Raw genomic sequence first — 57,051 nt, 5'->3', positions numbered from 1 at the left:
CGCACCTGCGGCCATGGCCGGTCTCACGATGGGAATTCCTGTCGTCTTCGCCCGCAAGCGCGCATCCCTGACGCTTACGGAAGGGCTGATCAGCTCGGAAGTCAAGTCGTTCACCAAACAGACCGTGAACACCATTTCCGTCTCCGGAGATTATGTGACTGCTGATGACACACTACTCATCATTGATGACTTTCTTGCAAACGGACAGGCTGCGATAGGACTTCTCGATATCGCCAAACAGGCTGGTGCCACGGTGGCCGGTATCGGGATTGTCATTGAAAAAGGTTTCCAGAACGGCGGCAAACTGCTCCGTGATCAGGGTGTGCGTGTTGAATCGCTCGCCATCATCGAGTCGCTCGCAGACGGAAAAGTATCTTTCCGAGAGAAGAGTGAAGTCCGTTGAAACAAGGAATCCGCGAGACTACATTAGGCATCCAGCATCTTCTTGCTATGTACGCAGGGGCGGTACTCGTTCCGCTCATCGTTGGCGGCGCGATCGGCCTGAACGCCGAACAGCTGACATACCTCGTCGCGGTAGACATCTGCCTGAGCGGCGTGGCCACGCTTATGCAGCTTGCTTCCAACCGCTTTTTCGGAATCGGGTTGCCGATCGTGCTCGGTTGCACCTTTACTGCAGTAGGGCCGATGATCGCCATCAGCGGCGAATACGGAATTTCCGCACTTTACGGATCGATTATCCTGTCCGGTTTATTCATCGTACTGATCAGTCCTTTCTTCAGTATGCTGAGTAAGTTCTTCCCGCCTATTGTCACAGGCACAGTCGTCACCATCATCGGACTGACACTGATTCCTGTTGCGATCAATAATATGGGCGGTGGCCAGGGGGCTGCGGATTTCGGTTCCGCCACTAACATCACCCTTGCATTCGCGACACTGATGATCATCATCCTGATCTATAAATTCTCGACAGGCTTTGTGCGCGCCATTTCAATCCTGCTCGGCCTGGTTGCCGGAACACTCATGGCGGCTGCAATGGGAATGGTCAGTTTCACGAATGTCCGTGAAGCCTCCGTGTTCCACATGATTGAACCTTTCTACTTCGGCACACCATCCGTTGTCTGGCCTGCGGTCATCACGATGTGCCTTGTCAACATCGTATCTCTCGTCGAATCGACCGGCGTCTATTATGCGCTGAGCGATATCACCGGAAAAAAGATCACAAGGAAAGACCTGTCTCGCGGATACCGGGCGGAAGGGCTGGCAGTCATGCTCGGTGGTTTCTTCAACGCCTTCCCTTATACGGCGTTTTCGCAGAATGTCGGCCTGGTACAGATGACAGGCGTCAAGACGCGCCGTGTGATTGTGATTACAGGAATCATGCTGATCGCGCTCGGCTTCCTCCCAAAAATCGCTGCGCTCACGACCGTTATCCCTACCTCTGTCCTCGGAGGCGCGATGCTTGCCATGTTTGGAATGGTCGCAACCCAAGGCATTAAGATGCTTAGCAGATGCATGGGAGAATCACAAGAAAACGCGCTGATCGTGGCTTGTTCGGTCGGTCTCGGCCTTGGGGTGTCCGTCGTACCGGACCTGTTCAGCTCATTGCCGCAGGGCGTGCAGCTGCTGACAAGCAATGGGATCGTCGCCGGAAGCTTTACAGCCATCTTGCTGAACATTGTCTTCAATATGTTACCCTCTAAAGCAACTTTGCCGGTGGTACAAAAAGATACGGCTCCTGTGAAGGAGAGCCCACAGGAAGCATCCTGATACAGCAACAGACCGCACTGCCACTTGGTAGTGCGGTTTGTTGTATTTGAGGACCACACATTCTGCTATCCCATCAGATAACTAAAGGAATTCAGAACTTCCAAACATATTGATGCTGATAAAATGGAGGAAGTGCAACAGGGGGGATCTGACTTGAAGAAAGCAATATCCAATGACTACCTGCTGATCATTTTCGGTTCGGTACTGGTGGGGCTGAGCTATAATCTGTTCCTGCTTCCGGCCAGGCTGGCGGCCGGAGGAGTGTCCGGAATCAGCACCATCACTTATGAGCTCTATGGCTTCAATCCTGCTTATATCCAGTGGTTGGTGAACATTCCGCTGTTTATCTTGGCAATCATTCTTGCCGGGAAAGATTTCAGCATGAAGTCACTAGTAGGGACCATGTTTGTTCCATTTACGATCTGGCTGACAGGCGGTCTTGAACTCGGAGTACAAGACCCTCTTCTGTCATCCATTTATGGCGGCATCATTCTCGGGATTGGCCTGGGAATCGTGTATAGAGGAAATGGTTCGACAGGGGGAACAGCGCTGATCGCGCAGATTCTGCGGAAGTTCACGGGGATTTCCAGTGGCTTTGCCCAACTGATCGTTGACGGGGCCGTCGTACTGACATCTGCGCTTATATTTGATTTTGAACTTGCCTTATTTGCCCTCATGTCCATCTATGTGACAAGTAAGGTTATCGATTTTGTACAGCTCCGGACCTCTCCACAGAAACTGATTCTGATCATCACTGAAAGGGAGGAAGAGGTCAGGACGATCATCCGGGACGAAATCGATCGTGGGCTTACTAAATTGCGGGTGACAGGCGGTCACTCAAACAGGGAACGGACAATGATCCTCTGTGTAGCGGAGCAGGCTGAAGCGGTGTATTTGAAAAAGATGCTGAATGAAAAAGAACCATCGTCTTTTGTCATTTTCGTGAACGCTTCTGAAATTTTGGGCCATGGTTTTTCGAAGGAACGGATTTACGAATAAAGCCGGCAGATAGGCTTCCCAAAAGGAAACCGGACTGCCGGCTTTTCCTGTTTATGGCGCTCTTAGGAAGGGAATGTTGAAGTTGTCACACTTTCCGATGGTTCACGCAATTGCGGAAATGAATTAGTAGGACATTATGCATTTACAATCGTATGGCCTATTTGATACCTTTAATAACGAAAATGTCTGAGGTCAGACAACAAAAAACGATCCGCCTTCCATCCCGCGATTGACGGATCTGAAATGATAGGGGATTAGCCATGAATATTTTGTGGGGCCTGATGGGTATGGCTGTCGTGCTCGGTATCGCTTTTCTGCTGTCGACAGGGAAAAAGTCGATCAACCCGCGGACAATCATCGGCGGGCTGGCACTTCAGCTGTTGTTTGCATTTATCGTCCTTAAGTCGGAAATCGGCAGGAAAGCACTTCTGAATGTGACCGATGCAGTCAACAATGTAATCGGATATGCAGGGGAAGGAATATCGTTCCTGTTCGGACCGCTCGCCGACGGCAATGGAGAATTGGGTGTCATATTTGCATTCCAGGTACTGACCATCATCATCTTCTTCTCTTCTCTGATTTCGGTTCTGTATTACCTGGGGATCATGCAGTGGATCATCAAATTGCTGGGCGGAGGCCTTTCGAAGCTGCTCGGAACGAGCAAGACGGAGTCCACGTCCGCCGCGGCGAACATCTTTGTTGGTCAGACGGAAGCGCCATTAGTTGTCCGGCCTTTCCTGAAGAACATGACCAACTCGGAACTTTTCGCAGTCATGACGGGCGGGCTGGCTTCCGTAGCCGGTTCCACGCTTGCGGGCTATGCGCTTTTGGGTGTTCCTCTTGAATATCTGATTGCGGCAAGCTTCATGGCTGCTCCCGCCGGCCTGATCATGGCGAAAATCATCATTCCGGAAAGAGAAAAGCCGAAAGATGATGAATTCGTTATGGAAAAAGACACCGGCGCAACTAACGTCATCGATGCCGCGGCAAAAGGGGCAGGGGACGGAATGAGCCTCGCGCTCAACGTCGGCGCAATGCTTCTTGCATTCATCGCACTTATCGCGCTTCTGAACGGTCTTCTTGGCGGAATCGGATCATGGTTCGGTGCCGAAGATCTTACAATCCAGAGCATTCTGGGCTATGTGTTCGCGCCATTGGCATTCGCTATCGGTGTTCCTTGGCAGGAAGCGGTTCATGCGGGAAGCTTCATTGGTCAAAAGCTTGTGCTGAATGAATTTGTTGCATACGCTTCGTTTGCTCCCCAAATTGATGAGCTTTCAGACAAGACGGCCATGGTTGTCAGCTTTGCGCTCTGTGGCTTTGCCAACCTGAGCTCGCTTGCAATCCTTCTCGGCGGCCTCGGCGGAATGGCGCCTGAACGCCGTCCGGATATCGCCCGCATGGGGATGCGTGCAGTTGCGGCAGGTATGCTTGCCTCACTGCTCAGCGCATCGATCGCCGGCATGTTCATCTAATCGTATATGGGAATTGGAAAAGGGATGCGTCCGCAGTAGCGGAGCATCCCTTTTTTTAATAGGCAATGTTCAGTTGAAGCTAATCGTTTCCGTTTTTCTCCCCCGTTTTGCTCTGGGGGTTCTTTGCCGCGGTATGAATCCACTCACATGCTAACCCAAGCAACGCAATCCCTACCTGCTATTGCGTCCTTGCGGCCCTATAGCCGCGCCAGCGTGAATGAGTGTCCTCCGCATCATGCGAATGGACGCCAGTTCAAACCGATTCCGTTCAAAATGAATCATCACAAGTTTTAATATTAACAGATACAGGAAACATAGTCAAGAGATTGGTTTCAGATCAACTGCTGCTCAGCATATTCTCTGTACACTGTATGCGAATCAAATAATTCCTGATGGGTACCGATCCCGGTCACACGGCCGCCTTCGATAAAAACGATGCGATCAGCATCGACAATTGTGGACAGCCGGTGAGCAATCGCGAATGTCGTACGCCCGGACATGAGCCGCTGCAGGGCTTCCTGGACAATACCTTCAGAGTGGCTGTCAAGGCTTGCCGTAGCCTCGTCCATCATGAGGATCTTAGGATCTCTGAGAAACGCCCGGGCGATGGCGATTCGCTGTCGCTGACCGCCGGAAAGCCGAATGCCGCGTTCGCCGATTTCGGTATCCATCCCTTCAGGGAAGCCCCTGATGAATTCCGATGCAAATGCCATGTCGGCCGCTTGCCACATCTTCTCTTCAGGAATATCATCCTGCTCAATCCCGTATAGAAGATTATCACGGATGGTACCGGCCATCATTGCGCTTTCCTGTGGAACATAACCGATTTGGCTCCGCCAATTTTCAAGCGACAGGGCGGAAATCGGTGTATCTCCGACATGGATCGTGCCGTGATCAGGCTCATAAAATCGTTCAAGCAAAGCAAACATTGTGGATTTACCGCCTCCGCTCGGACCGGCGAAAGCAATCATTTCACCCGGATTTGCACAGAAGGAGATGCTATTCAGTACCGGTTCTCCAGGTTGATAGGAGAAACTGACGCTTTCCACTGTGATGGGAAGACCGGATACGTCCATAGTATCTCCCTGTTGTCCCGGTTCCGGATCGAGGCTGAGAATTTCGATAATCCGTTCTGTCGCGCCTTTCGCTTTCTGAAGCTGGGTAAAGAACATGGCAAATGTCGTGACGGGAAAGACAATCTGGAAAAGATACAACAGAAAGGCGACAAGTGTTCCGGTGGACATCGATCCATCCGCCACCCTGACACCCCCATACACGATGATGAAGGCAATAACTGCCCACATGATCAGTCCCATCAGCGGCCCGATGACAGCATTGATACGCGCTTCCCGCAGTCCGAAGTCGAACAGACGCCGGATGCCATCCACGCCTTTCTGTTCTTCTTCTACCTCGGCGTTTGACGCCTTCATCAGGCGGATCTCACTGATGGTCTGCTGGATGCTGCCGCTAAAAGCGGCAGTCTCATCTTGCATCCCTCTGGAGATTTTGGCCATCCTGCGCCCGAGAGGAATCATGAGTGCCATTGTGACGGGGATTGAGACCAGCATGACGAGAGTCATCTGCCAATCGAGGATCAGTAGAAGAATGATCGCGCCGATGATGGAAATCAAGCCGCTGATGAATTGCGGCACATGGTTCGAGATGAGTTCCTTCACGATGCCTGTATCATTGACGACACGGCTGACTGTACCGCCGCTTGCCTCCGTTTCAAAGTGCGAGACCGGAAGGCGGAGCAACTTTCGCCACATGTTCCCGCGCAGTTCCGCCACCAGTTTCTGGCCGGTGTAACTTAGCAGATAAGTCGAAAAGCCATCAATAACAGTTTGTATAAGGAAAGCCGCAACAATGGCCGCAACAAGCAGTGGACTTAAAGATTCTAAGGAGAACCCGTCCACCAATTCTTTAGTGAGAAGCGGGATGACGAGACCGACAAGCGTTGTGATAAGGAACCCTGCAATCCCAAAGCCGAATGCGGCTTTGGGAATACCGGTCGTACGCAAAAGGCGGATGAACGGCTTTAGTCCGTCCTGTTTTGATGGTTTCGTTGATGTCATGGCCAGGCTCCTTTCAAGCGATATTCTCTATACGGAAACAGACATATAAAAGTTTCGGCTATGCAGGAAACAGCCGCTTTCAGTCTTTTTCGCCTTCAGCAGGGTTTCCTTTTTTTATGGTATGATAATTAACATTGTGCACTATGAATCGGGGGGACGCACATGCGCTGGAAGGGGCGGCTGGCTGCAGCCGGGATCGTCGTGCTCTTTAATATCGTGCGTTATTTCTATTATCATGTCTATCTGGATGTTCCGTTCGGTACTTCTTTTTTCCTGCTGACAGTGTTCTTTCTTGCAATTGCTTATGTCGGCGGCTATCAGTTCGACCGCGCGGACTATTTGTCGAGACGGGATCCGCTCACCGGCGCCTACAACCGTCGCTCGCTGATCGAATATGTCAGAAAGCTTCAGTTACCCGGACATCCCGGATACGGGGTGGTCCTGTTCGATCTTGATGACTTTAAGGAGATCAATGATACGTGGGGACATGAAACCGGTGATGCGGTGCTACGGGATTTCGCGGAAACTCTTTCAGAGTTCGTCGGAAACCGGGGAATTATCGCGAGATGGGGCGGGGACGAATTCCTCGCCATTTTCCGTAAAGCAGATGAGGACTTCAAGATCCGTGGAGCCGAGGAAATTTCGGCACGGATGAGCTCCCTCGGATATGCCGGTGGCAGGTCGATCGGCGTGTCGTTCGGCATTGCGGTCTCGCCGACAGACGGCAAAGATCTGGAGGCGTTGGTAGATGCAGCCGACCATGCCATGTATGTCAATAAGACCGGAAGGAAGAGTCAAGTCTGAATACTTGTCGGATCTTCCGGTATCGTTTAGGATAAGAAAAGAATTTTCAACGGAATGAGGCAGAATATATAATGAAACAATCGGTCTACGGATTGACCTTCGAACAGCTTCAGCAGTGGATGGCAGACCAGGGCCAGCAGAAGTTCCGCGCCGCGCAGGTGTGGGACTGGCTGTACAAAAAGAGGGTCAAATCGTTTGATGAAATGAAAAACGTCAATAAGGATCTGCGGGCACTTCTCGACGAAGCGTTTACCATCAGGACAATGGACATCGCCGTCAAGCAGGAATCCAATGACGGTACGGTCAAGTTCCTGTTCCGCCTGGCGGATGGCAACCTGATTGAAACCGTTCTGATGCATTTCAGCTACGGACAATCGGTTTGTGTGACTACCCAGGTCGGCTGCAACATTGGCTGCAGTTTCTGCGCAAGCGGGCTGCTCCGCAAGAGCCGTGACCTGAACGCAGGTGAAATTGTCGAGCAGATCATGAACGTTCAGGAACATCTTGACGCACTCGGCGGAGGCGAGCGGGTTTCCAATATCGTCGTCATGGGCATCGGGGAGCCGTTCGACAACTACGATAACCTGATGAACTTCCTCCGTGTCGTCAACGATGGTAACGGGCTTGGAATCGGAGCGCGTCACATTACTGTCTCGACGAGCGGCCTCGTGAAGGGCATCCGCAAGTTTGCCGATGAGGACCTACAGGTCAACCTTGCGCTTTCGATCCATGCACCGAACAATGAACTCCGCACGAAAATCATGAAGATCAACAAGGCGTTTCCTCTTGAACAGGTCATGGATGCGATCGACTACTTCCTGTCCAAGAAAAACCGCCGCATCACGTTCGAATACATCCTTCTTAGTGACGTAAACGACCACGTCGAGGAAGCTCAGCAGCTTGCCAGGCTCCTGCAGAACAAAAAGCACCTCAGCTACGTCAACCTGATCCCTTACAATCCGGTTGAAGAGCATGACCGCTACAGCCGCAGCACCCCTGAGGCGATCGCTGCCTTTGAAAAGACACTTAAGTCCAGGGGCATCCAATGCGGTGTGCGCCTTGAGCAGGGCACTGACATCGATGCCGCATGCGGGCAGCTCCGCAGTAAGCAAATCAAAAAGGACGTCTCCTGACGTCAACGGCACGGAAATTCATTTTCCGTGCTTTTTTCTTTGTCCGCATTCCAGTATCGTTGAAGGAAAGGGGGGCTTTCAATGAAAGATGAAAATCTGAAATTCCGTCCTGCCGTGCGTGCCGATCTCGAGGGGATCGTCAGCATGCTGGCAGACGACAGTCTGGGCCGGAACAGGGAAAATCCGGCCTTGCCGCTGGAACGGTCTTACGAAGAGGCGTTCCTCGCCATTAGCGAGGACCCGAATGATGAGCTGATTGTGGCTGAAGCGGATGGTCAGTTGGCGGGAGTCCTGCAACTCACCCTTCTTCCTTCCATCACGCACAGGGGAAGCTGGCGGGCGATGATCGAAGGTGTCAGGACCGCTTCAACCTTGAGGGGCAGGGGAATCGGAAGAGAACTGATCCGGCACGCCATCGGGCTTGCTGAAGAAAGAGGGTGCAGGCTCGTCCAGCTGACCACTGACAAGAGTCGTCCGGATGCCATCCGGTTTTATGAAGGCCTTGGATTCAGGCCGACGCATGAAGGCATGAAACTGCGTCTGGATAAAGAGGTGGTGAAAGAGTGAAATCAGTTTTCGCTTTTGAAACACCTGGAGAAGGGACTGCTTACGAAACAACAGCCAAACGGCTCATGATGCGGCTCGGTTCCTACGAAGTGTTTCTCCGCAATGCATTCGGCCTCACAGAAGTGCCAAAGGCCGTAGTGTGGACAAGCGGGGACCTGGCAAGGGATGTGTTCGGTAATGTTCCGATTCCTGCCTATACCCGGGAAGATCTAATTTTCATGTGCCCGGATCAGGAGGAATGGAAGCAGATCATGTTTGAACAGATGGACGGGGTGGACCTTCCGGAAGTGAGATCGTTTTATGAATCGGTCGGAGAAGCCCAGCTGCTGGATATCCTCGCCCATGAACTGACCCATCACCTCGACCTGTTCCCCGACGACTTTGAGGATGAACGGACGGACGCCATCTGGTTTGAGGAAGGCATGTGCTTCTACCTGCCGCGGCGCCATCTGCTTGGAGACCCTTACTTTAAAGAAGTGACAGCTGTCGAGCGGGTCCTATACGATGCACTGAAGGATCGTTACGGAAAGCATCCGCTTGATGACTTTGGGGCGGCATCCTATGAAGGGAAACTGCCTTCGATCATGTTTGATTACTGGCGCAGTTTTCTTGCGGTCAGTGAGCTGGTGGAACGGGAGAACGGCAGTGCACATGCGGTGTTCAAGAAGTACAACAGCTGGCACGAAGAGGGAAGGGAACTCCCCCTGACCGAATACTTCGAGATAGAAATCTGATTGAACTGAATATTACGACTTTAATAGATTCTGTCATAAACCGAACCGCCGCTCATATGTATATAAGGGCTGCGGTTCTATTTCTTGGTGCGCGGCAACCCTGCTTTCCACCAAAGAAGAAATAGAGGTTGAAAAGTTCTGTGCTTTCTGACAATATAGATAATAGCAAGAAGAAAGCGCATACAAGAATGGGAGGAATGAACAAATGGTAGAAGTGATCAAGTCCCGGGTTTATGCAAATCCCAACACGGAAGGTGCGAAAGTCAACTTCCGGGAGAAGTACGATAACTATATCGGAGGGCAGTGGGTGCCCCCTGCAAAAGGTGAGTACTTCGACAACATCACCCCGGTGACGGGCCAGGTGTTCACAAAAGTGGCGCGTTCCACGGAAGAGGATATCGAGAAGGCGCTTGACGCTGCGCATGCCGCCAAGGATGCCTGGGGCAAGACTTCCGTCCAGGAACGGTCCAGGATCCTCCTGAAAATCGCGGACCGCATTGAAGAAAATCTCGAAATGCTGGCGGTTGCGGAAACATGGGACAACGGCAAAGCGGTCCGAGAGACGCTTAATGCAGATCTCCCACTTGCCATCGACCATTTCCGTTACTTCGCGGGAGCACTGCGTTCTCAAGAAGGCGGCATCAGCCAGATTGACGACAATACGGTAGCCTATCATTTCCATGAGCCGCTCGGCGTGGTCGGACAGATCATCCCTTGGAACTTCCCGATTCTCATGGCGGTCTGGAAGCTCGCTCCGGCGCTTGCCGCAGGCAACTGCGTCGTCCTGAAGCCGGCCGAGCAGACACCGGCATCGATCATGGTGCTGGTCGAACTGATCGAAGACTTGCTCCCTGCGGGCGTGATCAACGTCGTTAACGGATTCGGCCTTGAAGCCGGAAAGCCGCTCGCGTCCAATCCGCGCATCAGCAAGATCGCATTCACGGGCGAAACGACAACCGGCCGCCTGATCATGCAGTATGCATCGCAGAACCTGATTCCGGTCACGCTGGAACTGGGCGGCAAATCACCGAACATCTTCTTTGAAGACGTGTTCGATGAAGACGATGCCTTCCTCGACAAAGCGGTTGAAGGGTTTGTCATGTTCGCACTCAACCAGGGTGAAGTGTGCACATGTCCATCGCGTGCGCTGATCCAGGAATCCATCTATGACAAATTCATCGAGCGTGCCATCAAGCGCGTCGAAGCGATCAAGACCGGCAATCCGCTGGATCCTGATGTCATGATGGGTGCCCAGGCATCCAATGAGCAGCTGGAAAAGATCCTCTCCTACCTGAAGATCGGCAAAGAAGAAGGTGCGGAATGCCTGACAGGCGGCGAGCGCAACCAACTTGAGGACGGCCTCGCCGAAGGCTACTACGTCAAGCCGACCGTCTTCAAGGGCGACAACAAAATGCGCATCTTCCAGGAAGAGATTTTCGGGCCGGTCGTGGCTGTCACGACATTCAAGGATGCCGAAGAGGCACTTGAAATCGCTAATGACACGCTCTACGGCCTCGGAGCGGGCGTATGGTCCCGTGATATGAATACCGCCTACAAGATGGGCCGGGGCATCCAGGCCGGCCGTGTGTGGACGAACTGCTACCATGCCTACCCGGCACACGCGGCATTTGGAGGATACAAAATGTCCGGCATCGGCCGCGAAACGCACCAGATGATGCTCTCGCACTACCAGCAGACGAAGAACCTTCTTGTCAGCTACGACGAGAACAAACAGGGCTTCTTCTGATCAAGAAGGAGGATTCCGCATGGTCGAACGCGTCACCGCAACGGATGAAGCAATCGAACTGATCCGGAAACTGCAGGAAAAACACGGACCGGTCATGTTCCACCAGTCCGGCGGCTGCTGCGACGGATCGTCCCCGATGTGTTACCCCGAAGGCGACCTGCTGATCGGCAGCCAGGATGTCCTCCTAGGCGAAATTGGCGGCGCCAAGTTCTATATGAACAAAAACCAGTATGACTACTGGAAGCACACCCAGGTCATCATCGACGTCGTCGACGGACGGGGAGGCATGTTCTCCCTGGAAGGGGTGGAGGGGAAGAGATTCCTCTCCAGATCCCGCGCCTTTACGAAAGGCGAGACTGAAGCGCTCGGTATTTGAATAGTGACACCCGCCATTCATGGATGGCGGGTGTTTTTTTGTTTGGGTGCTGGCTTGTTCCAATAACTCTTGCTAAGGTGCGCACATCTGTTCTACCATGAAGAATAAGAGAGGTGATTCCATGGCAGAACATATTTTCAAACTGAAAGCGGATTGGCCGGGTCTCCGGAACGATGTCGGCGTCATCGAGTCGGGGAATTTGAAGACGAAGATTTCCATCCCTCCGGAAATGGATGGCCCGGGAGTCGGGACGAATCCTGATGAAATGCTTCTGGGGGCAGCGGCGACTTGCTATATCATCACGCTTGCGGCGATGCTGGAGCGCTCCGGCATCGACAAGGATTCGCTGACAATGGATTCCGAGGCGACCGTGGATGTGACAAATGGGGTCTTTACCTATAAGAGGATTGTGCACAAGCCGAGGCTGGTACTTACTGCAGGGACAGACGAGAAGAAGCTCCCCCTTGCCAGGCGCCTGACGGAAAAGGCGGAGACGTCATGCATGATCAGCCGGGCCATCAAAGGGAATGTCGAGATCGGTCTCGAGGCGGAAGTCCTGCTGTCCGGGGAAACTGTCTGAACAGGAAAACCGCTTCTGTGCGAGAGGCCTGAGATGGTCTATAATCATTTAATAGAAAAGACTCGGATGAAAAGGTGGGAAAAAGATGAAATTCTTCCATACGGCCGACTGGCATCTGGGCAAGATTGTCCAGGGGGTGCATATGACGGAGGATCAGCGTCATGTCCTTGAGCAACTGACCGAAGCCGCACGGACTGAACAGCCGGATGCGATTATCATCGCAGGTGATCTGTACGACCGGGCTGTGCCGCCGACCGATGCGGTCCGCTTGCTGGATGACGTCCTTTCGGAAATCGTACTCGGTCTTGGCATTCCGGTCATTGCAGTCGCGGGAAACCATGACAGCCCGAACCGCCTTCATTTCGGCAGCGGCTTTATGAAGGATAAAGGGTTTCATATGACCGGTATACTGGAACCGGATGCCGATCCGGTCATCCTGGAAGACGAGCACGGTGAAGTTCATTTCCACTGTGTGCCGTTTGCCGACCCATCGGTCGTCCGGGTGCTGTATGAAGACGATTCGGTTACGAACCATGATGAGGCGATGCGGTGCCTGCTGGAACGCCGTTGCTGCAATCTTGATCCTGCAGCACGCCACGTGCTGATCGGACATGCCTTCGTGACACCCAACGCGGAACCTGAGGAGAACACAAGCACATCTGAACGCCCGCTGTCTGTCGGAGGGGCGGAATACGTGGATGCGGGGCGCTTCGGCAAGTTCCATTACACGGCACTCGGCCACCTTCACCGTGCCCATGCTGTCGGAAACCCGGTGGTCCGCTACTCCGGATCCCCTCTGAAGTATTCAATTTCCGAGGAAACCCACAACAAGGGCTTCCTTTGCGTGGAACTGGACGGTGAGGGGCAGATATCCGTTGAACACCGTCCATTGAACCCTCGGCGTGATATGAGGACGGTGGAGGGGACGCTGGCTGAAATTCTTGAGATGACGCATTCGGAAGACTATGTGTTTGTCCGGCTGCTCGATGAGACGCCCGTCCTGTATCCGATGGAACGTGTTCGTTCCGTCTTCCCGAACGCCCTCCATGTATCCCGGTTGATGCCTGTCCGCCGTGACGGAACGGACAAGCCGGGCAGACGCACGGAAGAGATGGATGATGCCGCCATGTTCCGGGCATTCCACGAGGAAATCACGGGCAGTGCGCCTGATGAGGAGACTGAAGAGCTCTTCCGAAGCGTGCTGGATGAGCTGCTGGCGGATGAGCGCGAGACAGTGAAGGAGGCGGTGAAACGATGAAGCCGCTGATGCTGAAGATGACGGCATTCGGACCGTATAAGGAATGCGAAACGATCGACTTCAGGGAACTGGGGGACCGTGGGCTGTTCGCCATCTCGGGTCCGACCGGTTCCGGGAAAACCTCAATTTTCGATGCCATCTGCTATGCCCTGTACGGCAAGGCGAGCGGAGAAGAGCGCGAGGACCGGAGCCTCCGCTCCGACTTTGCGGACGACCAAGTACATACGGAAGTCGAGCTCTGGTTTGAATCGGCTGGAGACACCTACCGGATCATGCGCCGCATGCCCCATGTGAAGGCAGGAAACAAAAGCGCAACCGGTGACCGGATCGAACTGTTTAAGGTCGACGGGGAATCGGAAACCCCCGTCACCGACCGTCAGATGACGACCGAGATAAACGCGAAGGTGGCCGAGCTGATCGGTTTCAGCCACGACCAGTTCAGCCAGATCGTCATGCTGCCACAGGGTGAGTTCCGGAAACTGCTCACTTCCGATACAGAAAACAAGGAAAAGATCTTCCGGAAGATTTTCCGCACGAAGAAATACAAAGACATGGAAGCGGTCCTGAAAGAACGGAAATCTTCCGTCGAGGCGGAATGGAAAAAAGCATCGGGCCGGATTGCCTGGCAGGCCAAGCATCTTTTGGATACGCTCCCGGACCTCAGTGAAGAGCTGGCAGCGAGCCTTTCCGATGAACACCCGAACGCGGGGAAAGTGATTGATGGGCTGTTCGGTGAACAGGAGCGCCGGCTGACCGAGACGGACAGGCTGACAAAAGAATCGGAACAGCTGGAGGCCGGTCTCACGGAAGCCAACCAGCGACTGACGACTGCTCAAGAGCTGAACAGCCGGCTGGAAGAGTGGGAAGAGAAGAAGCGGCAATTGGCCGCTCTGAATAGTCGTCTTCCGGAAATGGAGAAAAAACGCCGGGCCGTTAACCTTGCACGCCTCGCAGCAAGGATCCGACCTGCTGAAGAGAAAATGTCTGATGCGGTGCGGGAACGAACACGGGCGAAAAAGTCTGTGGAGCATGCAGAGCTGTCGCTTGCCACGGCAAAGGAATCAGAAAAAGAAGCCTCAACACGGATGCTGCAAGTCAGGGAACAAGAACCACAGATCGATGCCAAGCGCCGGGAAGCGGAGCGTCTTGAGGAGGCACGGCCGCGCCTGGATGAGCGTGAACAGGTTCTCCGTGAACTGGCCATTGCTCAGGCCGGCCAAAAAAGGTTGTCGGAAGAGACGGACTCCCTCCGCGCGGGCGCCGTAAAGCTCCGGGAAAGACAGGACTCCCTCCGCAAAGAAATCACGGCCCTTGAAGAAGCCCTTGCAGGAACAGATGAACTTCATGAACAGCTCACGGCAGCCGAGCGCGACTGCGAACTGCTGGAGGAACATCTCCGTCTCCTGGAGGTTGTCAGAAAAGCTGGGAAGGATGCAGAGCGTGACGAGCGCCGGAAGGATGAAGCGGAAGCCGTGCTGCAACGGCTAAAACTGCAGCTTCGGGACAGCCAGGCAGCATCACTTGCTGCTCACCTCCATGACGGTTCGCCCTGCCCGGTATGCGGCAGCACCGAACATCCTTTACCGGCTGATTCTGCAGACGGCCCTGATGACTCAGCACTTGAAGAGGCCGAATCGGCATTTCTTAAAGCGCAGTCAAATGCAATCAGCTCTGCAGGCGCTCTTAAGATTCAAAACGGCCTATTGGAGCAATCTGCAGATCGCCTGGAAGGACGAGGGCTGGAAGCAGCCGGTTCCGCCGACATCCTGGCAGGCAGAAAGGAAGAAGCAGAGCGGCTGCGTGGTGAAATCTCCACTGCCAAGTCACGCCGAAACCGCCTTTCGTCATTGCGGAAGGATGAGGAAGCCCGCCGGGAAAAGGCGGAAGAAGTTGCAGGCAGGCTGACACGGCATACAGAGGAGCTGGCGGGCACAACAAGCCGGATCGCCTCCCTCGAAGCGACCATCAGTGGCCTGGAGCGATCGATTCCGGAAGGCTACGGTGATGTCCGATCACTTGATCAGGCTCTGACAGAGCTCCTCGAAATGATCGGAAGGCATGACCGCCTGAAGGAAAAGCTGGAAACAGCCGCTGCAGAAGCGGCGGACAAACGGAAGGCGGCGGAACAGTCGTTGACTTTCGCTGTCAGTCAAAGTGAAAAAGCGGAGAACCAGCTCCGGGAGGCAGAAGCCGCCTTCCGGGAGAAGCTTGCCGCTTCCACCTTCAGCTCCGCGGAGGCCTATCGCGCGGCTCTCATGGCTGATCATCTGGCGGATGAGGCGGAGGAAACCATCCGTGCGTTTGACAATGACCTCCATGCCGTGAAGGTGAGGGAAAGTGAACTTGCCGCTTCTCTGGAGGGTAGTGAGAGGGCGGACCTGGAACAGCTCAGGCAGCTTGCGGAAGAAGCAAAAAGCGCATATGACCATGCACAGGAGAGGCTCATCCATTCCCGAAATACATTGAACACGGTCAAAAAAGGCATTGCCTCCATGAGGGAAGCCGCAACCGAAGCGGAAGCGCTCGAGAAAAAACTCGGCAAGGTGGCCGGCCTCCATGACCTCGTCCGTGGCCAAAACGCCGATAAGCTGTCATTTGAGCGTTACCTTCAGATCGAATACCTGGAGCGGATTCTGCTTGCGGCAAACGAACGGCTGAAGGAACTGTCTAATGGCCAGTTCGAACTGCTTAGGAGCGACCGTCAGGAAGCCCGCGGGCGGCAGAGCGGCCTGGGCATTGATGTGTATGATGCGTACACGGGACAGGCAAGGGACGTCCGGACACTTTCCGGGGGCGAGAAGTTCAATGCGTCGCTTTCCCTGGCCTTAGGGATGGCGGATGTCATCCAAGGATTTGGCGGGAACATCCGTGTCGATACGATGTTTATCGATGAAGGGTTCGGCTCACTTGATCCGGAATCGCTGCAAAAAGCGATCGAAGCACTGGTCGGGTTGCAGCGGAATGGCCGCGTCGTCGGCGTGATCTCGCATGTCGAGGAACTTAAATCCGCCATGCCGGCGGTCCTTAAAGTAAGCAAATCCAAGGCGGGACACAGCTCGACCGAATTTGTATTGAAGTGAGGAGGAGCCTTCATCTGCACTGTGCGGGTGAAGGCTTCTTTCTATTTGGGGGAGGACACCGGTTGCATCAGTCGAATAAGAGTAGAGAAGGGGGAGTAGGCATGGATTGGAAGGTTTTTGAACAGTTTGCAGAAAGGATCCGGGCTGAAGAAGATATTCCCGGAGTGGCAATAGGTGTCGCACACAACGGGGAAGCGATTTATGTGAATGGTCTTGGCACAATTAAAGCTGGGGGCACAGTCAACGTGACCCCGGATACGGTATTTGGAACGGCGTCTGTGACCAAGTCGTTCACGTCGCTTGCGGTACATATCCTGGCTGCGGAAGGAAAGCTTTCGCTTACTAGCCCGGTTGTCAGGTATCTCCCAGAAGCAGAATCAATTCCTGTTATCAGAAGCGCAGATATCCGGCATCTCCTTTCCCATACAACCGGCATGCCGCCGGTGAGACGGCGTGAAGACATAGAAAGATTCGGTGACCATATCAGATACCTGGAAAGTCTGGACATTGAACCGATCGGTGTTCCCGGCGAGCGGATCAGCTATTCGAATGACGCATTCCTGCTGCTTGGCGCAATCATCGAACGGGTGTCAGGCATGGATTACCGGGAATTCGTCATGGAGCGCATTGTCCGGCCTGCCGGTATGAAGAGAACCTCTTTCACGCCGCCCGGTCAGGGAGTGCATTCGAACACCGCTGTTCAATACATGGAGAAACTTCTGCCGGTGGACTGGCCGTCACTCGGCAACTATGCAGTCGGCGGCGGCATCCGGTCGACGGTGAATGATCTGCTCCTGTACGGAAGATTGTATACGGACCGTGCATTCCGAGAGTCCGTAATCGGGAATGTTGATACAGCGGAGATGCAAGAACATGTCGCCATGGTCGATGAAAACACATTCTACGGTCATGGACTGATGGTCACGCCGGACTTCGGAGGCGCCGTCCTCGTCCACCACGGAGGAGGCCAGCCGGGTGTCTCCTCATCATTCGGCTTCCTTCCCGATCGGGGAATCACAGTTGCTGTCCTCACGAACCGGACGGGTGTATCTGCGGAAAAGCTGATGAAGGGAGCCATCTATACGGCGCTCGGGCGATCTCCTGAGGAAGCGTCAGTCAGTCTTCCAGATGTTCAGGTATCACCGGATGAACTGAAGACATTCACCGGACATTACCGAAACGACGAAGATCCGGACGGCTTCCGGATCGGTGTGAGTGAAAGAGGACTGGTGATGCTGACCGATGGGCGCACTGACCATCTGCGGCCGGTGGGACCGGGTCAATTCCAAAATGACCGAACCGGTAAGCTTGTCCGGTTCGATGTGAGAAGCGGGGTAGAAGTTGCCATGGCATTCACCGGTCTGCGGGTGTATTGGAAAGACTAGTCATCCCTTGACGTATACAACCTGCTACCGGCTGTTTTTAAGGTCCCTTAACCCAAGTGGGCAACTCACATCCATATAAGCGATCAAAAGCCTTCATCCGCATTTTCCGGATGAAGGCACTTTTAATCATTCACCTATATGAATCGTGAGTTGGCTGAAACAGGTCCTCTTCTGCATTTCTGACAACGGAGAAGTGTTCAACATTGTAGTGGCCGTCAAGCGTTTCATTATGGTGCCGGATGATCTGTTCTGCAGTTAACGCTTCGCTGTCTGTTGTGGAGTGCCCATCACCTACCAATGTGATATCCAGACCGCTAATCGTTGCTGTTCGGACTGCACTGTCAATACAATGCTGGGTCTGACACCCCATGATGACGACATGTTCAACATTCTGTGATTGCAGGTGATCCAATAACCCTGTTCCATGAAAAGAATTGGTTGCCGTTTTATCGAACAATCTTGAATCCGCCGGGACATTGATTTCTTCGTGAACCTGAAATCCTTTTCCTTGTCCTTCTGCGACGTCCAAGTCCCTTACAAAGACAATGGGAACTTCTGATTGCTTTGCTTTTTCGATGACTAAATTGATATTTTCGATCAGCTGTTCTTTGTTATAAACAGCGCTTTCTTCCTGATTTCCTTCAATCAGCTCTTGTTGGGCATCAATGATCAGTAATGTTTGATTCAAAGGCTATTCCCCTTTCGCTTGGAAGGATACTTTCCCATGTTTCCAAGAAGTAACGTTAGAATTTTCTAACACTTAAATATTAACATCGTTTCGATTGAATGAAAATATTAGTTCATGAAACGGCGACCCCCTTTAAGTATCGCCATAAACCCGAGATGTTCCCGCGAATTGTCAGGCTGTCGGCGCGAGATCTCGAGTTGCCGGCGCAAAAACCTCTACGCACTGAACCAAAAAGCGGACGCACCGAAACTAATGCTCCGGAGCGTCCGCTTTAATCTTTTAATTCTCCGGTACCGGCTCATATCTGGAAGGGTCCGGAACGAAGTATAGGATGATGCCGCCGATGATGAACAGCACGATGAGGCTGAAGACACCGGCGTTTGTGTTGCCGGTCATCTGTGCCGTTACACCTACGAGAAGCGGTCCCATGATCGATGCGAATTTCCCGAAGATGTTGTAGAAGCCGAAGAATTCGTTGGAGTTTTCTTTCGGTACCAGCCGCCCGAAGTACGAGCGGCTAAGTGCCTGGATGCCGCCCTGGGAAGTACCGACTAACATCGCCAGCACCCAGAAGTCGGCGACGGAATCCATCGAATAGGCATAGATGCAGACGAATGTGTAGACGGCTATGCCGACGTACAGAATCTGCTTCGTGCCGAACTGGTCGGCAAGCCGGCCATATAGGATGGCAAACGGAGCGGCGATGACCTGAGTCACAAAAAGGATGATCAGCAGGCTGTTGGCGTCAATGCCGAGGTCTGAGCCGTAGGCGGTCGACATGGAAATGATCGTGCCGACGCCGTCGATATAGAAGAAGTAGGCAAGCAGGAACAAAAACAGTCCTCGGTATTTCCTGATTTCACGGAAGGTATTGGCGAGACGCTTGAAAGCCTGGGCGACCGGTTTCGGATCCGGTTCGATAAAGTGGATCTGGTGCACATGCCTGAACATCGGCACCGAGAAAAGGATCCACCATGCTGCGGTGATCAGAAACGCGGCTCGGCTCGCATTCGTCACGGAGAGCGGGATGACTCCGGACTGCGACAGCAGGATGATGGCAATCGAGATGATGAACGGGATCGTGCTCCCGATATACCCGATCCCATAGCCAAATGCCGATACGCGGTTCATGCGCCCAGAGGTTGATACATCTGTAAGGAAAGAGTCGTAGAACACATTCGCCCCGGTCGACCCGAGCGCGGCAAATGTATAGACGACTAGCAGCATGAGCCAGTTATCAGCGGGAATAAAAGCAAGAGCGGCAGTGGCCCCGGTCCCAAGGATGAAGAAGGCGGTAAAGAACTTTTTCTTCATGCCCCGATAGTCCGCTATTGTGCCGAGTATGGGAGCGAGCAGCGCCAGAATGAATGTGAAGATCGAGATCGTATAGCCGAGGTAGGCCGTCGAGTCGGTGGCGCTGACTCCCGCATTGGTAGCCGCGGCTTTATAGAACAGCGGAAAAACAGCGGTTGTAATGATAATGGAATAGGCGGAGTTGGCCCAGTCGTAGAACGCCCAGCTTTTCTCTTCTTTAGACAGCCGGAATTTCAAGTCGTTCCCCCCTTGAGATGAATCGTCACTTGCTACCATTGTATCAATATCGCTCCCGGGAAAGGTTAAGTTTCTGAAAATTTTCCCTGTAAAAAGGGACGAAAACAGCAGGATTGGTTAAGGCCCTCTATTTTTAGTATGATGGAACTGTCTATATACCGGATAGGAAGTGGGTAACATGGGACATCTCATCGTGTCGGGCCTGACGAAGACCGTCGGCGACAAGACACTGTTCAACGATATTAGCTTTACCATTAATGAAGGCGACCGGATCGGTCTCATCGGCATCAACGGAACCGGCAAGTCGACGCTTTTGTCGATCATCGCCGGATCACTCGATGCGGACTCAGCATCGTTCGATCATCCGAACGACTACCGGATCGCTCATCTGCCGCAGGATCCGCGTCCGGACCCTGAACTTAATGTGCTTCAGATTGTTTTTGGCGGGGATTCCCCGCTGATCCGGCTGAACCGGGAATATGAGGAAGTGCTGCGCGCGCTCGGGAACAATCCGGACAATGCTGCGGCACAGGACCGCTTCACGGCCCTGCAAAACCGGATGGATTCAGACGGGGGATGGGACCTGAACGCCAGAGCAAAAACCATCCTTTCAAAACTCGGAATCACCGATTATGAGGCGAAAGCGGGCAGTCTTTCAGGCGGCCAGCGGAAGCGGGTGGCCCTTGCCAGGGTGTTGCTCGAGCCTGCGGATCTTCTGCTTCTTGACGAACCGACCAACCACCTGGATGTTACATCGATTGAGTGGCTGCAGGATTACCTGAAGCAGATTGGCGGTGCCATTCTTTTCATCACGCATGACCGCTACTTCCTGGATTCGGTCGCATCCAAGGTGTATGAGCTGGCCGACCGGACGCTTTACAGCCATAGAGGAACCTACTCGGACTTCCTGGAGGCGAAGGCACTACGGATCGAGCAGGATGCAGCCACATTCGAGAAAAACAAGAACCGCTATCGGAACGAACTGAAATGGATCCGGAGAGGTGCCAAAGCCCGATCGACCAAGCAGAAAGCACGGATCGGGCGTTTTGAGGAACTGTCCGAGAAAGTGAAAAAAGATGACGGTCCTGATCCGCTCGACCTGTCGCTCGCTGCTTCCCGCCTCGGAAAGAAAGTGCTCGAAGGGGAGCGTGTGACTAAGGGATACGGCGGCAGAAAGGTCATCAAAGACTTTTCGTTCCTTCTCCAGGGCGGAGACCGCGTGGCGGTCATCGGCCCGAACGGAGCGGGTAAGTCCACACTCATGAATCTGCTTGCCGCATCCATCGAGCCGGACAGTGGAGAGATCATCCGGGGCGAAACCGTGAGAATCGCTCATTTCACTCAGCATTTGCCCGAGATGGATCCGAACCAGCGGATCATTTCTTATGTCACGGAAGCCTCAAATGACATCCGCAGGCAGGACGGCACAAGGTATTCTGCTGTCCAAATGCTTGAACAGTTCCTTTTCCCGTCGAATGTCCACGGGACGCTGATCGGCAAGCTGTCAGGCGGCGAACGGAAGCGGCTATATTTGCTCCGCTTGCTCATCGAGCAGCCGAATGTCCTGCTTCTGGACGAGCCGACAAACGATCTGGATCTGGAGACACTGTCGGTGCTTGAAACGTTCATCGATTCATTCCCGGGAGTTGTCGTCACGATTTCCCACGACCGCTTTTTCCTTGACCGCACTTCGCGCAAGCTGTGGATTCTGGATGGATCCGGGGAGGTCACGCAGGAGCTCGGACTCTACACCGACTACCTTGAAAAAGCGGCATCGAAAGATAAAGAATCTGCCGTTCCGCCTGCCGGTGCAGTAAAGCCTTCACAACAGCCGGATAAGCCGAAGAAAAAGAAGATGACAGTCGGTGAGAAGAAAGAATGGGAAGAGATCGGCGCCAAGATCGAGGCAACCGAACAGGAAATCATGGAAGCTGAACAAGCGCTTGCCGATGCCGGAGCCGACTACGGGAAAGTAAGTGAGATTTCCGCGCGGCTGGATGAATTGAATCAGCAATATGAGGCCCTCATTGAGCGGTGGAGTTATCTTGAAGAAATTGCCGAAGCATGATTGACACAGGAGGCATGGGAACATGAAAATTGTAACTATAGAACCGACGCCGAGTCCGAACTCGATGAAAGTCGTCATCGACAGGGAACTGCCGTTCGGAAAGGCATATAACTATAAACCGGACAGTCTGGACGAAGCCCCGGACTTTATCCGGCAGATTTTCGGAATCGAAGGCGTGAAGGGGATTTATCACGTCATGGACTTCCTGGCCATCGAGCGCAACGGCAAATATGACTGGGAGCCGATCCTTGCAGGAGTCCGGGAAGTGTTCGGCGAGGAACAGGAAGCCGGCACGGAAGCCGCAGAAGCGGATGAGCACTTTGGTGAGGTGTACATTCATGTCCAGCAATATAAGGGCGTCCCTCTCCAGGTGAAAGTGTTCGATGACCGCGGCGAAGAACGATTCGGACTCGGACAGCGGTTTGTCGACGCCATGAATGCGCTCATGGAAGGTGATGACGAGAACTACATCCTTCAGCGCAAATGGGCGGATTACGGCATCCGGTATGGAGACAAAAAGGAAATCGGCGAAGAGGTCGTTAAGGAGATTGAAGCGGCCTACCCACAGGAGCGGCTGGACGCCATCATGGAAGCCGGCAGCGAGACGAAAGAGGCACCGGTCCTCGGCCGCCGCAGGGTGACACTGGAGGAATACCAGGCGGCCGCAAGCTGGGAAGAACGCTTCCGGCTTCTGGACCAGCTGCCTGACCCGGACATGTCCGATGTGCCGCTTCTGATGGAGGCACTGAAAGACGAAAAGATGTCGATCCGCCGTCTGGCCGTCGTTTATCTCGGCATGATCGAAGATCCTGCCGTCGTCCCCTATATCGAAAAGGCGATGGAGGACAAGAGCGCACCGGTCCGCAGAACGGCTGCAGATGCAATGAGCGACCTCGGCTTTACGGAATTCGAAGACCTCGCCATCCGCACGCTCAAGGACAAAAGCAAGATTGTACGCTGGCGGGGAGCGATGTATCTGTACGAAACCGGCACGGAAAAAGCGCTGCCTGCCCTGAATGAGATGGAAGGCGATCCGGAATTCGAGGTCAAGCTCCAGGCGAAAATGGCCGCGGCCAGAATCGCAGGCGGGGAGGAAGCGAAAGGGTCGATGTGGAAACAGATGACCGAGATGAGAACAAAATCGAAAGGGGAATGAACAATGGAAGCATATGAGGCATACATGAAGCAGGTGGCGGAGCCAATGCGCCGAGAACTGACGGAAAACGGTTTCCGTGAACTGACGACTGCGGAGGATGTCGATACTTTCATGTCGTCCGCAAAAGGCACGTCACTTGTTGTGATCAACTCCGTCTGCGGATGCGCGGCGGGGCTTGCGCGTCCGGCAGTGGCAGCAGCACTTGAGGAAATTGATCAGAAACCGGAAAACCTCGTTACAGTATTCGCCGGACAGGACCGTGAGGCAACCGAAAGGATGCGGGGCTACTTTGAGGAAGTGCCGCCAAGTTCTCCTTCGATCGCTGTGCTGGAAGGCTCCGAACTCAAATATTTCATTCCGCGTGAACAAATTGAGGACCATGACCTGGAGCAAGTTCAGGCACACCTTTCCGGCGTTCTCCGCCAGATGGTGAAGTGAACTTGCCCATTGTGACCACCGGCCAGCATCCGGACGAAGAAAGTGTCCGGCTGGCTCAGCACGTGGCCGGGGAGCTAGGCGCAGATTTTGTGCCGCGGAAGAAACGGTCCGTCCGTAAGCTGATTGCGGAATTCGGCCGTACGGTCGTCGTGGCCGGGAAGGAACGGTACGAGTACCATACCGACCCTGATGTAAAGCCGCTGTTCTTCCATCCGGGCCTTGCTGCCATCCGCATCAAACGGCTGCAGAATGGCGGCAATGACGCCATGGTCGATGTGAGCGGCTTGATGCCGGGCGACTCGTTTCTTGACTGTACCATGGGTCTTGCCTCTGACAGTACCGTCGCTTCATTTGTCACAGGCCCTTCGGGACAGGTGACAGCCTGCGAGGCCGACCCGATGGTCACCTATATCGTGGGTCACGGATTGGCAACCTACAGCGACTCGCCGGAAGAGGTGCTGGATGCCATGCGGCGGATCGATGTGCAGAATACCCAGGCGTCCGATTTTCTGCGAAATTGTAATGCCAAGAGCTACGACATCGTTTATCTTGATCCGATGTTTGAGGAGACGATCGAGGAAGCGGCCGCTTTTGCACCGCTCCGTTCAGCGGGCGTCCACGATCTGCCGGATGACCGGCTCTTCCGGGAAGCTGTCCGGGTCGCCCGGAGGCGTGTTGTGCTGAAAGCCCACTTCAGGTCGGAATTATTCGACCGGTATGGGTTCACCCGCATCGAACGGCCCAACACAAAATTTCATTACGGCTTTATCGAGATTTGATTATTATTAAAACTGCCACACGGATAGTCCGTGCGGCAGTTTTAACGTCAGTCCTAAAGATAAATCAAAAAAGTGTAAACAAATCTACGCGTTCTTGTATAATCAAAGTATTACAAGCTTGGAGAGTTGCCGTGCAAATACAGCCGGCTGTCTCCTGAAGGAGATCACAGGTATGACTGACCGCCTCGAACAAGAAATTGCACGCCTGAATTAGATTCATGATGCCCGGGAGCGGACGAGGGCAAAGATGGAATTGCTCCTTGAACGGATTCCTAAAGGAATTGAGGAAGCAGAGTCGGGAAATGCTGAGGCTGCAGCGGCATATCTGTCCGCAACCCAAAAGATCCTTTCTGCCGCGCTGTCAGAAGAAGAAAATGCCTATCATCGGCTTATCGGAAAACAAGCGGATACCGATGAGAAGCATGAAGAAACTCCCTGAGCCTATCGCTCAGGGAGTTTCTCGGTTTCCCCCGGGAAGGGGATTGAATGCTGATCAGTGCGTGAAGTTAAAGTAGCTCAGATAGGCAAGAAGCCCGAGGAAGCCGATTCCGATCCAGATGCTTGCGTCCATCATAGTACCTCCTTTGGAGCTTGGGAACTATTTATATTGAGTCCCCGTCTATTGTACAATGAAACCAGCGAGAAGAAAACCACTATACATACAGACGGCGGTTTCGCCGATTGATTGATCAAACGGGGGGAAAGATCATGAAAAATTGGATCCAGAAATCTCTGATGGCTGCCGTAGCGCTTGTCACGCTCGGTTTTATCACACCGAGCCATGAAATCTGGGATCAGTTCCTGGACGAACGGGGCCAGAAGGAGATTGCGGGCAGCACCGGAACAGCTGTTGCTGCTGAACTGCCAACAACGTTTACAGAAGTGGAAGATGCGCCATTTTCCGAACTGGCTAAGGCAACAGCACGAGACCGGGCCTATGAGAAGTTCGGTTCGAAAATCGGCCCGGCCATCTCGGATGAGTTCGATCAGGTCATCCTCCCGAAAATCGAAGAAGCGATCGAGATAACGCTTGTTTCGATCGGAGATGATGGAGGCCGTTCACTTTCGATAAGCGAACAGCCCGCTGGCGGATACTCAGAAAAAATCTTTCACATTTTTGACACAGAAAGCGGAAAAGACCTGATCCGATTCCATGTGCGCACGGACAAGCGGCCCCTTGACGGCTATTACTTCAACTTCCATTACCACACCTCAGAAGACGGCTACAGCCGCCATATCGAGCTCGGTGATATTTTCTGGTCCAAGAACACACCCCCAAAATGGCTTTCCTAAAAGACCGGCATGGACTTCGACATCCATGCCGGTCTTGGTGTTTCTAAAATAGAATGAGCGTGGCGGGCGTGTTAGAATTGGGTAGAACAAGAATGCATAGATGACCCGGCGAATCAAAGAAATCATAAGGAGGCGTACGGGATGGAACAATACCTGAAGCTTTGCAGAACAATCTTGGATAACGGGACGGACAAGGGGGACCGCACAGGAACCGGAACACGCAGTATTTTCGGGCACCAGATGCGGTTTGACCTGAGTGAAGGGTTCCCGCTCATGACGACGAAAAAAACGGCATTCCGCCTGATCGTCTCGGAACTGCTCTGGTTCATCAAAGGAGACACGAATGTCCGGACACTTATCGCGGAGCGCAATCCGATCTGGGATGAGTGGGCATTCGAAAAATACGTGAATAGCAGTGAATACAGCGGTCCCGACATGACAGACTTCGGCAGGCGGGCAGCAAAGGATCCTGTATTCAAGGAAGTCCTCGGCCTGGAAATGGACAAGTTCCGCGAAAAGATCCTGTCGGATGACGAATTCGCGGAAAACTACGGAGATCTGGGACCGGTATATGGCAGGCAGTGGCGTTCCTGGCCGGATGGCCGCGGAGGGACGATCGACCAGCTAAAGAATGTCATCAGTTCAATCCAAAACAACCCCGATTCCCGCCGCCATATCGTGAGTGCGTGGAATCCGGCAGAAGTTGAGGATATGGCTCTGCCGCCTTGTCACACGCTGTTCCAGTTCTACGTAGCGGAGGGCAAGCTGTCTTGCCAGCTTTACCAGCGGAGTGCGGATGTTTTCCTCGGTGTGCCGTTCAATATTGCTTCTTACGCGCTCCTGACTCATCTGGTTGCCCGCGAGACAGGTCTCGAACCGGGTGAGTTTGTGCATACACTCGGCGATGCGCATATTTACTCCAATCATTTTGACCAGGTGAGCGAGCAGCTATCCCGTCAGCCGAGAAAGCTGCCGGAACTTGTAATTGAAGCCGACGGAAAATCGATCTTCGAGCTGGAGACTGCGGATATCCGAGTTGAAGGATATGACCCGCATCCGAAAATCAAAGCACCGATTGCGGTCTGATCCAAAGGAGGACAAATGATGATTTCCTATATTGTGGCACACGATCCGGATCTCGTGATCGGGAAAGACAACCAGTTGCCCTGGCATCTGCCGGGTGATCTGGCTTATTTCAAGAAACAGACGATGGGCAAAGCGATGGTGATGGGACGCAAAACGTTCGAATCGATCGGCCGTCCGCTCCCGGGCCGCCTTAATGTCGTCGTCACCCGCAATCCTGAATATGAAGCCGAAGGAACTGTTGTGGTAAACACAGTCGAAGACGCCATCAGCCGGGCGGAGGAATATGCCCCGGAAGTGATGGTCATTGGCGGCGCAGGTCTTTTTAATGAGCTGATGGACAAGGTCGACAGGCTCTATGTCACGCTCGTGAAGCAGTCCTTCGCAGGGGATACGTATTTCCCTGAATACAAGGACGGCTGGGTCCTGGTTTCCCAGTCCGAAGAACACCAGTCCGACGACGGGGTTCCTTACGATTACCGGATCTATGAAAGGAAGCAGACACTTTGAATCCGGTCCGCAGCATCAGAACGGCGTAAGCCGCATTAAAAAAACAGCCGGATATCCGGCTGCCGCTCAGGCATAGAGCAATATGGAAAAGTACATCGCGGCACTTCCTCCAATCACGAACAGGTGCCAGATGGCGTGATTGTACGGGATGCGGCGCCATGCATAGAAGATGGCACCGAAGGTATAAAACAGCCCTCCGATGACAAGCAGTACAATTCCTTCTGTCCCGATCACGGCATGCAGCGGGCGGAGCGCGAATACGATCAGCCAGCCCATCGCGATATAGAAAACAAGTGATACCGCTTCATAACGGTGGATGAAGAATACCTTGAACAGGATTCCGAGGATAGCAAGTCCCCAGACGATACCAAACAGGGTCCAGCCGAGCTTGCCACCCAATGACGTCAGGACCAGCGGTGTGTATGTTCCTGCAATCAGAATGTAGATCGATGAATGGTCGAGGATTGAAAAGAATCGCTTATATTTGACAGGCATACTATGAAGCAATGTAGACATGAGGTACAGCACAAGCATCGAGACGCCGAAAATGGTATACGCAGTGATATGGAGTCCGGAGCCGTACTTGCTGCCCTTCAGGATAAGGAAGACCAGTGCGGGGATGCTCAGGATAAAACCGAGTCCGTGTGTAATCGCATTCCATAATTCTTCCTTTTTGTTTTTATAATCGAAGGCCAACGCCTCCACCTCTCTTTCCTTGACTTAGCTGTCCGCCGAATTCTATTCTTCTTTTACCACCAATAACAGCAAGCGAATCAGCAAAATCTGAAAGGGCGACAATATGACAACCATTCATATCGTAACAGACTCAACAGCAGATATCAGCAAGGAGACCGTCAGCGAGCTCGGCATCCATGTCGTGCCGCTTTCCATCCAGATCGGAGGACAGACATATGTCGATCGGGTCGACCTGTCCCCGGAAGAGTTCCTGGACATGATGAAACAAAACGAAGAACTGCCCAAAAGTTCACAGCCGCCTGTCGGTGTTTTCAAGGAACTGTACGAGTCCCTTGGAAAAGATGGAGGAAAGATTCTCTCCATCCATATGACCGGCGGAATGAGCGGAACCGTAGAATCCGCCAGGGCCGCAGCGGAACTGGCGGATGCCGATGTTACCGTTGTGGATTCGGAATTCATTTCCTTTGCACTTTCGTTCCAGGTGCTCGAAGCCGCAAGGATGGTGAAGGACGGGAAAGACTTCAATGAAATTCTTGAGCGTGTCGACACCGTCAGGAAAAACACCGCATTGTATGTGGTAGTGGATACACTTGAGAACTTGGTCAAGGGAGGCAGGATCGGCAAGGGGAAGGCGATGATCGGTTCCCTTATGAATATCAAGCCGATCGCAGCACTGAAAGAAGGTGTCTACACGCCCGTCAGCAAGGCGAGAAGCCATAAGCAGGTTGTCCGTCAGCTTTTTAAGGACTTCAAGGAGCAGACGGTCGGCCGGAAGCTGCGTGCGGTCGGTATCTCCCACGCCAATGGCATGGCGATGGCTGCACCGCTTAAGCAGATGATCGAAGAAGACGGATTCCAGGACGTGAAGCTGATGTTCACATCTCCCGTCATCAGCACCCATACCGGTCCCGGGGCAATTGGATTCATGTACTACTGGGATTGAGCATGGATGGCGGGGAGCCTGGGGTTCCCCGCTTTTTGGTTCGAAAAGGGGTAAATAGAGATGAAAAAAAGGATTTGGATTCTTGCGGCGGCCCTTTTCCTGACCGGTTGCTTACCGGGCAGTGACCCCGTAAGCTTCGGCACAATGGAGGATCGCGGCTTTGGGCAATACGAAGTGCCTCCGACTTTCGCTCCGAGAACGGTCGTGCTGGTCGGCCTTGGGGATTCGCTTACTCAAGGTGTCGGTGACGACCGGAAACGGGAAGGATACGTCGGCCGTCTCGCGGTTAAGATGGAGGAATGGAAAGGTGTAAAGGGTGTCGTGGTCCATAATCTGGCAAAACGAGGCAGACGGAGTGATCAGCTTGCAGAGCAGCTGTCAGATCCCAGGGTTCGTGAAACCATTGCCGAAGCGGACATTCTCACTTTGACGATCGGTGGAAACGATCTTATGAAGGTCGTCAAGGAGGATTTGTTCAGCCTGGACGCGAAAGCGTTTGAAGGGAAACTGGAGCCGTTCATGGACCGTCTCTCAACTTCGCTTTTCCAGGTGCGGCGGGCAAATCCGGACGCGGTCCTCATCGTTCTCGGTCTTTACAACCCGCTGACGGTCGTGACTGACGAGGAAAGTGAATTTGACGGAATTCTGTCCGACTGGAATGCGGTCCTTGAAGATGCCGCGGTGGCAGATGGAAGGGCTTGCTATGTTCCTGTGGACGACCTGTTCATCACCAACCGTGATCTTGTTTATCATACGGACTTTTTCCACCCGAACGGCAAGGGGTACAGCAGGATGACGGACAGGATCATGGACGCACTCTCACGGTGCGGTTTGAACCGGCTGTCCGGAGGGGAATTGGAATTTTGAGAGGTGGATGCCGGTGAATAAATGGAAACTCGCTTTCTTTCTTTTGGCGGCGCTGATCGTGACAGGCGCCCTGGCATTTGTGTTCTGGATCAGCCGGCCGGTCGAGGGAACCCCTCTTCCGCTGGCCGCTCCGGCTGCTGACGGGGCAGACAGGCTCACGGTGACCGCCTCCCGCGAGGATCTGGAGGGAATCGCGAATACGTATATCAGGCAGGCCATCAACAATGACCGGATTCCGGTCAAGCTTGAATTTGAGGATGATGTGCTCCTCGTGTCCGAACTGACGGTTTTTGCCGTCCAGCTGCCGGTCACGATGCACTTTGAACCGGAGGTGCTTGACGACGGCAACCTGACGCTTAAACAGAAATCGGTGGAAGTCGGCAACTTGACGATTCCGCCATCCACCATCCTGAAACTTCTGGGTGATACAGTAGGACTGCCCGCCTGGATGGTTGTCCGGCCGAAAGAAGAAGAACTGTTTATCGATTTGTCCAGGCTGCCGGTTTCGGGCGGCATCCAGGTGAGGGCAAAAGAAATCAATCTTCCGCAGGATGATATCGAACTTGAAATTCTCATCCCGCGAAAATAGGAGGCATCGTATGGCAACCGAAAAAGCGATTTTTGCAGGGGGCTGCTTCTGGTGCATGGTGAAACCGTTCCACAAGTATGAAGGGGTGGAATCAGTCATTTCAGGTTATACGGGCGGCCATGTCCCAAACCCGACTTACAGGCAGGTATGTTCAGAAACGACCGGCCATTATGAAGCCGTTGAAATCACCTTCAACCCTGAAGTCATTTCGTATGAAGAGCTGCTTGATATTTTCTGGCGGCAGATCGATCCGACCGATCCCGGCGGCCAGTTTTTCGACCGCGGAGACTCTTATCGGACAGCAATCTTCTATCTTGACGAGGACCAGCGCTCGGCGGCCGAGCAGTCCAAAGAAGGACTTGAAGCAGCCGGTAAATTCGACGGGCCGATCGCCGTACAGATCCTTCCCGCCAAAGAATTTTATCCGGCAGAGGAGGAGCACCAGGACTATTACATGAAGAACCCTGCCCATTACAATCGCTACTTTGCGGGATCGGGCAGAAAAGCATTCCAGGAAACCATGTGGGAGGAGTGACATGATGAATAAAGAAGAACTAAAGAAGAAGCTGACTCCGATGCAGTATCAGGTCACCCAGGAAAACGGCACTGAGCCGCCATTTCAGAACGAATACGATGCACATTTCGATGAAGGGATCTATGTCGATATTGTATCCGGAAAACCGCTCTTTTCATCAAAAGATAAGTACGATGCGGGCTGCGGGTGGCCCAGCTTCACCAAGCCGATCGAGGACACCGAAGTCACAGAGCACTTTGATACAAGCTACGGAATGAGACGCACGGAAGTTCGGAGTAAAAGTGCCGACTCCCATCTGGGGCACGTCTTCCCGGACGGGCCGATGGAGGCGGGCGGACTTCGCTACTGCATCAACTCGGCAGCTCTCCGGTTTGTACCGAAGGACAAGCTGGAACAAGAAGGGTACGGCAACTATCTGAAACTGTTCGGGGAATAAGTACCCGGTTGATATCAGATTATGAAACATTCAGGAAGGCGGTGGTCCGGTGAGGCGGACATTTTATCAATTCCTATTGTCCCACCGGGGAGGCCCGCAGGACGACCCGCGCGCGGTTTTCGCGGAAGCGGCTTTTCTCGATCATGAATTCCCGAAGGACGAAACAGGTTTCGACCCGCTGTCGCGCTATCTGGAAGTGCGCGCGGACCCGGATATGCCGTCGCGTGTATTTGATGAACTTTGGGAAGAATACCGGGAGACCGACTAAAATTTGGCGTCCGTATCAAGCGGACGCCTGTGTTGTGATTGCGGGCGGTAGCAAAACACGATATGATTGAAAAGAATTTGTGAAAGCGGGGTTTGACTAAATGAGCATACACATCAATGCAAAAAAGGGCGATATCGCCGACACGATCCTATTGCCGGGCGATCCGCTCCGCGCAAAGTACATTGCAGAAACATTCCTGGAAGATGTCGAGCAGTTCAACGAAGTCCGGAACATGTTCGGCTACACCGGAACCTACAATGGAAAGCGGGTTTCCGTAATGGGTACCGGGATGGGCGTACCGTCGATCTCCATTTATATCACAGAACTGATGCAGGAGTATGACGTACAGAAGCTGATCCGCGTCGGCACATGCGGTGCGATCCAGAAAGATGTCAAGGTCCGTGACGTCATCATTGCACAGAGCGCGTCAACGAACTCCAAATTTAACGAGATCACTTTCAAGGGTATCGATTATGCTCCGACGGCAGATTTCGATCTCCTGCTCAAAGCTTACGAAGCAGGACAGGAAAAAGGCCTGAACCTGAAAGTCGGCAACGTATTTACGGAAGATCTCTTCTACAGTGATGATTCGGATCACAAACAATATGCTGAATACGGCGTCTTGGCCGTCGAGATGGAATCGGCTGCACTCTATACGCTTGCTGCAAAATTCGGTCGTCAGGCGCTTTCAATCCTGACGGTGAGCGATCATATCCTGACAGGCGAAGCGACATCCTCCGAGGAGCGCCAGACGACATTCAACGAAATGATCGAAGTCGCCCTGGAAGCGGCTATCCAGTAATGAAACGGATTGACCGCCATCGTACGGTGGCGGTCTTTTCCGTATATCGGCCTGCCGCAAACGCAGCGGGCTTTTGGTTGAAAGTGGTGAATCAACATGGACGAAAACGAAAATCGAAATGGCAACGGTCATGAAGACAAGCAAGAGACACCTGCTGGGCGCTACCTTCGCATCAAGCCATTTTTCCTGCTGATGCTCATGTTCGGCCTGGTTCTCCTGACTGCGGGTGTGACGTTTTTCGCGCTGACTGTCGGAGAAGACAAAGTGGTCGAGGTCGTCTCTCCCAAATCCGAGCGGGGCGAATTCAGCAAGCTTTACGACGCGTACGACGCGGTGAAAAAGCAATACTTCGAGGATGTCACTGATGAGGAGCTTGTGAACGGGGCGATCAACGGCATGGTTGACGCCTTGGGTGATCCTTACTCCGATTATCTGGACCAGACCGAGGCTCAGCATCTGAATGAAAGCATTTCATCCAGTTTTGAGGGGATCGGCGCAGAAATTCAGGAACGGAACGGCCAGATCATGATCGTCTCCCCGATCAAGAACTCACCTGCAGAAAAAGCCCATCTGCAGCCGGATGACATCATCATGGCTGTAGACGGCGAAAGCCTGCAGGGCAAATCATCGACAGAGGCAGTCACGCTCATCCGCGGCGAAAAAGGGACGGAAGTCACCCTGCAGATCGAGCGTGCGGGGCTGGAAGAGCCGATTGATGTGTCAATCACCCGTGACGTGATCCCGATCGAAACGGTTTATGCCGAGATGGTTGATGATGAAGTTGCTCACATCCAGATCACGAGTTTTTCGGAGAACACATTCGATGAGCTGATTGAAGCCATTACGGCAATGGAAAAAGAAGGCATGAAGGCGATGGCCATCGATGTCCGGCAAAATCCGGGCGGCCTGCTCAGCACAGCGATTGAAATTTCGAACCTCTTTATCGAGGAAGGCGAAGGCCTGTTCCAGATTGAAGAGAAAAGCCAAAAGCCGCAGATCACCTACGCGACAGGCGGCAATAAGGTGAAGCTGCCGGTCGTCCTGCTGATTGACGGCGGCAGCGCATCGGCCTCCGAGATCCTGGCAGGCGCTCTGATGGAGTCCGCCGACATCCGCACTGTAGGGGAGAAGACATTCGGTAAAGGCACCGTCCAGTCGCCGCAGGACTTCCAGGATGGTTCGAACCTTAAGCTGACGACAGCCAAATGGCTGACGCCTGACGGTAACTGGATCCACGAAAAAGGGGTCGAGCCGACGGACCCGGTCGCCTATCCGGAATATGTGAAGCTTCCATATATTGATCCGAAAAAACCGATGCAGGACGGGGATACGTCAATGACGATCCTCTCCGCCGAACAGATGCTGGAAGCGGTCGGCTTTGATCCGGGTGAAGCAGACGGAGTGTTCGACGAATCGACAACGGATGCGGTCCGCGACCTTCAATCTGATGCCGGCCTTGAGGAAAGCGGCATTCTTGAAGGGGACACGACATTCGCTCTCATGGACAAGCTCCGTGAAAAGATCGAAACCGACGACCCGATGCTGAAGAAGGCGGCGGAACTTCTCCACGAACAACTGAAATGACGACATCGGGCGGGATCCAAAAGGATCCCGCCCGCTTCATTGAAAGGATGATCAATCATGACAGAAGTATATATTCTCAGCGGTTTTCTCGGGAGCGGGAAAACATCCCTGCTCACAGGGCTGATCAGGCAGGCCAAAGAGGAAGGGCTGAAGCCGGGGGTTATCATGAACGAACTCGGCGAACTCGCTTTTGATTCGGAAGCGGTGGAGGACGGGGTGCCTCTAAAAGAAATCTTGAACGGGTGCATCTGCTGCACCGGCTCGGAGAAGACGGAATCCCAAATGCAGGCGCTGCTCCATGAAGATGTTGATATCATCTTTATCGAGACGACCGGAGCCGCGCATCCGGTGGAAGTCCTAGATGCCGTCCACTCGCCGCTGTTTGGAGAAAAACTGGATGTGAAGGGAATCGTCACCGTGGCGGACGGAAGGCGTTATCTTTCCGCTGAAGGCATGACTCCTCAAGTCCGGATGCTGTTTATCGAACAGATCCGTCATGCGGGATTCATTCTCCTGAATAAGAGCGATCTTCTGTCGGATTCCGAAAAGGCGGAAGCCGTGATGGGCATCCAGTCCCTGAACCCCGGTACACAAATCATCGAAACCGTGAATAGTAAGGTTTCCCTGGCCACACTCCGCAGCATGGCACAAAAACGGTCCGGTATTCCGGTGCAGAGTGCGGGCATCGGCAGCCACCTCCCGATCGGCACTCGACTTGTGACATTCAGCGAACCGGTTGCCCGTGAAGCATTTGAGAATTGGGTCCGCACACTTCCGGAAACGGTGTACCGGATAAAAGGATATGTACCGCTTGAAGGAAACAAATACCCGTCGCTGTTCCAGTATGCCTACGGGATGGTCCAGTGGATCCCCGAGTATATGAACATGCCGGCAAACCTTGTCCTGATCGGTGAGGGCCTCTCTGAAATCCGTGTGCCGGGTACTCATCATGAATGAGCAGGAGCAACTGGTCATGGCTTACCGCAAGCTTTGGCCGGGGAGGGCAGCGGCACAGAATGCCACTTCCTCTGACGAAGTCAGGAAGCTTGCCGAAGACGAGTTGTCGGACAGGCTGACCCATCCCCGGCTGAGGAAAGACCGTCCATCCAAGCTGGCAGAAATAGAAAAACGCATCCGGACTTCCTCACTTTCCGATGCGGACCAAGATATTCTGATCCGCTTTTATCAGTCTCTGATGCCCTGATGTCAACCGCACATGAAATGAAATAGTAGGGCGTCCTGGCGGAGATTTCCTATGAATCATCCGCTGGGATGCCTATTTTCAAAGGTTTCGGGAGTGGTTGGTCTTTAAGGAAAGTGCTGGAACGATATGCATGACGGCCTGCGTGTACGATGGTGCCGAAGGGAGGAATTGAGAATGAAAAAAACGATTTCCGTTCTCGCCATGAGCGCGGCACTTCTTACGCCGGGGCTCACTGCGCAAGCACAGCAGACAACAGAAAGCGAACAATTCCAGAAGATCAATGTGGAAGGGGTGTCCCTGCACTCATATGTTGCCGGAGAGGTAATCCGCTATAACGGCGAAGACCTGTCCAAGCTGGACATCCAAAGCCTGATCCAGAAAATCCTTAAAGAATATGGCTACAAGCTTCCGGCACAGAATGCCGGACTGGAAAAGCCTGAAACTGCAAAGCCGGTGGTTCCTGCAGAAGAGGAAAAAGCTGAACAGCCGAAACCTGCGCCTGCCCCAGCTCCAGCACCGGAACAGCCTAAAGAAGAAAAGCCTGCACCGGCCCCTGAAAAGCCTGCAGAGCAAAAGCCTGAGGTGGAAAAGCCTGCGGCACCTGCCCCAGCGCCAGCTCCTCAGCAACCGTCCCAACCATCGGCTGAGCCGACTGAGCAAGCACCACAGCAGACTGCCGGCCTGAGCGCGGTAGAACAGAAAGTCCTTGACCTGACAAACGCCGAGCGTGCCAAATCCGGTCTCAAGCCGCTTGCTGCAGATGCGAAACTGATGGATGCGGCACGGGTAAAATCCGCAGACATGCGCCAGAACAATTACTTCTCGCATACTAGCCCGGTCCACGGTTCCCCGTTCGACCAGATGAAAGCAGCCGGAATCAGCTACAAGAAAGCTGCAGAAAACATCGCCATGGGTCAGCGGACTGCTGAAGAAGTCGTGAAAGGCTGGATGGAATCGCCTGGCCACCGCCAGAACATCCTGACGCCGGAATTCACTCATATCGGTATCGGATATGACTCTAATGGACACTATTGGACTCAGATGTTCATCCAAAAGTAATAGATACAGTAAGAGCACCCTGCCCGGGTGCTCTTTTCTTATGCCGTGTTTGAGTGTTTACGGTGCAGGATTTTTGAATAAAAATCCCTGCCTGTGGATGATACTGACGGGAAGGGGTGATTCGATTCATGGACGATCAAACGATACAGATCATAAAAAATGAATTCAAAAACTCCGCTGATTTTCTGGTGAAAGAAGTTGAATTGGCAGGAGTTGACGCCTTTCTTTGCTTTTACTCCACGATGATTGATGCTGAAATCGTCAGCAGGCAGCTAAGGCTGCTCGAGGAAAGAGTGGAGAAGGGAACCAATGGTTGGGGAAGCAGTGCTGCCACGTCAGCCGAAGCCTTTCATAAAGAAAAGCTGGTTACCGCCATCTGCGAAGGCAGCGCCGTGCTGGTTTTTCCCAAATCTAACCTGATGCTCGAAATCAAAGCTGCCGCTGTTCCGGAACGTTCTCCGGATGAACCCGTCAATGAGCAAGTGGTACGGGGGGCGCATCTCGGATTTGTAGAGAACTTCAGTACGAATATTGGTCTTCTAAGGAACAAACTGAAACGTTCCGATCTTGTCGTGGAAAGTTTCCAGATGGAGAAAACCGTCAGCAAGCTTAACATTGTTTACTTGGCAGATCAGGCCGCACCCGAGGTCGTGCAGGAACTCCGGGAACGAATGGAAAATGTCCCTCATAAGGAATTCTACTCGTCCGGGCAACTGGAAGATTATATCGAAGACCGGATCCTTTCGCCGTTTCCTCAATTCTTGACTACAGAAAGGCCGGACAGAGTCACTTATAATCTTCTGGAAGGGAAGATTGCTGTTTTTACAGACAGTTCACCTACAGTCATACTTGGACCGGTGAACTTGTTTACATTTTATGAATCACCGGATGACTATACAAGCCGCGTGCTTGTTGGAAGCTTTTACAGGATTGTCAGACTGCTTGCGTTTTTTCTGGCCATTCTCCTGCCTTCATTTTATGTTTCGGTCATGAGCTTCCACTCCGAAGTCCTTCCCGTTGAACTGACCTCACAAGTGAAGGCCAGTGTCAAGGACATCCCATACCCGCCGGTTTTCGAGGCATTGCTTTTGGAATTATTTATTGAACTGATCCGTGAGGCAAGCATCCGGCTGCCGCAACCGATCGGTCAGACCGTAGCGATCGTGGGAGGGATTGTAATCGGGGATGCCATCGTGAGTGCCGGTTTTGCATCGAACCAGATGGTGATTGTTGTTGCGATGACCGCAATTGCAGGTTTCGTTGTTCCTTCCCCTGAACTGAATATGGTGATCCGTATGCTCCGCTTCCCGTTCATGGTGCTGGCCGCCACATTCGGCTTCCTGGGTATGCTGATCGGGACACTGATCTTATTTGTCCACTTGCTGAACCTGTCATCTCTGAAGCAGCCGTATCTGACTCCGGTGATTCCGTTTGATCCAACGCGCTTCAAGGATGTGTTCTTTCGGGTGCCCTATTACCGGCCGGACAGGCAACAGCCGTTTTTCCGTCTGGGAGGGAAAAAGGCAAAATGAAACTGCACATTACTTCTTTACAGCTTTTTCTGATGCTTTTTATCGCCATGACCGGTACAGTTTTTGTTTCATTCCAGTCACAACTGATCATCGCTGTGGGGCGAGACGCTTGGTGGCTTTTTCTGGTCCAGGGGATTCTTATTTTTCCTCATCTCTGGCTGTTTAACCGGTATTACCAAGATTTCAAGTGGAAAGGACCTATTGCGTTTCTATATGGCGCTTACTGGTTTCTTGTGATGGCGAGTTTTTTAGGTTACATCGGCTATACGTTGAATGCATGGGCCTATCCGAAGACACCAACATTCATCATCCTGTTACTCGTCGTTATCGTCCTTTTTTATCTGATGAGCAGCCGCGGTGAAACAGCCGTCAATATCGGAGTGATATTGCTTCCGATGATAGTGCTGTTTATGCTGTTCGTTTACATGGGGATTAACCATGCGGTATGGACCAATCTTTTCCCTGTCGGGGAGGCAAGTCTTCAGGAACTTCAGAAAGGCTCGTTAAAAGCTCAGATGCCGTTTATCGGAATTGAATTGTTTCTCCTATTAAGAACGTTTGTTCCAGGGAAGTTAAACGCGTGGAAAATCGTAGTATACAGTGGGGTCTGGCTATTGTTCTTTATGCAGATGCTGATCATACCGCTTGTGTATTTCGCGCTGGAAGAATTCAGGCTGGTCCCGGAGCCGATTATGTTTATGCTGAAATCCCAGGACGTCGGATTTATGGAACGGCTTGATCTGCTGTTCGTTTATATCTGGCTGGCCTGGTCATTTGTGACGTTGGGGGTTTATGCTTTCTCGGTCATGCAGCTGTTGCCGAAAAAAATGAAGCAACACCGCACGAAAAGTGCTGCTTTATTCTGTGTTCTTTTGTTGGCTGTAGGATCTCGTTTGGGGACGAAGGAGACCGTGCGCCTTAATGGCAACCTCCTTCTATATGCTCACCTTATTTTTGCGATCGCATTGCCGTTTGTTGTCATTCTGGTCAGCAGGATTCTCAGCAGAAAAAGGAGAGGAAAGCCGGCATGAAAAAGTTGATGACCTGTCTGGTGCTCTGTATCCCAGTTCTTGCAGGATGCTGGGATCAGGTTAGCTTTCGGGATTTGCAGGTGGTGACCCTGATCGGGATTGAAGGGGAGAAGGGTGATGTTACCATCCATTTTACGTTTCCGGCGCATACTGATGACCAGGTTGAGTATCTGACTGCAAAAGCACAGGGGTATTCATTTGCCAATGCGAAAAATGAAATCAATGTGCGGACCAGCGAAGTCATCGACATTTCCCAGCTTGATGTCCTTTTGATCTCTGAGGAAACTGCAGGGACAGACCTTTATGACAGCTTGGATAATTTGTACAGAACTCCACGCAACAGGCTAAGCAGTAATGTGGCACTGGTACAGGGGGAGATGGATGCGTTCATGACGCAAAACAAATCAAAGGGGATCGGTAAAAATGTGCCGGACTTTATTACACACCTGTTGAAGACAAGTGATGATTACTCACTCACCGTCAACCATGATCTCCAGGAAGTCTGTACTCTGTTGTTCGCAGAGGGGAAAGATTTGGCACTTCCGGTCCTGAAAATTGGCGAAGATTCCGGGCATCCAGAAATTGCAGGAACCGCATTGTTTCAAGGGAAATCCGCAACCGGAACGATGCTGACCACCAGCGAAGGCAAGATTTTGGCCATCATGGAGCAGAACCCGGGAAAGTTCTTGAGAGGCACCTATGAAGTGGAGTTGGAAGGTGAAGAGTTTTTCATGACCGTCGAGTATGTAAGCGGCAAAAGAAAATGGGACATCCAAGGCGAAAAGGTCAGGATGTCCTATGACATCGAAGTTGAGATTGAAGAGTTTCCGCATGGTGCCGTTTTGGAAAAGGATCGGATGGAAACAGCCGAAAAACAATTATCTGAACTCGTTACTGCCGATATGGAAAATCTGCTGGAGATCTTGCAGGGGGCCGGCAGTGATGCGATAGGACTCGGCTATCAAGTGCGGGCGTTTCACCCCGAACTCTGGAAAAAAGGAGATTGGCACGATACATTCTCTGAGCTGGATATAACGGTCGATGCAAACATCACTATCAGGAGGACTGGAATTTTAAACTGATAGGCCCCCAGACTTTCCTTTAATGCCAAAACAAACCCACGGAGACGATGAGCAGCCTCCGTGGGTTTTTGAGTGCGGTATAAGCTAAGCGATAGGGATTCTTTGTTTTTTTCTCTGGATTATAAGAAGGCGTACCGAAAGCGTAATCGCCCCTGCGGTCAGACCTGTGATCAGTCCGATCCAGTAGCCGAACGGTCCAAGTCCTGTGTTATTGGCGATCAGGTAGCCGACCGGAAGGCCGATAACCCAGTAAGAGATGATCGCCATGATAAACGTGACATTCACGTCTTTGTAGCCGCGGAGTGCTCCCTGGACAGGTGCCTGCACCGCGTCCGAGAGCTGGAAAAATGCGGCGAAGATGAAGAACTGGACCGCAAGCCGGATGATGGCTTCGTCCTGCGTGTATAGAGAGGCAATCCCTTCGCGGAACGTGACGAGAATGAAGATGGATATCAGACTGAAGAAAATGGCCATCGCCACACCGAGCCAGCTGTACTGTTTTGCTTCTTTCCATCTGCCCGCGCCGGCTTCCTGGCCAACGAGGATGGTCGCACCCATCGAGAGGCTGAGCGGGATCATATAAAGAAGCGAAGTGAAATTGAGCGCGATTTGGTGGGCGGATATTGTCTCGGTCGAGTAGCCGCTCATAAAAAGAGTGACGACAGCGAAGATACTCGTCTCAGTAAAGATCGAGATACCGATCGGAACTCCCAGGAAGATGATCTCCTTCCAGCGGGGGAGTGAGATCCGCTGCCATCCGCGGTAAAGACGGTGCCGCTGAAACGGCCGGTTCCTATGGGAGACGAATATCGCGATAGCCAGGATCAGCCAATATGTAATAGCAGAGGCGACTCCCGCACCGATGCCGCCGAGTTCAGGAAAACCTGCCTTTCCGAAGATGAACAGCCAGTTAAGCAGAATGTTCACCGGAGCGGAAATGAGCGTGATCAGCATCGTGACGCGTGTCGCGCCAAGTGCGTCGATAAAAGATCGGATGACCGTGTAGGCAAACAGCGGTACCAGTCCGGCGCTCATCGCCGTGAGATAGCCCGATGCCACCTCACGCACCTGTTCCTCCACCGGCATCTGTCCCAGTCCGAGATGAATGACCGCCTGCAGGAGTATGAAAACCACTGCAGACAGTGCCAGGCTGATATACAATCCCTGCTGAACTGCCGGCCTCGCCTCTTCTTTCCGTCCCGCACCGATGGCCTGTGCAACGATCGGTGTCACAGAAAGCAGGATGCCTGCCAATCCGGTATAGACCGGATTCCAGAAGGAGGAGCCGATCGTCACACCGGCAAGATGCTGGGAATCATATCGGCCGGTCATGAGGATATCGAAGAACGTCATCAGGTACATGGCCACCTGCGTGATCAGGATCGGCCCGATGACTTTTGCCATGATGCCCGCTTTCAGGCGAAGCGGTTTCTGTTTTTCCATCCTGCCCGACCTCCTGTCTGTTAAAATACTTGCGTGCAGCTGTGTTAGGATGGATAATGCGTTCATATGTATGAAACACTGTAAATGAATTGAGGGAATAGCATGAAACGACCGAACATCATCCTCACGGGCGGAGGGACGGCCGGACATGTTTCTCTGAACCAGGCAATCATTCCATCTTTGTCTGAACAGGGTTACGACGTCCATTATATCGGTTCCCGGGATGGAATTGAAAAGAATCTCATCACTGGTTCTTTCCCTTCCGTTCCTTACCATGAGATCTCGAGCGGAAAGCTTCGGCGCTACTTTTCAATGAAGAACTTTTCCGACCCATTCAAAGTGGGAGCGGGCGTGCTTCAGGCGTACCGGATCATCCGGAAGCTGAAACCGGCGCTTATCTTTTCCAAAGGGGGGTTCGTCTCCGTACCGGTTATTCTGGCCGGCCGGATGGCAGGAGTCCCGGTGGTTATCCACGAATCGGATGTAACGCCCGGCCTGGCCAACAAACTGGCGATGCCGTTTGCCGATCATGTATTCACTGTGTTTCCGGAAACGGTCCCGCATGTCAAAAAAGCGGAAGCGACCTGCACGGGTCCGGTCATCCGCCAGGAACTCTTCGAAGGGTCGAAGGATGAGGGGCTCCGCATTGCCGGATTTACCGGCCGCAAGCCGGTCCTTCTCGTAATGGGAGGCAGCCAGGGGTCGGCAGTGCTGAACGAAGCGGTGAGGTCGGGTCTGCCCGAGCTTTTGAAAACGACCGATATCATCCATCTCTGCGGTAAGGGCCATCTTGACACGGCACTTGAGCAGATGGAGGGCTATGCTCAATTTGAATATGTCACGGATGAATTGAGCCACCTGCTCAAGGCGGCTGATTATGTCGTGTCCCGGGCAGGTTCGAACTCTATTTTCGAATTTCTGGCCCTGCGCATTCCGATGCTTCTTATCCCTTTGTCTGCTGAGAAAAGCAGGGGGGACCAGATTCTCAATGCAAGACTGTTTGATAAAGCAGGTTTTGCAATCGTTCTGCAGGAAGAGGAGGTCGGGCGCGAATCATTCCTCGAATCCGTCCGGTCCCTGCAAGCCAGTTCTCAGGATATCATTCTCAGGATGGAACATGCAGAGCCTCCGAAAACACCCGGCGAGATGGCTGAACTGATCCTTTCACATTCCGGCAAAAAGGACTGAATCCGGCTAAAAATGTTTAGTGATGCCGGTTCTCTGGTATTCTTAAGGCATGTATCCGCTTACAACGGACATGCCTTGTTTTTTTGTAAAAAAAGATTGTATTTTGTCGGTACAGTAGTAAGATTGAATTGGACAAAAACGCAGGCGTTGCCTTATATGCCGTTTGCTTTAAGTGTCAGGAACGGCATGCTAAAATTGATGCGGACCATTACAATAGAGCTAGACGATGCCAGCGTAAAAAGTGGAGGGTATCTACATGTCAAACAATTTTGGTGCTCCCGGTTCGCCTTGGGGAACTTTCTCCGGGCCTAACCTGGGGTATGTGATGGAACAGTATGACCTGTTCCAGAACGACCCGGATCAGGTCGACCCTGATCTGGCGGAACTTTTCAGGAGTTATGGTGCTCCGGTATTGCCGGACTCCGCTGCAGGCACAGCCGAGGCGGCAACAGGCGCTTCGCCGGTACAATTTGGAAAAATCGTCGCCGCAGCGCAGTTGGCGGATTCTATCCGACACAACGGCCATCTTGCCGCGAACATCTTCCCGCTCAAGGACCGAGAACTGGATAATTCCCGGATTGTCCCTTCCGCTTACGGCCTTACTGAAGCGGACCTCGTATCGATGCCGGCATCGATTTTCTTCCATGAACAAGTTCCGGAAGGTGTATCGAACGGCCTTGATGCCATCAACCATCTGACGCGCATCTACACGGGCAAGGCGGCGTATGAATTCACGCAGGTCATCAACCCGGAAGAACGCAGATGGCTGCGTTCGTACATCGAGTCAGGCAAGGTCAAGCCTGGGCTGGATGACAGCAAACGCCAGGAATTGCTTGACAGGCTTACGAAAATCGAAGGATTCGAAAAATTCATCCACCGTACATTCGTCGGTGCGAAACGCTTCTCCATCGAAGGCTTGGATTCTCTTGTCGTCCTTCTCGACGAGCTCGTCCATAGCGCACATGAAGAAAAGATGAAAGAAGTTCTTATCGGCATGGCACACCGCGGCCGGCTGAACGTCCTAACGCATGTGCTCAACAAGCCGTACGAGGTCATGCTTGCCCAATTCGCAGGCCTTGATGAAGAACCATTCGTTCCTGAAGATGGTTCCCTGGAACTGACTCACGGTTGGTTCGGTGATGTGAAGTACCATATGGGCGCCACTTACACGGCTCCGGACGGACTTAAAGTCAAACTGGCCTATAACCCGTCCCACCTTGAAGTCGTCAACCCGGTCATTACCGGCCAGACTCGTGCGGCTCAAGAAGAAACCGGCCAGCCCGGCATTCCGGAACTGAATGAGAAAGACGCATTGGCCGTTCTTGTTCACGGGGACGCCGCATTCGCCGGACAGGGCATCAATATGGAGACAATGAACTACAGCCGCACAAACGGATACAAGACGGGCGGTTCGGTCCATGTCATCGCAAACAACCGGATCGGGTTCACGACTGAATTCTTCGATTCCCGCTCGACCCGATATGCCTCCGACCCGGCCAAAGGCTACGAGGTACCGGTCATCCATGTTAATGCGGACGATCCGGAAATGGTCATCGCCATCGCAAGATTTGCATTTGAATACCGCAACCAGTTCGGCAAGGACATCCTGATCGACCTCGTCGGCTACCGCCGCTATGGACACAACGAGATGGATGAGCCGCTCGTGACCAACCCGATGATGTATCACAAAGTACATCAACACCCGACAGTCCGTGAGCTGTATGGCAAAGAACTGTCTGACAAGGGCATAGTCAAGCCGGAAGAAGTTGAAAAATTAGACGAAGACACATTTACGCTGCTCCAGGAATCCTATGACAGGGTGAAGGAGACGTCCAAGAAAGAGACAATGGACAACAGCACACCGGAAGCCATCATGAACGGTTATCCGGGTGTTGAGACCGGTGTGTCCGAAGACCGTCTTCGCAAGATGAACGAAGAACTGCTGAACTATCCGGAAGACTTCAATGTCTTTAAAAAGCTTTCCCGCATCCTGAAGCGACGGGAAGAGCCATTCAACGGCAAAGGCAAGATCGACTGGGCACATGCTGAGACACTTGCATTCGGTTCGATTCTTCAGGATGGCCATCCGATCCGCCTGACCGGACAGGATTCCCAGCGTGGGACATTCGCCCATCGCCACGTCGTCCTTCACGATGAGAAGGATGGCAAGGAACTTGTTCCGCTCCACCACATCAGTGATGCCAACGCATCTTTTGCGGTCTATAACAGCCCGCTTAGCGAAGCATCGATCGTGGCTTATGAGTTCGGCTATACTCTCGAGAACAAAAACGCTCTCGTCCTCTGGGAAGCCCAGTACGGCGACTTCGCCAACATGGCCCAGATGATGTTTGACCAGTTCATCTCTTCGAGCGCTTCGAAGTGGGGACAGACTTCAGGACTTGTCATGCTTCTTCCACACGGTTACGAAGGACAAGGACCGGAGCACTCCAGTGCACGTCTTGAGCGTTTCCTTCAGCTTGCGGGTGAAAACAACTGGACGGTCGCAAACCTTTCGAGCGCAGCGAACTACTTCCATATTCTCCGCCGCCAGGCAGAGCATCTTGGTGAAGAATACAGCCGCCCGCTCGTCATGATGTCGCCGAAGTCCTTGCTGCGCCATCCTCTCGTAGGTGCAGATGTCGAAGATCTGACGTCCGGCAAGTTCCAGACTGTCATCGAGCAGCCGGGTCTCGGGAAAGATCCGAAGAAGGTTGAGCGAATCGCATTTGCCAGCGGCAAAATGGCGATTGACCTCGCGGAACAGATCAAAGATGGCGAAGGCTACGAGTGGCTTCATGTGATCCGTGTCGAACAGCTTTATCCGTTCCCTTCTGACCGCATCGCAGAGATTATCGAGCGCTTCCCGAATGTAAAAGAATTCGTTTGGGTTCAGGAAGAGCCGAAGAACATGGGATCATGGTCGTTTGCAGAACCGTTTGTGCGAGAACTTGCACAAGAGAAGCCTGTCCGCTACTGCGGCCGCATCCGTCGCTCAAGCCCGTCGGAAGGTGACGGCAAGTCGCATAAGATCGAACAGGACCGCATCATCAAGGAAGCACTGAGCAAATCCTAAGATTTGCCTGATTATAAGGAGGAATCCACCGTGGCAGAAATCAAAGTGCCAGAACTTGCAGAATCCATCACGGAAGGTACGGTCGCCCAGTGGCTGAAGCAGCCCGGCGACACTGTCGACAAAGGCGAATTCATCGTCGAACTCGAAACAGACAAAGTCAACGTTGAGGTCATCTCCGAAGAAGCGGGCGTCGTCCAGGAACTGCTCGCAGAAGAAGGCGACACAGTAGAAGTGGGCCAGGTCATCGCTGTTGTCGGCGAAGGTTCCGGCGCTGCCGCTGCTCCGTCTGAAAAGCCTGCAGCAGAAGCTGCACCTGCTCCAGATGCAAAAAAAGAAGAAAAACAGGCAGCACCTGCTGCAGCTGTTGAAGCAAGTGAAGAAGCAGGCGCGGCTGACCGCACGATCGCAAGCCCGGCTGCACGCAAACTTGCCCGCGAAAAAGGCATCGACCTTGCTTCGATCACACCGGTTGACCCGATGGGCCGTGTACGCGTCCAAGACGTAGAAGCGGCTGCATCAGCTCCGAAGCAGGCACCTCAGCAACAGTCTGCCAAGCCTGCGGCACCAGCTGCCTCCTCGGATGAAGAATCCGGCCGCGTAACACGCGAGAAAATGTCGCGCCGCCGCCAGACCATCGCTAAGCGTCTTCTGGAAGTCCGCCAGAACACGGCGATGCTTACAACATTCAACGAAATCGACATGACCAATGTCATGGAACTGCGCAAGCGCAAAAAAGATGAGTTCGAGAAGAAGTTCGGCGCACGCCTCGGCTTCATGTCGTTCTTCACGAAAGCGGTCGTCGCTGCTCTCAAGCAGTACCCGTACGTGAACTCCGAACTCGACGGCACTGACCTTCTGCTGAAAAACTACTTTGATGTAGGCATCGCGGTTTCTACCGAAGAAGGCCTTGTCGTACCGGTAGTTCGTGACGCAGACCGCAAGAACTTCGCTGAGATTGAAAAAGACATTGCAAACCTTGCAACAAAGGCACGTGACAAGAAGCTTGCCCTGTCCGACCTTTCCGGCGGTTCGTTTACGATCACAAACGGCGGCGTCTTCGGATCGCTCTTCTCCACACCGATCCTCAATGGCACGCAAGTCGGTATCCTCGGCATGCACACCATCCAGAAACGCCCTGTGGCAGTCGGCGACAACGTGGAAATCCGTCCGATGATGTATGTCGCGCTTTCGTATGACCACCGTGTCATCGACGGCAAAGACTCCGTCGGCTTCCTGAAGACTGTTAAGGAAATGATCGAGAATCCGGAAGACCTTCTCCTCGGTTCTTGATTGGATCTTGATGAAAAACGCCTCTATATGAGGCGTTTTTTGTTTGGGCTCTTTTCGGGCACTGGGTTTGAGTCTTAGGTGGATTGTTGCGATTTCGTCATTTGTCCTTTCAGTTTCGTCATTCGGCCTTCTGATTTCGTCATTCAGACGAGTAATCTCGTCATTGGAGCGTTTGGTTGGAACGAATGACGAGATTATGGGCTTGAATGCAGAGACCGGAGCCCTGAATGACGAAACTTCTCACTCGAATGACGAAACCGCGACACACTTAAACATGAGCTGCTTCACTTTTACCGATACACGCTTCCTGCATCGTTGAAAACAGGGCCCTATTTTGTCTATAATGGAACCATGATAAAGGAGGCGGCAGCCGATGGATTTTAAGCAGTGGAAAGACGCTCCGGCGATCCGCACAGTCACGTGCAAGCATACGGACGCGGATAAGTACCTGGTGTCGAATGTCCTGACACCGGGCAAGGAGTATGAAGTGAAAAACGAAACCGAAGAATTTATCTTTGTCGTGGACAACACGGGCAAAGTCGGCGGATTCTATAAAACGTATTTTGAATGAACCGGAGGTCCGGCGGGAAAACCGCCGGGCCTTTTATTGAGGGAGGACTGTTTATGCTGGCGATCATCGAAGAAGAGCGGAAAGAACGGAATGGACGAGATTATCCGGCTGAAGAGGCGGCGCTGATCGGCCAGGGTGGCTATGTGGCGCCTGATGAACATCTGTGGGAGGATGTGCTGACGGCGGTGGTCATTCGGCGTCCCGTGCTCCTGAAAGGGCCTGCGGGATCCGGGAAGACGAAGCTTGCAGAGTCGGTATCGGCATTTTTCGGCCAGCCGATGCACCAGGTAAATTGTTCCGTTGACCTGGATGCCGAATCACTGATCGGGTTCAAGACGATCATCCGCCAGGACGGGGACACGGTGATCGACTTTGTGGACGGGCCGGTGGTGACGGCGATGAAGGAGGGCCATGTGCTTTATATCGATGAGATCAACATGGCGAAACCGGAAACCTTGCCGATCCTGCATAGTGTGCTGGATTACCGCAGAATGCTGACAAACCCGTTCACCGGGGAAGTTATCCATGCCCATCCTGATTTCACCGTTGTCGCCGCGATCAACGAGGGCTATGTCGGGACGGTTCCGATGAACGAAGCGCTGAAAAACCGTTTTATCGCATTCCAAGTGCCATATCTCGGTCAGGAACAGTCAAAGGCACTCCTCGAGAGGGAATTCCCCGATGCACCCCGCACACTGATCACGACGATGCTGAGCATCTCTGAGGATCTGAAGGATCAGGCGAAAAGTGGCCTCTTGGCTGATGAAGCGGCATCGATACGAAGCCTGATCGACGCCACTGAACTGGCACTCCACATCGGGCCGGAGCGTGCCGTGCGCTATGCCATCGCGGAGAAACTCGAGGACGCAGGCGAACGGCAGCTTGTCATGGACCTCGCCGCCACGTGGATCCGGTGATTGGCAATGACATCGATTAACCGATTTATCGACTTTAACGACGAATTGATCGATGCAGGGGAACGGCTCAGACTCGAACGCCTGGCAAGAGCGCTAACCGGCATGACTGATATCGGCCTGGCTGAGAGGCAGCATATCGAGTTCCACCCTGCCTCCAATGAGCTGGCCATGAGTGTCTTCTGGCGTCACAGGGAACCGGAAGTGACCGAACAGGGCAGACTGTCCGACCTATATCTGCTGGCCGCGGGATTTTGGTCCAAGTTCGATCTTCCAGTATGGCAAAAATACCGGTCCGTTACGGAACATCATCCTCTCCGGGAATTCCTGCGGTCGGCTGTCCTGCTGTTTGAGGAATTGCGCATTACCGACGCAGTCATCTCGGAACGGCCAGGTACAGAAGCCGCATTCTCACTGAGGAGACGGATGTATGGTGAGTTTCATACCGGACAGCAGCCGGTCAATCTTCGCAGGGGTTTCCGTGCCGACGCACTTTTTAATCATCTGTATGCAGTACTGCACAGCTTTTCGGATACATACGGTTCGTCCGGCGAAGAACTGGCCGAGCTCGTTGACCCGGTCCTCTTCAGTGTGTACGATGCACGTTCGACTGCGGATGCTGTCCGTCTTGCGGAGCGCCTTGCCCCGTTGCTTCACGGTCGGCTGGATGAAGACCTTCGGCATTCCTATTATGCGGTAGGTGACGGGCTGACGGGTCCGGGTCCTGACTTCCATTACCACAGGGGAACTGAGGACAGGGAAGAAGGGGAAGAAGGGCAGAAAGAGTCGGTCGGGGAATTGTTCTCGACATGGCATGCAGCCAACCGCTCCGAGAAAGGCATGCACCTGAATTACGAGCTGGAACATGGCCGGATAGGGGAGGGCGACGGCGACGGTGCCAGGGAAGGCCGTGAGGGGGCGGAAGCCACGTCTACGGGCCGCGGCCAGTCGTCTGCGGATGAGCGCACTGGTATCGCACATGAGGCGGGCAGCGAAGCGTCTGCTCCCGACGCGGGAGCCTGGATGAAGGCGGATGGCTTTGGCCCGGCCAATGAATCGGTCGTTTACCGCGAACTGCTTGCCGAACCTGACAGCAGCAGGGAAGCCCATGAACGCATTCTTAGTTGGCGCGATGAAACCGTTCCCCATGTGCGGGCCATCGTCAAAGAAATGCAGAAGCGGATCGAAAGGAAAAGGGAAGAGCGAAGGGAAGGTCTCCCGAAAGGACGGCTTTCCAAAAATCCGATATCTGTCCTGACGGATGAGCGTCCTCGGCCGTTTTTTCGGAAACAAAGTCCGTCGAAGCGACTGGATGCCGTATTCGGCCTTTTGGTGGACGGATCCGGATCGATGGCGGACAAGCTGGATGAAACGAAAAAGGCGGTCCTCCTGTTTCATGACATCCTGCGTTCGCTGGATACGGCGCATGGCATTGCCGTGTACCAGGAGGATTCCGCAGCTGCGACGAAAAAGCGCCAGCCCAATACATTTCAATGGCTCCACCGTTTCCGGGATGCCGGCAGGGATGACGGTGAAAGAATCTTTTCAATGGAAGCGGGGGATGACAACCGGGACGGCTTTGCTGTCCGCTGGATGTCATCTCAGCTCCTCCGCCGACCCGAGGCCCACCGATTCCTGCTTGTATTCTCGGACGGAGAGCCTTCTGCATTCGGCTATGGCCAGAATGGAATCGTTGACACGGCAGAAGCTGTCAGGGAGGCCGAGAAAAAGGGGATTACGGTCATTCATCTGTTCCTTTCATCCGGACCCGCCACCGCAAGGCAGCAGGAACTTTTCAGGATGATGTTCGGCAGCCGTTCAGTATCGGCGGATTCGATCGATCGCTTTTCAGATGAGACCCAGCGGATTCTCAGGAAGCTACTCGTCCTGGCCTCAGGAAATATGTAAGAAAAAAACCGTCCTCATTGGGGACGGTTTTCCGCTTTTTCGGCGACGGCAATCAGCCGCTGCTTGAGTTCCTCTTCCATGCGGGCAATCTCGACTTCCGCTGCCTTTCTCTTGGCGCGGCCGTCTGCCTGGATGGCGAGAGTTTCTTCGATTGTAGTAATGAGATTTTCCTGCGTCTTTTTCAGCGTATCGACTTCGACGATGCCGCGCTCGTTTTCCTTGGCTGTCTCGATGCTGTTCATCTTCAGCATTTCGGAGTTGCGGAGGAGGAGCTCGTTTGTCGTTTCTGTGACCGCCCGCTGTGATTCTACCGCTTTCCGCTGGCGGTTCAGGGTCAGCGCGATGGCAATCTGGTTTTTCCACAATGGGATCGAAGTCATAATCGATGACTGGATCTTCTCGGCCAGAGTCTGGTTTGTTTGCTGGATCATGCGGATCTGGGGAGCACTTTGGATGGTGATCTGACGGGACAGCTGAAGATCGTAAATGCGTTTCTCAAGCCGGTCCACAAACTGTGCCATGTCGTTTACTTCCTGGAATGCCATCTGATCGTTGGACTCCTCGGCTTTTTTCCGCATGGCAGGGATGATCTCGGTGACGATTTCGTCCCGTTTCAGTTCGGCAGCGGCGATATAGACATTCAGCGCCTGGAAGTAGGCTTTGTTCTGGTCGTACAGCTGGTCAAGCATCTGGACATCCTCGATAAGGCCCCGCTTGGCGTGCTCCAGCTGGATGCCGATCCTATCGATCTGGGTGCTGAGCTTCTGGTACTTGGTCATGAGTTCCTGGACGGATTTTTGTACCCGTCCGAACCATTTGCGGATACCGGTCTTTTTCTCGACCGACAAGTCTTCGGGGTCAATTTCGTTCAGTTTCCCCATCAGGTCTTTCAGGACATCTCCGACAGGGCCGATGTCTTTGGACTGGACATGATCGAGCATCTTATGGGAGAACGTCGACAGCTGATTTTGTGCGTTCGCTCCGTATGTGATGATGGCCTCATAGTTTCCTTCGGGAATCTGCTTGGCCAGATCTCGTGCCTTCTGCTGCTCTTCCTCGCTTAGGCGTTCCATCAGCTTGACACCCGGCTTTGCAGGTGCCTGGTTCGCCATTTCGTCGGGGAGGAGTGAGGTTTGCGGTTTCAGGTCGAACGGGTTATCGAGCAGGTCGTCCATTGTAAGGTCTGCCGTTTCACGGGGTCTGTTTTCTGTCATCAGTGTCTTCTCCTTTCACCGGCGCTTGCCCGGGCTGTTCGAGTTGTTTTCTTTCCTGCATCTCGAGCTGCTTCTTTTCCTTACCCGTCAGGACCTCTGCGTAGTCCAGCTCGAACCTGAGGGATTCGAGGTCGGTCGCAAGCGCGCGCTTAACATCTTTGCGAATTTCGACATTCAGGTCCATGAGAGTTTCGCGGGTGTCCTCCAGCGCTGTTTTCATTTCCTGATCTTTCGTCGGCTGGTTTGCCAGAAGAGCATATTTGGAAGAAAGCTCAACTGCGGAGTCGAGGTGTGCATAGAAGAATTTCTCGACGTTGTAGAACTTTTTCGGGTTCTGCTGGACAATCCCGATGATGCGCTTCGAGAGTTTGTTCAGATCGTTTAGCTGGCGGAAAGCTTGCACAGAACGAATGCTGCCGTAATGGGTATTCAGCTGACGGAGCTTTGTCTTAGCCTGACCCAGCTGGTGGACGATATGTTTGTATTCGGACCTTGTCATGCCGAGCCGCTTTACCGTGGAACCGACCTGCACCTGTCTGATTCCGAAATCACCGGCGAGGTAAATGGCGATCAGCAGGCCGGTTGCAGGGACGAAGCCCATACCGGCGCCCAGCAGAAAATAGAGCCAGGATCCGAAGCTGACCGGCAGCATGATGGCGTGCCGGGTCAAAAATTGCTGGAATGTATTCATGTGGCCGGACCTCCTATAGAAATCTTACTATTTTTACGTCCGGATCGGCCGAAAAGTTTCATTTGTTTCCGGCTCGGTCTGACCCCATTATATCGCATACCCGCCAAGCATACATCCGAATCGCATAGTGTCTGTGAGCGTAACAGGTGGAGAATGGGGAATCATTTGCTACAATGGGTTTCAAGTCAGTATCACAACGATAAAGAAGGTTGATCCTATGTATGAAATCATCTACATGAGAGCAGACTATGAACCATGGTGGCAATTTGATGGCTGGGAAGAACATGTCCAGGAAAGGTTGGCTTTTGACTGCGCAGAAGCGGCAGAAGCGGGACTGAATGAGATGATCACCCGGTTCCGGCGGGAGTGTGAGCACGAAGCGGAAAAGAACAGTATGTACTGGGCGTTCTGGAACGTCAAAGAAGTGTGCTATTGCGAGGACTGTGCCGAGGACCTGCAATTGTATCATGGCATCATCTGCATGAAAGACGGGAAGCCGCATCCCTTTTCGAAAAAACAGAAAATTATCAACGCTGATCATTGACATGCTTCCTGAAGATGGTATAATGGCAATAATTGAACACGAGGACTGGAAACACGGATTCACCTATTATAAAAAGTGATCGGGTTCAGGTCGGTACTTTTTATAATATGTGAATTTTTTTGTTCCTCAAGAAAGTTCCATATTAAAATTATCATTTTTAGTTGGGGGTATTATCCATGAAACAAGGTACAGTGAAATGGTTCAATGCAGAAAAGGGGTTCGGCTTCATCGAAGTTGAAGGCGAAGACGATGTATTCGTACACTTCTCCGCGATCCAGGGCGAAGGCTTCAAGACGCTTGATGAAGGCCAGCAGGTTGAGTTCGAAGTTGTCGAAGGCAACCGCGGACCACAAGCTGAAAACGTCGTCAAGCTCTGATCGGCGGATTCATATGGGAGGCTTCCGGAAATCCGGAAGCCTCTTTTTCATGCAGTAAATCATGGGTGTTCCACCGATTCAAGCGATGAACTGACTGTGAATGCCTCTCCTTTATCCGTTGTCATAATGGATTGCCTCTTCACTTCTCCGAATGCCGGTACAAACCAGATCCGGTTCGTGTAGTCCGGTGTTTTCTCGGCGGCCATGACGGCTCCGGAAAATGTACGGAACGGGGTGTCGGCAGTTACGTCGATTGCTTCTACAGTATAATTGCCGATTTTGGTTCCTGTTTCCGCCGGGAAGAGGAAGTATGTCTGCTGCGACGCCATCCCGTCCAGCAGATCATCATCAGGCAACTCATCCCGTTCGCCGGCAGGCTCGCTCGAAAGCATTTCGATACTGTCTTTTCCAATCCTGTAGATGCGATGTAGCGTGACCCCGCCATTGTCCTCTTCAAGGATGGCATATTCACTATCTGATCGGAGGACTGTGATTTTCAGCTGTGCGTATTCATTGCCTTCGCCTTTGTAGCGGAGAATTGTTCCTTCGGCAGGAAAAAAGGCTTCCGCTGCGGCTGTTTCGTATTCATGGTCCGGTACTTTTTCAGACTGCTGTTCTTTTGGAGAATCGCTTTCAACGGCATTTCCTGCTTGTTCCGCGGGCTTTTCGGCTGTCCGGTTCTCTTTTTCCGGGTTTTCAGGGGTGCTGCAGGATGCGAGAAGGAAGGCCAGACAAAGCGGAATGGCAAGGACTGCAATCCGTGTCAGCATTTAAGCCGCTCCTTTCTGTTTATTAGTACATATAGTCGTTTTCCGTGGTCATACGTTTCAATCTTGCCGAAACTTGGTATAGGACGGGGAAGGGAAGTGATCGAATGGATTCAGAATTAAAACGCCCACTGCCTTCCGGGCAAGAGCAACAGGACTTTTATGAACGGCTGAGGGGCAGGGTGGCCTCATGGTTCGGCGACAAGCCCGGAAAGCGCGGGCGGTTCGCGGACCTCATCTTATTTGCACCTGATCTGTTCCACCTGCTCATGAAATCACTGACCGACAGCCGGATTGACGGGAAAAGCAAGTTGCTCGTCGCAAGCGGGATTCTGTACTTTATCTCGCCGGTCGATTTTCTGCCCGAAGGCATCCTTGGGCCGGGAGGGTTCCTTGATGACGTGGCGGTTGCTGCATTCATTGTCAATACGCTTGTCAGCGCGGCGGGAGAAGATGTCCTGGAAGAGCACTGGACGGGCAATGTGAGGCTTCTCCGCACGCTTGAACGGATCAGCGCGAAAGGCGGGAAGGTCGTCAGAAAACTGCCGGCAGGCACTCTTGCGCGCAGGTTCATCCGGAAACGCTAAATCCCGGCATATCAAAAAGGAGACGGCAGCGGCCGTCTCCTTTTTTGGAATCAGTTTGCGACGCCTTTTGCGTCACGCCATTCCAGGTATTCATCATAGCTGAGCTGCTTATCGAGAATCGTCCCGTCATCCTTGATTTCGATGACGCGGTTTGCGATTGTCTGGATAAACTGATGGTCATGGGATGTGAAGATCATCGCGCCCTTGAAGGCAATCAGTCCGTTATTGAGCGCCTGGATCGACTCGAGGTCGAGGTGGTTGGTCGGCTCATCGAGAAGAAGCACGTTTGCGTTCGTCAGCATCATCTTCGAGAGCATGCAGCGGACTTTTTCTCCTCCGGAGAGGACGGAAGGCTTTTTCTTCACTTCTTCGCCCGAGAACAGCATCCGTCCAAGGAAACCGCGGAGGAACGTCTCCGTCTGGTCCTCAGGAGAGTACTGGCGGAGCCAGTCGACAAGTGTCGGCTGGTTCGTGCCTTCGAAGAACTCGCTGTTGTCCAGCGGGAAGTAGGCCTGAGAAGTCGTAACGCCCCATTTGTATGAGCCTGCATCGGGCTCCCGTTCGCCGGCAAGCACGTCAAGCAGTGCCGACTTGGCAAGGGGATTCCCGAGAAGGATGATCTTGTCTTCCTTGTTCATCGTGAAGTTGATGTCCTTCACGTAAGTAAGATTTTCTTCCGTGATCGTGAGATCCTTCACCTGCAGAACGTCATTGCCGATTTCGCGGGCAATCTGGAAGTTTACATACGGGTAGCGGCGCGAGGAAGGTTTGATGTCGTCGAGCTCGATCTTATCGAGCATCTTCTTCCGGGAAGTGGCCTGTTTGGATTTCGAGGCGTTCGCGCTAAAGCGTGCGATGAATGCCTGGAGTTCCTTGACCTTTTCTTCCTTTTTCTTGTTTTGCTCATTCGCCATTCTGGCCGCCAGCTGGCTGGACTCGTACCAGAAGTCGTAGTTGCCCACATACACCTGGATCTTGCTGAAGTCCAGGTCCGCAATATGGGTACATACTTTGTTCAGGAAATGCCGGTCGTGGGAAACGACGATGACTGTGTTCTCGAAGTTGATGAGGAACTCTTCCAGCCACTGGATTGCTTTCAAGTCAAGGTGGTTGGTCGGCTCGTCAAGCAGCAGGACGTCGGGCTTACCGAAGAGAGCCTGTGCGAGGAGGACCTTTACCTTGTCGGAACCGCTAAGTTCCTTCATCTTGACGTTGTGCATCGATTCCGGGACTCCAAGTCCCTGAAGGAGGATCGATGCATCAGTTTCCGCTTCCCAGCCGTTGAGTTCGGCAAATTCACCTTCGAGCTCTGCCGCCCGCATGCCGTCTTCATCGGAAAAGTCTTCCTTCATATAGATGGCGTTTTTCTCCGTCATGACGTCAAACAGGCGCTTGTGGCCCATGATGACCGTTTCAAGCACTTCGTTTTCTTCGTATTCGAAGTGATCCTGCTTCAGGACGGCGAGACGCTCGTCAGATCCCATCGATACATTGCCCGTCTGCGGCTCCAATTCGCCGGAGAGGATTTTGAGGAACGTGGATTTGCCGGCGCCGTTCGCACCGATCAGCCCGTAGCAATTCCCCGGGTTGAATTTTATATTGACGTCTTCGAACAGCTTGCGGTCGCCGAAGCGAAGACTGACGTTGCTGACTTGGATCATGCATTCTCCTCCTTGTACACAATGCTCCGATTATAACATAAAGCAGGGCCGAACTGTAGCCGGGCGCACGAAGAAGAACCTGTGGGCTAGGAGACGCCCTGTCTGTTGCTCCGCCTGTTCAGATAATGCTCCAGGGTTCCGAGTTCCCCGTTGACGAGCTCTTCCATCCGGCCATAATCTTCCCGCTCCGGCAATCGGGTGAATTCTCCGCCAGTGCAGGAAAAGAGGAAATAGTACTCACCGATGCGCCTGAACAAAAATACAGTCTCCGGAAAGTCATCGAAAACAGCCTTGATCTGATATTTTCTGGCATATGCCCACTGTACAATTTTCATATCCATCACCTATTCCCAATATTAACCGCTCCTATAAAGGAACGCAAGTTCGGTTGCTTTTGAACGGTAGAAGGAGCAGGAATGAGGATATAATTGTGGGGAAGGGGTAATTGCATAAAAAATAAGCACCCGCTTTGGCGGATGCTTACTGCTCCCAATGGGCACTGATGAATTTGTCCCTGCCGGATTTGGCGCGATCCTGTTCATAATGCTCCCGTTCTTTGAGATAATAGTCCTGGTGATAGTCCTCGGCCGGGTAGAAAGTCGAGGCAGGAAGAATTTCAGTGACAATCGGCTTGTCGAACCGGCCGCTTTTTTCAAGGGCATCACGAGATCGGAGCGCTGTTTCGCGC

56 protein-coding genes (2 of these 56 cut by a window edge) are annotated in these 57,051 nt (G+C 53.0%); 45 read left to right on the top strand and 11 right to left on the bottom strand.

Annotation, left to right across the window (positions count from 1 at the left end):
- From AC6CHQ_RS08730 to AC6CHQ_RS08715, 4 genes are all read left to right on the top strand, one after another.
- Positions 1-403, top strand: partial view of a xanthine phosphoribosyltransferase gene (locus AC6CHQ_RS08730; protein WP_251240386.1) — the 3' portion only. 185 nt of this gene lie to the left of the window's left edge; 403 of the gene's 588 nt are visible here — the last part of the coding sequence; its start codon lies off the left edge, out of view; it ends in the stop codon at positions 401-403.
- Entirely contained in the window at positions 400-1,728 is a 1,329-nt protein-coding gene (locus AC6CHQ_RS08725; protein ID WP_498081354.1) for a nucleobase:cation symporter-2 family protein, read from the top strand. Before AC6CHQ_RS08730 ends, AC6CHQ_RS08725 begins: the two co-directional genes overlap by 4 nt.
- Before the next feature lie 123 nt (positions 1,729-1,851).
- Entirely contained in the window at positions 1,852-2,727 is an 876-nt protein-coding gene (locus AC6CHQ_RS08720) for a YitT family protein (RefSeq protein ID WP_251240385.1), read from the top strand.
- 260 nt (positions 2,728-2,987) lie between these two features.
- Complete coding sequence (locus AC6CHQ_RS08715) at positions 2,988-4,202, top strand: NupC/NupG family nucleoside CNT transporter (RefSeq protein ID WP_498081353.1); 1,215 nt, start codon at positions 2,988-2,990, stop codon at positions 4,200-4,202.
- A gap of 332 nt (positions 4,203-4,534) precedes the next feature.
- On the opposite strand, the gene AC6CHQ_RS08710 is transcribed toward AC6CHQ_RS08715, so the two are convergent.
- A complete protein-coding gene (locus AC6CHQ_RS08710) occupies positions 4,535-6,277 on the bottom strand; it encodes an ABC transporter ATP-binding protein (RefSeq protein ID WP_498081352.1) in 1,743 nt (580 codons plus the stop codon).
- A gap of 162 nt (positions 6,278-6,439) precedes the next feature.
- On the opposite strand from AC6CHQ_RS08710, the gene AC6CHQ_RS08705 reads away from it, so the two are divergent.
- The 10 genes from AC6CHQ_RS08705 to AC6CHQ_RS08660 all read left to right on the top strand — a co-directional run bounded on the left by AC6CHQ_RS08705 (position 6,440) and on the right by AC6CHQ_RS08660 (position 17,941).
- Positions 6,440-7,081 carry a GGDEF domain-containing protein gene (locus tag AC6CHQ_RS08705; protein WP_251240382.1) on the top strand — a complete coding sequence of 214 codons (642 nt, stop codon included), beginning with the start codon at positions 6,440-6,442 and terminating at the stop codon, positions 7,079-7,081.
- Positions 7,082-7,152: 71 nt separating this feature from the next.
- Positions 7,153-8,214: a dual-specificity RNA methyltransferase RlmN gene (rlmN, locus tag AC6CHQ_RS08700; RefSeq protein WP_251240381.1), complete on the top strand. Its 1,062-nt coding sequence runs from the start codon at positions 7,153-7,155 to the stop codon at positions 8,212-8,214.
- An 81-nt stretch (positions 8,215-8,295) separates the two neighbouring features.
- Entirely contained in the window at positions 8,296-8,781 is a 486-nt protein-coding gene (locus AC6CHQ_RS08695; RefSeq protein WP_092050946.1) for a GNAT family N-acetyltransferase, read from the top strand.
- Positions 8,778-9,515 carry a hypothetical protein gene (locus AC6CHQ_RS08690; RefSeq protein ID WP_251240380.1) on the top strand — a complete coding sequence of 246 codons (738 nt, stop codon included), beginning with the start codon at positions 8,778-8,780 and terminating at the stop codon, positions 9,513-9,515. Before AC6CHQ_RS08695 ends, AC6CHQ_RS08690 begins: the two co-directional genes overlap by 4 nt.
- A gap of 205 nt (positions 9,516-9,720) precedes the next feature.
- The gene (gene adh, locus AC6CHQ_RS08685) at positions 9,721-11,262 is read left to right on the top strand and encodes an aldehyde dehydrogenase (protein ID WP_498081351.1); all 1,542 of its coding nucleotides are present in this window, start codon (positions 9,721-9,723) and stop codon (positions 11,260-11,262) included.
- Positions 11,263-11,281: 19 nt separating this feature from the next.
- Positions 11,282-11,638: a DUF779 domain-containing protein gene (locus tag AC6CHQ_RS08680; protein WP_251240379.1), complete on the top strand. Its 357-nt coding sequence runs from the start codon at positions 11,282-11,284 to the stop codon at positions 11,636-11,638.
- A 121-nt stretch (positions 11,639-11,759) separates the two neighbouring features.
- Entirely contained in the window at positions 11,760-12,218 is a 459-nt protein-coding gene (locus AC6CHQ_RS08675; RefSeq protein ID WP_251240705.1) for an OsmC family protein, read from the top strand.
- 85 nt (positions 12,219-12,303) lie between these two features.
- Positions 12,304-13,476, top strand: coding sequence for an exonuclease SbcCD subunit D (locus tag AC6CHQ_RS08670; RefSeq protein WP_251240706.1), 1,173 nt, complete (start codon positions 12,304-12,306; stop codon positions 13,474-13,476).
- Complete coding sequence (locus AC6CHQ_RS08665) at positions 13,473-16,556, top strand: AAA family ATPase (protein ID WP_498081350.1); 3,084 nt, start codon at positions 13,473-13,475, stop codon at positions 16,554-16,556. The genes AC6CHQ_RS08670 and AC6CHQ_RS08665 overlap by 4 nt, the downstream gene beginning before the upstream one ends.
- A gap of 101 nt (positions 16,557-16,657) precedes the next feature.
- On the top strand, positions 16,658-17,941 hold the full coding sequence (locus AC6CHQ_RS08660) for a serine hydrolase domain-containing protein (RefSeq protein ID WP_498081349.1): 1,284 nt from the start codon (positions 16,658-16,660) through the stop codon (positions 17,939-17,941).
- Between the two features lie 130 nt (positions 17,942-18,071).
- Here the strand turns inward: AC6CHQ_RS08660 and AC6CHQ_RS08655 are convergent, their stop codons facing one another.
- Positions 18,072-18,629, bottom strand: coding sequence for a cysteine hydrolase family protein (locus AC6CHQ_RS08655; RefSeq protein WP_498081348.1), 558 nt, complete (start codon positions 18,627-18,629; stop codon positions 18,072-18,074).
- A gap of 279 nt (positions 18,630-18,908) precedes the next feature.
- Complete coding sequence (locus AC6CHQ_RS08650; protein ID WP_498081347.1) at positions 18,909-20,219, bottom strand: MFS transporter; 1,311 nt, start codon at positions 20,217-20,219, stop codon at positions 18,909-18,911.
- A 139-nt stretch (positions 20,220-20,358) separates the two neighbouring features.
- On the opposite strand from AC6CHQ_RS08650, the gene AC6CHQ_RS08645 reads away from it, so the two are divergent.
- The 8 genes from AC6CHQ_RS08645 to AC6CHQ_RS08610 all read left to right on the top strand — a co-directional run bounded on the left by AC6CHQ_RS08645 (position 20,359) and on the right by AC6CHQ_RS08610 (position 27,507).
- Positions 20,359-22,248: an ABC-F family ATP-binding cassette domain-containing protein gene (locus tag AC6CHQ_RS08645; RefSeq protein ID WP_498081346.1), complete on the top strand. Its 1,890-nt coding sequence runs from the start codon at positions 20,359-20,361 to the stop codon at positions 22,246-22,248.
- 22 nt (positions 22,249-22,270) lie between these two features.
- Positions 22,271-23,404 carry a conserved virulence factor C family protein gene (locus tag AC6CHQ_RS08640; protein WP_498081345.1) on the top strand — a complete coding sequence of 378 codons (1,134 nt, stop codon included), beginning with the start codon at positions 22,271-22,273 and terminating at the stop codon, positions 23,402-23,404.
- A 3-nt stretch (positions 23,405-23,407) separates the two neighbouring features.
- Complete coding sequence (locus AC6CHQ_RS08635) at positions 23,408-23,842, top strand: BrxA/BrxB family bacilliredoxin (RefSeq protein WP_498081344.1); 435 nt, start codon at positions 23,408-23,410, stop codon at positions 23,840-23,842.
- Positions 23,843-23,853: 11 nt separating this feature from the next.
- Entirely contained in the window at positions 23,854-24,621 is a 768-nt protein-coding gene (locus AC6CHQ_RS08630; protein ID WP_498081360.1) for a class I SAM-dependent methyltransferase, read from the top strand.
- 247 nt (positions 24,622-24,868) lie between these two features.
- Positions 24,869-25,060 carry a hypothetical protein gene (locus AC6CHQ_RS08625; protein ID WP_498081343.1) on the top strand — a complete coding sequence of 64 codons (192 nt, stop codon included), beginning with the start codon at positions 24,869-24,871 and terminating at the stop codon, positions 25,058-25,060.
- Between the two features lie 269 nt (positions 25,061-25,329).
- Positions 25,330-25,914 (top strand): YpjP family protein, encoded by a 585-nt coding sequence (locus tag AC6CHQ_RS08620; protein ID WP_498081342.1) that lies wholly within the window; start codon positions 25,330-25,332, stop codon positions 25,912-25,914.
- Between the two features lie 141 nt (positions 25,915-26,055).
- Positions 26,056-27,000, top strand: coding sequence for a thymidylate synthase (locus AC6CHQ_RS08615; RefSeq protein ID WP_251240236.1), 945 nt, complete (start codon positions 26,056-26,058; stop codon positions 26,998-27,000).
- Between the two features lie 18 nt (positions 27,001-27,018).
- Complete coding sequence (locus AC6CHQ_RS08610) at positions 27,019-27,507, top strand: dihydrofolate reductase (RefSeq protein ID WP_251240235.1); 489 nt, start codon at positions 27,019-27,021, stop codon at positions 27,505-27,507.
- Between the two features lie 66 nt (positions 27,508-27,573).
- Here the strand turns inward: AC6CHQ_RS08610 and trhA are convergent, their stop codons facing one another.
- Entirely contained in the window at positions 27,574-28,203 is a 630-nt protein-coding gene (gene trhA, locus AC6CHQ_RS08605) for a PAQR family membrane homeostasis protein TrhA (protein ID WP_498081341.1), read from the bottom strand.
- Positions 28,204-28,306: 103 nt separating this feature from the next.
- On the opposite strand from trhA, the gene AC6CHQ_RS08600 reads away from it, so the two are divergent.
- The 14 genes from AC6CHQ_RS08600 to AC6CHQ_RS08535 all read left to right on the top strand — a co-directional run bounded on the left by AC6CHQ_RS08600 (position 28,307) and on the right by AC6CHQ_RS08535 (position 40,135).
- Positions 28,307-29,146 carry a DegV family protein gene (locus tag AC6CHQ_RS08600; RefSeq protein ID WP_498081340.1) on the top strand — a complete coding sequence of 280 codons (840 nt, stop codon included), beginning with the start codon at positions 28,307-28,309 and terminating at the stop codon, positions 29,144-29,146.
- A gap of 60 nt (positions 29,147-29,206) precedes the next feature.
- On the top strand, positions 29,207-30,013 hold the full coding sequence (locus tag AC6CHQ_RS08595) for an SGNH/GDSL hydrolase family protein (protein WP_245744294.1): 807 nt from the start codon (positions 29,207-29,209) through the stop codon (positions 30,011-30,013).
- A gap of 13 nt (positions 30,014-30,026) precedes the next feature.
- The gene (locus tag AC6CHQ_RS08590; protein WP_092052092.1) at positions 30,027-30,602 is read left to right on the top strand and encodes a YpmS family protein; all 576 of its coding nucleotides are present in this window, start codon (positions 30,027-30,029) and stop codon (positions 30,600-30,602) included.
- A gap of 10 nt (positions 30,603-30,612) precedes the next feature.
- Positions 30,613-31,137 (top strand): peptide-methionine (S)-S-oxide reductase MsrA, encoded by a 525-nt coding sequence (gene msrA / locus AC6CHQ_RS08585; protein ID WP_498081339.1) that lies wholly within the window; start codon positions 30,613-30,615, stop codon positions 31,135-31,137.
- Between the two features lie 4 nt (positions 31,138-31,141).
- Positions 31,142-31,573 (top strand): peptide-methionine (R)-S-oxide reductase MsrB, encoded by a 432-nt coding sequence (gene msrB / locus AC6CHQ_RS08580; protein WP_092052093.1) that lies wholly within the window; start codon positions 31,142-31,144, stop codon positions 31,571-31,573.
- A 49-nt stretch (positions 31,574-31,622) separates the two neighbouring features.
- Positions 31,623-31,841 (top strand): YozE family protein, encoded by a 219-nt coding sequence (locus AC6CHQ_RS08575; protein WP_092050983.1) that lies wholly within the window; start codon positions 31,623-31,625, stop codon positions 31,839-31,841.
- A 100-nt stretch (positions 31,842-31,941) separates the two neighbouring features.
- The gene (deoD, locus tag AC6CHQ_RS08570; protein WP_424237187.1) at positions 31,942-32,643 is read left to right on the top strand and encodes a purine-nucleoside phosphorylase; all 702 of its coding nucleotides are present in this window, start codon (positions 31,942-31,944) and stop codon (positions 32,641-32,643) included.
- Between the two features lie 96 nt (positions 32,644-32,739).
- Positions 32,740-34,227 (top strand): lmo1851 family serine protease, encoded by a 1,488-nt coding sequence (locus AC6CHQ_RS08565; RefSeq protein WP_498081338.1) that lies wholly within the window; start codon positions 32,740-32,742, stop codon positions 34,225-34,227.
- A gap of 57 nt (positions 34,228-34,284) precedes the next feature.
- A complete protein-coding gene (locus AC6CHQ_RS08560; RefSeq protein ID WP_498081337.1) occupies positions 34,285-35,184 on the top strand; it encodes a CobW family GTP-binding protein in 900 nt (299 codons plus the stop codon).
- Between the two features lie 16 nt (positions 35,185-35,200).
- Positions 35,201-35,431 carry a protein YoyC gene (gene yoyC / locus AC6CHQ_RS08555; protein ID WP_424237189.1) on the top strand — a complete coding sequence of 77 codons (231 nt, stop codon included), beginning with the start codon at positions 35,201-35,203 and terminating at the stop codon, positions 35,429-35,431.
- Positions 35,432-35,605: 174 nt separating this feature from the next.
- Positions 35,606-36,490 (top strand): CAP domain-containing protein, encoded by an 885-nt coding sequence (locus tag AC6CHQ_RS08550; protein ID WP_498081336.1) that lies wholly within the window; start codon positions 35,606-35,608, stop codon positions 36,488-36,490.
- A 128-nt stretch (positions 36,491-36,618) separates the two neighbouring features.
- The gene (locus AC6CHQ_RS08545) at positions 36,619-38,022 is read left to right on the top strand and encodes a spore germination protein (RefSeq protein WP_498081335.1); all 1,404 of its coding nucleotides are present in this window, start codon (positions 36,619-36,621) and stop codon (positions 38,020-38,022) included.
- The gene (locus tag AC6CHQ_RS08540; RefSeq protein WP_498081334.1) at positions 38,019-39,053 is read left to right on the top strand and encodes a GerAB/ArcD/ProY family transporter; all 1,035 of its coding nucleotides are present in this window, start codon (positions 38,019-38,021) and stop codon (positions 39,051-39,053) included. Before AC6CHQ_RS08545 ends, AC6CHQ_RS08540 begins: the two co-directional genes overlap by 4 nt.
- A complete protein-coding gene (locus AC6CHQ_RS08535; RefSeq protein ID WP_498081333.1) occupies positions 39,050-40,135 on the top strand; it encodes a Ger(x)C family spore germination protein in 1,086 nt (361 codons plus the stop codon). Before AC6CHQ_RS08540 ends, AC6CHQ_RS08535 begins: the two co-directional genes overlap by 4 nt.
- Before the next feature lie 84 nt (positions 40,136-40,219).
- On the opposite strand, the gene AC6CHQ_RS08530 is transcribed toward AC6CHQ_RS08535, so the two are convergent.
- Entirely contained in the window at positions 40,220-41,578 is a 1,359-nt protein-coding gene (locus tag AC6CHQ_RS08530) for an MATE family efflux transporter (RefSeq protein ID WP_498081332.1), read from the bottom strand.
- Positions 41,579-41,680: 102 nt separating this feature from the next.
- Here AC6CHQ_RS08530 and murG point away from each other — a divergent pair, with 102 nt between their 5' ends.
- The 6 genes from murG to AC6CHQ_RS08500 all read left to right on the top strand — a co-directional run bounded on the left by murG (position 41,681) and on the right by AC6CHQ_RS08500 (position 50,522).
- The gene (murG, locus tag AC6CHQ_RS08525) at positions 41,681-42,766 is read left to right on the top strand and encodes an undecaprenyldiphospho-muramoylpentapeptide beta-N-acetylglucosaminyltransferase (protein ID WP_498081331.1); all 1,086 of its coding nucleotides are present in this window, start codon (positions 41,681-41,683) and stop codon (positions 42,764-42,766) included.
- Between the two features lie 256 nt (positions 42,767-43,022).
- A complete protein-coding gene (locus AC6CHQ_RS08520) occupies positions 43,023-45,839 on the top strand; it encodes a 2-oxoglutarate dehydrogenase E1 component (RefSeq protein ID WP_498081330.1) in 2,817 nt (938 codons plus the stop codon).
- A gap of 30 nt (positions 45,840-45,869) precedes the next feature.
- Positions 45,870-47,129, top strand: a complete 1,260-nt coding sequence (gene odhB, locus AC6CHQ_RS08515) for a 2-oxoglutarate dehydrogenase complex dihydrolipoyllysine-residue succinyltransferase (protein WP_498081329.1) — start codon at positions 45,870-45,872, stop codon at positions 47,127-47,129.
- A 373-nt stretch (positions 47,130-47,502) separates the two neighbouring features.
- A complete protein-coding gene (locus AC6CHQ_RS08510) occupies positions 47,503-47,700 on the top strand; it encodes a DUF6501 family protein (RefSeq protein WP_092051004.1) in 198 nt (65 codons plus the stop codon).
- A 53-nt stretch (positions 47,701-47,753) separates the two neighbouring features.
- Positions 47,754-48,617, top strand: coding sequence for an ATP-binding protein (locus AC6CHQ_RS08505; RefSeq protein WP_498081328.1), 864 nt, complete (start codon positions 47,754-47,756; stop codon positions 48,615-48,617).
- A 6-nt stretch (positions 48,618-48,623) separates the two neighbouring features.
- On the top strand, positions 48,624-50,522 hold the full coding sequence (locus AC6CHQ_RS08500) for a vWA domain-containing protein (protein WP_498081327.1): 1,899 nt from the start codon (positions 48,624-48,626) through the stop codon (positions 50,520-50,522).
- Positions 50,523-50,536: 14 nt separating this feature from the next.
- Here AC6CHQ_RS08500 and AC6CHQ_RS08495 read toward each other — a convergent pair whose 3' ends face one another.
- Complete coding sequence (locus AC6CHQ_RS08495; RefSeq protein WP_498081326.1) at positions 50,537-51,736, bottom strand: toxic anion resistance protein; 1,200 nt, start codon at positions 51,734-51,736, stop codon at positions 50,537-50,539.
- On the bottom strand, positions 51,714-52,427 hold the full coding sequence (locus AC6CHQ_RS08490) for a 5-bromo-4-chloroindolyl phosphate hydrolysis family protein (protein ID WP_251240213.1): 714 nt from the start codon (positions 52,425-52,427) through the stop codon (positions 51,714-51,716). The genes AC6CHQ_RS08495 and AC6CHQ_RS08490 overlap by 23 nt, the downstream gene beginning before the upstream one ends.
- Before the next feature lie 217 nt (positions 52,428-52,644).
- On the opposite strand from AC6CHQ_RS08490, the gene AC6CHQ_RS08485 reads away from it, so the two are divergent.
- The gene (locus AC6CHQ_RS08485; protein WP_251240212.1) at positions 52,645-52,971 is read left to right on the top strand and encodes a DUF1033 family protein; all 327 of its coding nucleotides are present in this window, start codon (positions 52,645-52,647) and stop codon (positions 52,969-52,971) included.
- A gap of 176 nt (positions 52,972-53,147) precedes the next feature.
- A complete protein-coding gene (locus tag AC6CHQ_RS08480; RefSeq protein WP_251240211.1) occupies positions 53,148-53,348 on the top strand; it encodes a cold-shock protein in 201 nt (66 codons plus the stop codon).
- Positions 53,349-53,407: 59 nt separating this feature from the next.
- Here the strand turns inward: AC6CHQ_RS08480 and AC6CHQ_RS08475 are convergent, their stop codons facing one another.
- The gene (locus AC6CHQ_RS08475) at positions 53,408-54,118 is read right to left on the bottom strand and encodes a hypothetical protein (protein ID WP_251240210.1); all 711 of its coding nucleotides are present in this window, start codon (positions 54,116-54,118) and stop codon (positions 53,408-53,410) included.
- A 104-nt stretch (positions 54,119-54,222) separates the two neighbouring features.
- Here AC6CHQ_RS08475 and AC6CHQ_RS08470 point away from each other — a divergent pair, with 104 nt between their 5' ends.
- Positions 54,223-54,702, top strand: coding sequence for a YkvA family protein (locus AC6CHQ_RS08470; RefSeq protein WP_251240209.1), 480 nt, complete (start codon positions 54,223-54,225; stop codon positions 54,700-54,702).
- Between the two features lie 50 nt (positions 54,703-54,752).
- Here AC6CHQ_RS08470 and AC6CHQ_RS08465 read toward each other — a convergent pair whose 3' ends face one another.
- From AC6CHQ_RS08465 to msrA (AC6CHQ_RS08455), 3 genes are all read right to left on the bottom strand, one after another.
- Complete coding sequence (locus AC6CHQ_RS08465) at positions 54,753-56,363, bottom strand: ABC-F family ATP-binding cassette domain-containing protein (protein ID WP_092051020.1); 1,611 nt, start codon at positions 56,361-56,363, stop codon at positions 54,753-54,755.
- 86 nt (positions 56,364-56,449) lie between these two features.
- A complete protein-coding gene (locus tag AC6CHQ_RS08460; protein WP_251240208.1) occupies positions 56,450-56,698 on the bottom strand; it encodes a protein YuzH in 249 nt (82 codons plus the stop codon).
- Between the two features lie 145 nt (positions 56,699-56,843).
- Positions 56,844-57,051: the final stretch of a peptide-methionine (S)-S-oxide reductase MsrA gene (msrA, locus tag AC6CHQ_RS08455; protein ID WP_251240207.1), read on the bottom strand. 329 nt of this gene lie beyond the right edge of the window; 208 of the gene's 537 nt are visible here — the last part of the coding sequence; its start codon lies off the right edge, out of view — the gene reads right to left on this strand; it ends in the stop codon at positions 56,844-56,846.

The sequence above is a fragment of the Bhargavaea sp. GQ12 genome (assembly GCF_059758705.1).
This window is presented reverse-complemented; position numbering and strand designations above follow the sequence as displayed.

What these genes read in the sequence shown, in the direction of transcription:
- AC6CHQ_RS08665 (WP_498081350.1), top strand. Translation starts at nt 13,473, where the DNA reads ATGAAGCCGCTGATGCTGAAGATGACGGCATTCGGACCGTATAAGGAA.
- deoD (WP_424237187.1), top strand. Translation starts at nt 31,942, where the DNA reads ATGAGCATACACATCAATGCAAAAAAGGGCGATATCGCCGACACGATC.
- murG (WP_498081331.1), top strand. Translation starts at nt 41,681, where the DNA reads ATGAAACGACCGAACATCATCCTCACGGGCGGAGGGACGGCCGGACAT.
- rlmN (WP_251240381.1), top strand. Translation starts at nt 7,153, where the DNA reads ATGAAACAATCGGTCTACGGATTGACCTTCGAACAGCTTCAGCAGTGG.
- AC6CHQ_RS08600 (WP_498081340.1), top strand. Translation starts at nt 28,307, where the DNA reads ATGACAACCATTCATATCGTAACAGACTCAACAGCAGATATCAGCAAG.
- AC6CHQ_RS08715 (WP_498081353.1), top strand. Translation starts at nt 2,988, where the DNA reads ATGAATATTTTGTGGGGCCTGATGGGTATGGCTGTCGTGCTCGGTATC.
- msrB (WP_092052093.1), top strand. Translation starts at nt 31,142, where the DNA reads ATGAATAAAGAAGAACTAAAGAAGAAGCTGACTCCGATGCAGTATCAG.
- AC6CHQ_RS08635 (WP_498081344.1), top strand. Translation starts at nt 23,408, where the DNA reads ATGGAAGCATATGAGGCATACATGAAGCAGGTGGCGGAGCCAATGCGC.
- msrA (WP_498081339.1), top strand. Translation starts at nt 30,613, where the DNA reads ATGGCAACCGAAAAAGCGATTTTTGCAGGGGGCTGCTTCTGGTGCATG.
- AC6CHQ_RS08460 (WP_251240208.1), bottom strand. Translation starts at nt 56,698, where the DNA reads ATGAAAATTGTACAGTGGGCATATGCCAGAAAATATCAGATCAAGGCT.
- AC6CHQ_RS08465 (WP_092051020.1), bottom strand. Translation starts at nt 56,363, where the DNA reads ATGATCCAAGTCAGCAACGTCAGTCTTCGCTTCGGCGACCGCAAGCTG.
- AC6CHQ_RS08595 (WP_245744294.1), top strand. Translation starts at nt 29,207, where the DNA reads ATGAAAAAAAGGATTTGGATTCTTGCGGCGGCCCTTTTCCTGACCGGT.
- AC6CHQ_RS08485 (WP_251240212.1), top strand. Translation starts at nt 52,645, where the DNA reads ATGTATGAAATCATCTACATGAGAGCAGACTATGAACCATGGTGGCAA.
- adh (WP_498081351.1), top strand. Translation starts at nt 9,721, where the DNA reads ATGGTAGAAGTGATCAAGTCCCGGGTTTATGCAAATCCCAACACGGAA.
- AC6CHQ_RS08680 (WP_251240379.1), top strand. Translation starts at nt 11,282, where the DNA reads ATGGTCGAACGCGTCACCGCAACGGATGAAGCAATCGAACTGATCCGG.
- AC6CHQ_RS08560 (WP_498081337.1), top strand. Translation starts at nt 34,285, where the DNA reads ATGACAGAAGTATATATTCTCAGCGGTTTTCTCGGGAGCGGGAAAACA.
- AC6CHQ_RS08510 (WP_092051004.1), top strand. Translation starts at nt 47,503, where the DNA reads ATGGATTTTAAGCAGTGGAAAGACGCTCCGGCGATCCGCACAGTCACG.
- AC6CHQ_RS08670 (WP_251240706.1), top strand. Translation starts at nt 12,304, where the DNA reads ATGAAATTCTTCCATACGGCCGACTGGCATCTGGGCAAGATTGTCCAG.
- AC6CHQ_RS08545 (WP_498081335.1), top strand. Translation starts at nt 36,619, where the DNA reads ATGGACGATCAAACGATACAGATCATAAAAAATGAATTCAAAAACTCC.
- AC6CHQ_RS08645 (WP_498081346.1), top strand. Translation starts at nt 20,359, where the DNA reads ATGGGACATCTCATCGTGTCGGGCCTGACGAAGACCGTCGGCGACAAG.
- AC6CHQ_RS08535 (WP_498081333.1), top strand. Translation starts at nt 39,050, where the DNA reads ATGAAAAAGTTGATGACCTGTCTGGTGCTCTGTATCCCAGTTCTTGCA.
- AC6CHQ_RS08610 (WP_251240235.1), top strand. Translation starts at nt 27,019, where the DNA reads ATGATTTCCTATATTGTGGCACACGATCCGGATCTCGTGATCGGGAAA.
- AC6CHQ_RS08470 (WP_251240209.1), top strand. Translation starts at nt 54,223, where the DNA reads ATGGATTCAGAATTAAAACGCCCACTGCCTTCCGGGCAAGAGCAACAG.
- AC6CHQ_RS08505 (WP_498081328.1), top strand. Translation starts at nt 47,754, where the DNA reads ATGCTGGCGATCATCGAAGAAGAGCGGAAAGAACGGAATGGACGAGAT.
- AC6CHQ_RS08660 (WP_498081349.1), top strand. Translation starts at nt 16,658, where the DNA reads ATGGATTGGAAGGTTTTTGAACAGTTTGCAGAAAGGATCCGGGCTGAA.
- AC6CHQ_RS08695 (WP_092050946.1), top strand. Translation starts at nt 8,296, where the DNA reads ATGAAAGATGAAAATCTGAAATTCCGTCCTGCCGTGCGTGCCGATCTC.
- AC6CHQ_RS08620 (WP_498081342.1), top strand. Translation starts at nt 25,330, where the DNA reads ATGAAAAATTGGATCCAGAAATCTCTGATGGCTGCCGTAGCGCTTGTC.
- AC6CHQ_RS08490 (WP_251240213.1), bottom strand. Translation starts at nt 52,427, where the DNA reads ATGAATACATTCCAGCAATTTTTGACCCGGCACGCCATCATGCTGCCG.
- AC6CHQ_RS08520 (WP_498081330.1), top strand. Translation starts at nt 43,023, where the DNA reads ATGTCAAACAATTTTGGTGCTCCCGGTTCGCCTTGGGGAACTTTCTCC.
- AC6CHQ_RS08565 (WP_498081338.1), top strand. Translation starts at nt 32,740, where the DNA reads ATGGACGAAAACGAAAATCGAAATGGCAACGGTCATGAAGACAAGCAA.
- AC6CHQ_RS08500 (WP_498081327.1), top strand. Translation starts at nt 48,624, where the DNA reads ATGACATCGATTAACCGATTTATCGACTTTAACGACGAATTGATCGAT.
- AC6CHQ_RS08710 (WP_498081352.1), bottom strand. Translation starts at nt 6,277, where the DNA reads ATGACATCAACGAAACCATCAAAACAGGACGGACTAAAGCCGTTCATC.
- AC6CHQ_RS08650 (WP_498081347.1), bottom strand. Translation starts at nt 20,219, where the DNA reads ATGGTAGCAAGTGACGATTCATCTCAAGGGGGGAACGACTTGAAATTC.
- AC6CHQ_RS08615 (WP_251240236.1), top strand. Translation starts at nt 26,056, where the DNA reads ATGGAACAATACCTGAAGCTTTGCAGAACAATCTTGGATAACGGGACG.
- yoyC (WP_424237189.1), top strand. Translation starts at nt 35,201, where the DNA reads ATGGCTTACCGCAAGCTTTGGCCGGGGAGGGCAGCGGCACAGAATGCC.
- AC6CHQ_RS08720 (WP_251240385.1), top strand. Translation starts at nt 1,852, where the DNA reads ATGGAGGAAGTGCAACAGGGGGGATCTGACTTGAAGAAAGCAATATCC.
- AC6CHQ_RS08540 (WP_498081334.1), top strand. Translation starts at nt 38,019, where the DNA reads ATGAAACTGCACATTACTTCTTTACAGCTTTTTCTGATGCTTTTTATC.
- AC6CHQ_RS08550 (WP_498081336.1), top strand. Translation starts at nt 35,606, where the DNA reads ATGAAAAAAACGATTTCCGTTCTCGCCATGAGCGCGGCACTTCTTACG.
- AC6CHQ_RS08675 (WP_251240705.1), top strand. Translation starts at nt 11,760, where the DNA reads ATGGCAGAACATATTTTCAAACTGAAAGCGGATTGGCCGGGTCTCCGG.
- AC6CHQ_RS08475 (WP_251240210.1), bottom strand. Translation starts at nt 54,118, where the DNA reads ATGCTGACACGGATTGCAGTCCTTGCCATTCCGCTTTGTCTGGCCTTC.
- AC6CHQ_RS08705 (WP_251240382.1), top strand. Translation starts at nt 6,440, where the DNA reads ATGCGCTGGAAGGGGCGGCTGGCTGCAGCCGGGATCGTCGTGCTCTTT.
- AC6CHQ_RS08625 (WP_498081343.1), top strand. Translation starts at nt 24,869, where the DNA reads ATGGAATTGCTCCTTGAACGGATTCCTAAAGGAATTGAGGAAGCAGAG.
- AC6CHQ_RS08530 (WP_498081332.1), bottom strand. Translation starts at nt 41,578, where the DNA reads ATGGAAAAACAGAAACCGCTTCGCCTGAAAGCGGGCATCATGGCAAAA.
- AC6CHQ_RS08640 (WP_498081345.1), top strand. Translation starts at nt 22,271, where the DNA reads ATGAAAATTGTAACTATAGAACCGACGCCGAGTCCGAACTCGATGAAA.
- AC6CHQ_RS08495 (WP_498081326.1), bottom strand. Translation starts at nt 51,736, where the DNA reads ATGACAGAAAACAGACCCCGTGAAACGGCAGACCTTACAATGGACGAC.
- AC6CHQ_RS08480 (WP_251240211.1), top strand. Translation starts at nt 53,148, where the DNA reads ATGAAACAAGGTACAGTGAAATGGTTCAATGCAGAAAAGGGGTTCGGC.